Origin of the sequence: Acidicapsa acidisoli (genome assembly GCF_025685625.1) — a bacterium.
GTDB lineage: Bacteria > Acidobacteriota > Terriglobia > Terriglobales > Acidobacteriaceae > Acidicapsa > Acidicapsa acidisoli.
Map to the genome: position 1 here is coordinate 1 of NZ_JAGSYI010000002.1, position 57,671 is coordinate 57,671.

The 57,671-nt window shown below is 55.2% G+C and carries 36 protein-coding genes (1 of these 36 running past the window's edge); 20 read left to right on the top strand and 16 right to left on the bottom strand.

Annotation, left to right across the window (positions count from 1 at the left end):
• From OHL23_RS10200 to OHL23_RS28810, 3 genes are all read right to left on the bottom strand, one after another.
• Positions 1-823, bottom strand: an 823-nt coding sequence (locus OHL23_RS10200) for a bifunctional DNA primase/polymerase (RefSeq protein ID WP_263351778.1), incomplete at its 3' end; no start/stop codon positions are given.
• A gap of 29 nt (positions 824-852) precedes the next feature.
• Positions 853-1,332: a hypothetical protein gene (locus OHL23_RS10205; RefSeq protein ID WP_263351779.1), complete on the bottom strand. Its 480-nt coding sequence runs from the start codon at positions 1,330-1,332 to the stop codon at positions 853-855.
• Positions 1,323-1,523 (bottom strand): excisionase family DNA-binding protein, encoded by a 201-nt coding sequence (locus OHL23_RS28810; protein ID WP_396127370.1) that lies wholly within the window; start codon positions 1,521-1,523, stop codon positions 1,323-1,325. Before OHL23_RS28810 ends, OHL23_RS10205 begins: the two co-directional genes overlap by 10 nt.
• A 155-nt stretch (positions 1,524-1,678) precedes the next feature.
• Here OHL23_RS28810 and OHL23_RS10210 point away from each other — a divergent pair, with 155 nt between their 5' ends.
• Positions 1,679-2,116, top strand: a complete 438-nt coding sequence (locus OHL23_RS10210; RefSeq protein WP_263351781.1) for a hypothetical protein — start codon at positions 1,679-1,681, stop codon at positions 2,114-2,116.
• A gap of 2 nt (positions 2,117-2,118) precedes the next feature.
• Positions 2,119-2,658: a hypothetical protein gene (locus OHL23_RS10215; protein ID WP_263351782.1), complete on the top strand. Its 540-nt coding sequence runs from the start codon at positions 2,119-2,121 to the stop codon at positions 2,656-2,658.
• Positions 2,659-2,719: 61 nt separating this feature from the next.
• Here OHL23_RS10215 and OHL23_RS10220 read toward each other — a convergent pair whose 3' ends face one another.
• The 6 genes from OHL23_RS10220 to OHL23_RS10245 form a co-directional block, all read right to left on the bottom strand.
• Positions 2,720-3,280, bottom strand: a complete 561-nt coding sequence (locus OHL23_RS10220; RefSeq protein WP_263351784.1) for a helix-turn-helix domain-containing protein — start codon at positions 3,278-3,280, stop codon at positions 2,720-2,722.
• Between the two features lie 69 nt (positions 3,281-3,349).
• Positions 3,350-4,384 (bottom strand): hypothetical protein, encoded by a 1,035-nt coding sequence (locus OHL23_RS10225; protein ID WP_263351785.1) that lies wholly within the window; start codon positions 4,382-4,384, stop codon positions 3,350-3,352.
• A 197-nt stretch (positions 4,385-4,581) separates the two neighbouring features.
• Entirely contained in the window at positions 4,582-5,076 is a 495-nt protein-coding gene (locus tag OHL23_RS10230) for a hypothetical protein (RefSeq protein WP_263351786.1), read from the bottom strand.
• A 233-nt stretch (positions 5,077-5,309) separates the two neighbouring features.
• On the bottom strand, positions 5,310-5,564 hold the full coding sequence (locus tag OHL23_RS10235) for a hypothetical protein (RefSeq protein ID WP_263351787.1): 255 nt from the start codon (positions 5,562-5,564) through the stop codon (positions 5,310-5,312).
• A gap of 1,211 nt (positions 5,565-6,775) precedes the next feature.
• A complete protein-coding gene (locus OHL23_RS10240; protein WP_263351789.1) occupies positions 6,776-9,631 on the bottom strand; it encodes a TonB-dependent receptor in 2,856 nt (951 codons plus the stop codon).
• Positions 9,632-9,910: 279 nt separating this feature from the next.
• A complete protein-coding gene (locus OHL23_RS10245; RefSeq protein WP_263351791.1) occupies positions 9,911-10,126 on the bottom strand; it encodes a hypothetical protein in 216 nt (71 codons plus the stop codon).
• 259 nt (positions 10,127-10,385) lie between these two features.
• On the opposite strand from OHL23_RS10245, the gene OHL23_RS10250 reads away from it, so the two are divergent.
• Positions 10,386-10,538 (top strand): lmo0937 family membrane protein, encoded by a 153-nt coding sequence (locus OHL23_RS10250; protein WP_263351792.1) that lies wholly within the window; start codon positions 10,386-10,388, stop codon positions 10,536-10,538.
• 268 nt (positions 10,539-10,806) lie between these two features.
• Here the strand turns inward: OHL23_RS10250 and OHL23_RS10255 are convergent, their stop codons facing one another.
• Positions 10,807-14,862: a translocation/assembly module TamB domain-containing protein gene (locus tag OHL23_RS10255; RefSeq protein WP_263351793.1), complete on the bottom strand. Its 4,056-nt coding sequence runs from the start codon at positions 14,860-14,862 to the stop codon at positions 10,807-10,809.
• 12 nt (positions 14,863-14,874) lie between these two features.
• On the bottom strand, positions 14,875-17,721 hold the full coding sequence (locus OHL23_RS10260) for a POTRA domain-containing protein (RefSeq protein WP_263351794.1): 2,847 nt from the start codon (positions 17,719-17,721) through the stop codon (positions 14,875-14,877).
• 293 nt (positions 17,722-18,014) lie between these two features.
• On the opposite strand from OHL23_RS10260, the gene OHL23_RS10265 reads away from it, so the two are divergent.
• Complete coding sequence (locus tag OHL23_RS10265) at positions 18,015-19,118, top strand: YihY/virulence factor BrkB family protein (RefSeq protein ID WP_263351795.1); 1,104 nt, start codon at positions 18,015-18,017, stop codon at positions 19,116-19,118.
• Between the two features lie 95 nt (positions 19,119-19,213).
• Here the strand turns inward: OHL23_RS10265 and OHL23_RS10270 are convergent, their stop codons facing one another.
• The 3 genes from OHL23_RS10270 to OHL23_RS10280 are packed head-to-tail and all read right to left on the bottom strand — an operon-like array spanning position 19,214 to position 23,860.
• Positions 19,214-19,855, bottom strand: coding sequence for a response regulator transcription factor (locus OHL23_RS10270; RefSeq protein WP_263351796.1), 642 nt, complete (start codon positions 19,853-19,855; stop codon positions 19,214-19,216).
• Positions 19,852-22,962 (bottom strand): sensor histidine kinase, encoded by a 3,111-nt coding sequence (locus OHL23_RS10275; RefSeq protein WP_263351797.1) that lies wholly within the window; start codon positions 22,960-22,962, stop codon positions 19,852-19,854. The genes OHL23_RS10270 and OHL23_RS10275 overlap by 4 nt, the downstream gene beginning before the upstream one ends.
• Complete coding sequence (locus OHL23_RS10280) at positions 22,937-23,860, bottom strand: LamG domain-containing protein (protein WP_263351798.1); 924 nt, start codon at positions 23,858-23,860, stop codon at positions 22,937-22,939. Before OHL23_RS10280 ends, OHL23_RS10275 begins: the two co-directional genes overlap by 26 nt.
• Before the next feature lie 596 nt (positions 23,861-24,456).
• On the opposite strand from OHL23_RS10280, the gene bcsA reads away from it, so the two are divergent.
• The 5 genes from bcsA to OHL23_RS10305 all read left to right on the top strand — a co-directional run bounded on the left by bcsA (position 24,457) and on the right by OHL23_RS10305 (position 35,505).
• Positions 24,457-28,938, top strand: a complete 4,482-nt coding sequence (gene bcsA, locus OHL23_RS10285) for a UDP-forming cellulose synthase catalytic subunit (RefSeq protein ID WP_263351799.1) — start codon at positions 24,457-24,459, stop codon at positions 28,936-28,938.
• A gap of 81 nt (positions 28,939-29,019) precedes the next feature.
• Positions 29,020-32,151 carry an MHYT domain-containing protein gene (locus OHL23_RS10290; RefSeq protein WP_263351800.1) on the top strand — a complete coding sequence of 1,044 codons (3,132 nt, stop codon included), beginning with the start codon at positions 29,020-29,022 and terminating at the stop codon, positions 32,149-32,151.
• Entirely contained in the window at positions 32,148-33,104 is a 957-nt protein-coding gene (locus OHL23_RS10295) for a GGDEF domain-containing protein (RefSeq protein WP_263351801.1), read from the top strand. Before OHL23_RS10290 ends, OHL23_RS10295 begins: the two co-directional genes overlap by 4 nt.
• Before the next feature lie 191 nt (positions 33,105-33,295).
• A complete protein-coding gene (locus OHL23_RS10300; protein WP_263351802.1) occupies positions 33,296-34,954 on the top strand; it encodes a tetratricopeptide repeat protein in 1,659 nt (552 codons plus the stop codon).
• Positions 34,955-35,040: 86 nt separating this feature from the next.
• A complete protein-coding gene (locus OHL23_RS10305; protein WP_263351803.1) occupies positions 35,041-35,505 on the top strand; it encodes a GlcG/HbpS family heme-binding protein in 465 nt (154 codons plus the stop codon).
• Positions 35,506-35,551: 46 nt separating this feature from the next.
• Here OHL23_RS10305 and OHL23_RS10310 read toward each other — a convergent pair whose 3' ends face one another.
• Positions 35,552-37,345 (bottom strand): CRTAC1 family protein, encoded by a 1,794-nt coding sequence (locus OHL23_RS10310; RefSeq protein WP_263351804.1) that lies wholly within the window; start codon positions 37,343-37,345, stop codon positions 35,552-35,554.
• Positions 37,346-37,403: 58 nt separating this feature from the next.
• The gene (locus tag OHL23_RS10315; protein ID WP_263351805.1) at positions 37,404-41,255 is read right to left on the bottom strand and encodes a tetratricopeptide repeat protein; all 3,852 of its coding nucleotides are present in this window, start codon (positions 41,253-41,255) and stop codon (positions 37,404-37,406) included.
• Positions 41,256-41,571: 316 nt separating this feature from the next.
• Here OHL23_RS10315 and OHL23_RS10320 point away from each other — a divergent pair, with 316 nt between their 5' ends.
• From OHL23_RS10320 to OHL23_RS10370, 11 genes are all read left to right on the top strand, one after another.
• The gene (locus OHL23_RS10320; RefSeq protein ID WP_263351806.1) at positions 41,572-45,393 is read left to right on the top strand and encodes a TonB-dependent receptor; all 3,822 of its coding nucleotides are present in this window, start codon (positions 41,572-41,574) and stop codon (positions 45,391-45,393) included.
• A gap of 114 nt (positions 45,394-45,507) precedes the next feature.
• The gene (locus OHL23_RS10325) at positions 45,508-46,923 is read left to right on the top strand and encodes a tetratricopeptide repeat protein (protein WP_263351807.1); all 1,416 of its coding nucleotides are present in this window, start codon (positions 45,508-45,510) and stop codon (positions 46,921-46,923) included.
• Positions 46,924-46,974: 51 nt separating this feature from the next.
• Complete coding sequence (locus tag OHL23_RS10330; RefSeq protein WP_263351808.1) at positions 46,975-48,159, top strand: alkaline phosphatase family protein; 1,185 nt, start codon at positions 46,975-46,977, stop codon at positions 48,157-48,159.
• 4 nt (positions 48,160-48,163) lie between these two features.
• The gene (locus OHL23_RS10335; protein WP_263351809.1) at positions 48,164-49,372 is read left to right on the top strand and encodes a hypothetical protein; all 1,209 of its coding nucleotides are present in this window, start codon (positions 48,164-48,166) and stop codon (positions 49,370-49,372) included.
• A gap of 210 nt (positions 49,373-49,582) precedes the next feature.
• A complete protein-coding gene (locus OHL23_RS10340) occupies positions 49,583-50,248 on the top strand; it encodes a L,D-transpeptidase (protein WP_263351810.1) in 666 nt (221 codons plus the stop codon).
• Between the two features lie 10 nt (positions 50,249-50,258).
• Positions 50,259-50,435 carry a hypothetical protein gene (locus OHL23_RS10345; protein ID WP_263351811.1) on the top strand — a complete coding sequence of 59 codons (177 nt, stop codon included), beginning with the start codon at positions 50,259-50,261 and terminating at the stop codon, positions 50,433-50,435.
• Positions 50,432-51,784 carry a prohibitin family protein gene (locus OHL23_RS10350; RefSeq protein ID WP_263351812.1) on the top strand — a complete coding sequence of 451 codons (1,353 nt, stop codon included), beginning with the start codon at positions 50,432-50,434 and terminating at the stop codon, positions 51,782-51,784. Before OHL23_RS10345 ends, OHL23_RS10350 begins: the two co-directional genes overlap by 4 nt.
• Positions 51,785-51,920: 136 nt before the next feature.
• Positions 51,921-53,174 (top strand): hypothetical protein, encoded by a 1,254-nt coding sequence (locus OHL23_RS10355; RefSeq protein WP_263351813.1) that lies wholly within the window; start codon positions 51,921-51,923, stop codon positions 53,172-53,174.
• On the top strand, positions 53,152-54,540 hold the full coding sequence (locus OHL23_RS10360; protein ID WP_263351814.1) for an ABC transporter substrate-binding protein: 1,389 nt from the start codon (positions 53,152-53,154) through the stop codon (positions 54,538-54,540). The genes OHL23_RS10355 and OHL23_RS10360 overlap by 23 nt, the downstream gene beginning before the upstream one ends.
• The gene (locus OHL23_RS10365; RefSeq protein WP_263351815.1) at positions 54,537-56,396 is read left to right on the top strand and encodes a sensor histidine kinase; all 1,860 of its coding nucleotides are present in this window, start codon (positions 54,537-54,539) and stop codon (positions 56,394-56,396) included. Before OHL23_RS10360 ends, OHL23_RS10365 begins: the two co-directional genes overlap by 4 nt.
• Before the next feature lie 27 nt (positions 56,397-56,423).
• Positions 56,424-57,671: the 5' portion of a sigma-54-dependent transcriptional regulator gene (locus OHL23_RS10370; RefSeq protein ID WP_263351816.1), read on the top strand. 132 nt of this gene lie beyond the right edge of the window; only the first 1,248 of its 1,380 coding nucleotides appear in the window; the start codon lies at positions 56,424-56,426; its stop codon lies beyond the right edge, outside the window.

Genomic DNA, 57,671 nt, shown 5'->3' on the forward strand with positions numbered 1-57,671 from the left:
CGGTTGGATGTGATGGACGCGGTTTGCTCATACCTGCGTTGATGCCTGATTCGATGGTTTGCCTTGCAGTCGCTTCGCCATCTTTCGCAATGTAGCCGTTTGCGATGGATGCTTCCCATAGAGCATTTGCAACCCTGTTTGGATCGATCCATGCAGCCATTGTGCCTAGCGAGTGGGCAGCGTTGTTGAGGGCATGATTCCGGCCTGAGCCTTCACCCATCACGGAGAGCTTGGCAACCTCATCTTCTAGCGCGGCCTCTGCATAGTTCCGCTCTGCATCCGTTCCTGTCAGCGTTACAGGCTCACTCGCGGCCTCTGGTGGTGCTGCCGAACGTTTCTCCCTGAGTAGTCGCGCCAGAGGCTCAGGCAGGCTGGGAATTGCGTCCCATGAGCCTGCCATCAGCCGGTAGCTCCTGCCGTCTGGCAACACAGCGCCCGGTGCAACGCAGTAGCCGCCAACGCCGCGCACGTCGATACCATCGGGCAGGTTCCCGCGAGAATTGCTGTAAGGGGCATCGGTTCGGAAATAGAAGTGTCTGCCGCCAGAAGGGGTTTCAACCGTGAGCGCGGTTGAAACGTCGATACCTTGGGTAGCGCAGAGAGCTTCAAAGGCAGCTACGCCGTCCACTCCACTAGGTTTGCGGTCTGCGTCAATGACTACCAGACCGTTTGCGCCAACGGGGATCGCTGGCAGAGCGTCCGTCTTCCAGGTTGCCCCAATCATGAATTGGCTGGAGGTTGCCTTTTGCTCCCACGCGGCGACCATCGGCGTTTTATCTGGATTGGCTGGAAATACGGATATACCGTGCCTCGCTGCGCTCAATGCTGCATCTTTATTTGAGGAGTTCGGCACTAATTCACCATTCGCTTTCTGGCTTTATCGCTCTTGCGTACACGTTGATCGCTTACGTATCCGTACCATTCGCTCAGATTCAACCCTTGACGCAGACACATTTGCAGGAAGACTTCGGCAACGCCTTGATCGGTTGCTACATCTGGCCCATTCCAAAAAGCATGGCCTCGCCATACCGGAAGGATCATGTGATGACCGGGGGATGTCTGCGTTACCAGTACCCAAAGCATCGGCCTTGCTTGGAACTCAGCTTCAGACGTGAATATGTCGAACTCATTCCGCAATGCAGGCCGGATATACATTCGCTGCGTTGGATAGGTAGCGAAGAAGAGGCCATCAGCCCCGTAGACCATAGGGTTATGCTGTTCGGGAGTAGGCTTTGAGAAACGCGCAAGCATCAGAGTGCCAATGGTGGGGCAAGCCGTTTCATAAAACTCATCATCCAATCCATGCTTAACAAGATTCGGATTTAGCGGCATGATGCCTCCTTAGACACAGATGATTGCTTAAGTTGTTGCTGCGGTAAGTTAGTTGCCCATTGATTTAGGCTTGCTGCGTCGATGAGTCTGCGACGACCTGCCTTAACAGACTTAATACTGCCATCTGCCAAGCGCTGATACAGAAAGGATCGGCTCAGGCCAGTGCGGGAGATGGCCTGCGGAATGGTCATAAGTAAGGCTGAATTGTCCACGGTTGTCCTCTTGCGTTCGGAGTAAGTGTCGAGTTACAGAAAAAACGCTATCATATAAATTGCGTGTTGACACTCGAAACATTCGCATTTACGCTGGCCACTGATTCACAGACTTTCACAACTTACGAGGGGTTATGGCAAAGATAGGTAAAGGCGCAGCGCGCACTGAAACGGTTGGAGTCCGTGTTGATCCTAAAGTTCGTTATCTCGCAGAGATCGCAGCGAGAGAGCAGCAGCGCAGCGTTTCGAGTTTTATCGAGTGGGCAATCCGCAAGATTCTTACCGAAGGATCGCCAAGCATTGAACCAGGTACAGGACCAATGATCGATCCAACGAAACAACCCAAGCCGATGTGGGGCGATGGATTGTGGGACGTTGACGAAGCAGACCGATTTTTCCTGCTCGCCACAATGCGAAGCGACCTGCTCACAATCTCTGAGCAAAGGCTTTGGAAGTTGTTCCATCTTGGCAATCCCACTCAAGACAAGAACATCGCAACATTCCGTGAGTTCTGGAATTCGCCTTCAATTGACACGACGCATCTGAAGGCTGAAAGCATGGAGGTCGCTTAACCATGCCCGAACCAATCGAACAACCTACTAGCGGCCAACTTGACGCAGCAAGCGAATTGCTCAAACTCCAGAAGGTTCACGCCGAAGTGTTGGGTAAGCGCAATAAAGACAAAGCGCGAATCGCAGAGCTTGAAACTACTTTGACCGAAACGCAGGGTAGAGTGACGGCAGCGGAAGCGAGAGCGCACGAATTGGAAATTGGCCAACCGCTGAAGCAACTTGCCAAGTCAATGTCCGATGTACCGGATTATTTCTTGCAGACGCTACAGGCTCAGTTTCAAATCCAGGCGAAGGATGGAGAGCTTTCCCTATTGACCAAAGACGGGAAGCCGGTCATGGATGCAGAGGGTAAGGCTGTTGGCTGCGAGTCTTCAGAACTGGCAAAGTATCTGACGGAGAACGAGCCGGACAGCGAGCGAACCAAAGTGTTTCGCAAGATAGTTACAGTTTCGCGAGCATCGGGCGCGGCAAGCGGTTCGGGTCAACGTCGCACGGAAGCTTCAGGATCGTTCAATCTTGGCGATAACTTCGGTTTGCGTTAGTCCAGGTCAAAGAAAGGGGTTGCTTCCCATGTGGAGGCAACCCTTTTTGCTGCGCCTTAGATTAACGTTGGGGCTTCCAGCTAGGTGGACCGAAGTACGCTGGGGAGCTTGCTACTGCCTCCGGCTCCGTCTGGTATACCTGAGGCTCGTAGATCGACGCAGACGCAACCTTAGCGCCTTCTAGCTGTCTTGGTGCGGCCTCTGGTGCTGTTAAAGCACGTTGCTGTGCAAGTGCCTTAGCTGCCCATTCTTCATCCGTGCCGTGATCCTTGATGACGAGTACATTGGTGGGAGCTACGGCAACCCCAACGTTGACATTCGTATTCGGTGAATCGTTCTCTCTGTACCCATGGCGCGATTTCAAAATGAAGAACGCATTCACGTTTGCAGGCTTGTTCATGACCGCGGATTGAACGACCAGGGCATGTAACGCTTGCCGCTCTGCTTCGCGTCCAATCTCGAAAGCCTCTTGGATCGCTTCGTCTTCATCGCACCAGCGCTTGAACGTTTCACGCGATACGCCGAAATGCTTTGCTATGCCGACGATTGCATGACCTTGTGCGGCCATCGCTTCGATGGTTGTTGCTGCCCCTGCTGGTGGATGCTTTCTAGGTGCGCCCATGTTCAATGCTCCAATAAGAGGCGAGGGGCATCGCTTCAGACTGCCCCTCTTTTCCCTGCTGGGGGAACTTTACTTGCTGATGAGGAACGCAATCGGAATTGACTTGCGCTGCGACACGGCTCGCGTCCAATGGGCAGGATTGGAAAGATCGGCCATGACCGGAGAAGGTCCGGCAACTGCATTCGCGCCAGTGCCATCATTCCAACTCATCCCAAGGGGATGCAGCGCGAGATTCCAGCGAGAGAACAATGCAGTCTCGCCCGCGCCGTTTCCAAAGCTCGGATACCGATAGACTTCGGTTCCGAAGCCGGATACAGGCTCGCTCAAACCGAATCCTACGGCACCAGGGCCAAACAAGATCGTGACATAGACTCCAGCGGTCGCCGTGGTCAAGTTGTCGTCCACGATTACGGCCATGCCTTTGTAAGTCGGAATGACCATGCTGTTATCGGACGGCTTGAAATACTGAATTTCGTCGTTCTTCAGCATCTCTCCGTAGATGTACGAATGGCAGGCGATTGCCTTCATGTCTGAAAGGCGGTCGCCAATGGTCAAAGCTGTGTTGATGACTGCGACACCATTGAACGTGTTTGCTGGAACAGTGACATTCGTTCCAGGCACGGTCACGGTTCCGGTTGCTCCACTCACATCGTTGACCATATCGCTGTTGTTGTTGGCGACGTTCGAATAGAGCACGCCAAGCAACGAAGCAATGAGCCGGAATTCCCATTGACGCGCCCAATAGGCGCTAACCCTGCTCTGTACCCGTTCCAGGGCATTGCTTCCGCTCAGATCGTTGGCAAGGTCCATTTGCGCCCACGATTGATTGACGAAGGACTTACGAACGACCAAGTCTCGCGCAGTGACCTTTAGAGGGGTTGCGATGTCTGCGGGATTGTCGGTTCCGATGTTGGCTTCCGTGTCGGGTAAATCCTGCCAGAACGGTACGGTAAAGCTCGGCGCACCGGCCTGAAGGTACTGTTGCATCAGGTTGTTGCGCACCAGGACACCGCTCTGGAAGAGCGCGGTGCTGACAAGGGAATTCTCAGCGACGTATGCGCTGAAGATTTCAGGAACAATAATGTCTGCAATTTGTGTGGGCATGGGTCTAAACCTCGAATCAAAGTTGGATTTCAGCTTGATTCAGGCTTAGGCGACTGCTTAGACCCGCCCCGACTGGGGGTGAAACATGATGCAGATGCCCGACTGGGCATAAGTTACCTTAGCGCGGAATTCGCCAGCGTGCAAGTCATTTAACTACACATGCATGGGTGGACAAGTGTGGACTATTTGAATGAAGGTTAGAGTTCGTACCATTCCATTGGAATGATGATTCTCGAAGATTGATAGCGTTGAGACTGAATAAATTTCTTGATGTGTTCAAAGGTACTTGGATCGGTCAACATTTTTGGGATTTCACCTCTTGTATAGCTGTCCTTAACTATATGATCCAATATGTTGTCAAGATAAGTCTTCATCAACTCCGTGGATACGCCTGAAAGTGTTTGCTCGTTCTGAATTGCACATGCAATTTCAATCAGATTCATCAATTCGGACAAATCTGCGAATCGATTGTCCTGACTTGCCGGATTTTGTTCAGTTGAGCTAATTGAAGAGATGAGCCGCTGCCACGCTTCACGGAACGCTTCATTCAAGGTCACCAGAGTGGCGACTGAAGAATTCTTGTCTGACTTTCGGATTGCGCGGATTGCAAAGTAAACGGAGAGCAAAGCTGCGATGAGCGACAATACTGCGACGACAAAGGACCAAGCTGCTATCCAATCGGCGGTCTGCATGTGCTATTTCTGCTGGTTCGATTGCGATGCGCCTTGTCCGCTCCCCGCACTGGATTGATTAGTCGAACTCTGGTTTGGAGTGGTTTGCACAGGTTGAATCTGCTGCTTCAGGTGAGAGGTAGTTAGTGATTTCTTCACTAGGTCTAAATGGTTAACTGTTAAGCTGTCATTCGCGTGACCAGTGTACTTTGGATTTGTTTCTTCAGTCATTTCTGCCCTCCATAGTTAGTCAGTCATTTTTTGGCGCTGTTCTCGTTCGCCTGTTGCTTAGGAGTGTCACGGTGATGTAGCGATGAGGCATTTTGATTGTTTTGGACCTCAATGACGGCAGCACGCTCCAGGTTTTGCTTGAGAAACGCGGTGGTTAAAGATTCTGCCGCCAAGACCTTTCCGCCATTCGAGTTAGCTTTCAATGCATCCTTCAAATGCTCAGTGGTTCGGCTACCATTTTTGGGAATCGGTTTTACTGTATTTCTGTTATCGGTCACTCTTGGTCCCTTACTGAAGAAGGATTCTAACAAATGCTAGCATGGCACGATATGAGAGGAAGCCCCAAATTTGTGGATGGACCACTTTAATGAATATGGGCTATCCCAACGTGCTTTTGATTCTCAAATACTTCACTTCGGCGATTCATCCTCGCTTGGATTCCCATTTGGATCGCTCCTAAGTCGAAGTGTGATTGTGCCCTTAACTGAGTGGAGGCATTCTCGACCCTTATTGCGTCCCTTTGGGCTCCCCTCGTCACCTCGACAATTGAGCCAGATATCCCTTGTGTTCTCGCCCGAATAAAGCATCATGTTCACTTCGCGGTCGAATTCATACCCTCCGCGATTGCATCTTGGATTGGAGCATCTCATCTGTCCGCCCTCGATTCTGAGACTCCAAACACCGGACTTCGGATTGTTTCCGAAATCTGACTCAGTGAACTTGATGATTGCGTCTTCCAATTGTGGATATGCGGACTCGAATTTGGTTGTCAGTCCTAACCATCTGTTGGATCGATCAAGCGGCTCACCCATGTCACTGTCTCCAATTCTGAAATCCTAGGCGAATGAAAGGTGAATGTCTACGGACATTCAATTCGCTATTTAGGCAGGGCATTGAATGCTCTATTGGGGCATTACCCCGATTTCCATTTTGAATCCCCAAACGTGACACTTCGGTTCAACGCTTCGGAATTGGGGTATACCCCAACTTCTAAATTTGACCGAGATTGACGGGGATGGGGGCGCGGCCTCGCACGGATCGCAAAATTGGGTGGGTGGGGGGTGCTCAGTCCAGGCTTTCAACCGTACCGGCTGCGCCAACGGAGTGAGCGCAAAAAAGCACCGCCGACAAAATTATTTTTCGGTGGTAATCGAAAAAAGCGAGTCACCGTGGCGAGCATGGTGCTATAAATGGTGCTAGTTTTCTCATGATGCTATTTAAGTCGTTTAGAATCAATTAAGTGTGAGTCCCTCACTGCCAAAATAGTCCCATCAGGGCACACGTATACTTGACACCTTTTTGCGTCAGGTATACGTGTGCCCTGATGGGCAGTGGCCAATGCACTCAAGGAGTTCCCGTCGCTAACTGAGGTCTGTTTGTGTTCCGGATGGGACAAAGGTTGGCGGGGTTGGCGGCGCGGCATTTACGTGGATATAGCCTCAACGGCCTGTGCCTATGCACAGGCCGTTGAGGATGGGGTGAAGAGTCTCTACTTCTCTTTGTGGGTTGGCGTCCAGCGGATGCCGGCGGAGAACGTCGGCTGGTAGTACTCGCGCTGGATCATGTACTGCTGGCTGCCCTGGTAGAAGCCGAAGACCTCGTTATTGAGGTTGAGGCCGGACAACACCAAGCTCATGTTTTCCCGCAGTCCGATGATGCCCTGCGCATCCACCTGGATATGTGAGTAGAAGTACTGGTCGCTGAGCGGGCCCTTGATGCCGCCGGGCATACCGTCTGTGTACTGGTAGGCGGCAATGTTGGCCTGGTTGTAAGAAATCCCCATGCGCAGGGAGTAACGGCCGCGATCATAAGTGGGACTGATGTTGAAGACATTGGGTGAGTTGCGCAGCAGCCGGGGATGGTCGGAACGGCCGGGAATGCCGTTGGTGCTGGAGCCGATGTAGCTGTAGTTTGCCGACAGCCCGAGCCCACCGAGGAAGCCTGGCAGCGCGGAGTAGTGCTGCAGATATGACGCCTCAAAGCCGCTCAACCATGCGCTGCCGGCGTTGACCGGTTGAGTAGCCAGATAGTTCCCGCGATCCACTGCCGGCGCGCCAGGGGGCAGATAGTTCGGAAGCTGATAGGAGCTCGTGACAATCGGGTTTTGGAGCGACTTGTAGAAGTAGCCGACGGAGATGATGCCCAACGGTTTCAGATAGTGATTGAAGAGCACATCCACGTCGTCGCCGGTTTCGGCCTTCAGGTTGGCGTTGCCGAAGGTGACGGAATATTTGTTGGCACCGTTGCCGTTAATCGACCAGCTGAGCGGCTGGGCGATGTCCTGCGGATCTGGCCGCGACAGACCGCGTGCATAGATCAAACGGACGTCGCTCTCGGGCCCGGCGCGAAATCGGAGCGAGGCGCTCGGCAAGAGGGTGTAGTAGGAGCCGGAGAAGGCATTGGGCGCGACGGCGCCACTATCGCCAAAGGCAAGGTTGTGAACGCCGTCGAAGGTGTTCTCCGCGCGCAGGCCAGCGATGAAACGCACACCGTTGGAGAAGTCGATCGTGTTCATCACATACCCGGCGCTGACCTGTTCCACCAGGCCGAACTGCGAGGGATCCTGTCCTTGCGTGCTGCTGGAGCTAAATGAGGTCGGATTGGAATTGGCATACGCGAGGACGTCTTCCAGCGAGACGTTGTAGCCGAGCTGGTACGCACCGCCGTTGTAGTAGTTGTGGTTGACCATACGGTTGGGAAACTGGGACATGCTCAGTGTGCCGTAGGGCGAGAGCGAAAGAACATAGGTGTCGGCATATTTGTGTTCGTTGCGGAACTTGCCGCCGTACTCGAAGACTGCCGAGCGGTTGCCGATGTGATACTGCCAGGCGCCCGATCCACCAACGCCGAGGTTGAGCTGAACTGCTTCGCCCAGGTCACGGGTGATCCCGCCGACTGTGGGAGTCATGACGAAGTTGGCCGGATTCTGAATCTCTGTAAAACAGGGCTGGGTCCACTGTGGAAGGTATTTATCCTTGGTCGCTGACTGGTTGAATTGGCAGTTACTCGAAGGAAGGGTCGAGCCGAAGTTTGCGTCCGAATAGGGCGAATTGCCGTAGGAAGAACGGCCGATATTGGCTTCCCATGTGTACCACGTCCTATTAAAAACGTGGTTGCCGCCGATGATCAGGCTGCCTACTTGAATATCGGGGTTTCGAAGCTCCCCGTCATAGGAAGGAGTGCCGCCCTGATTTTGCGGGGCAAGCAGTGAGACTCCGGGCGTGTTGTCCTGAAGCTGGTAGGCCCAGCGGTCGCCGTAGTTTTTGAAATCCGAATAGAGAAAACGCGCGTAAAGGTTCGATCCGTCGCGGATGCGGTAGTCGGCGCTTCCAGCCAAACCGTATCGCGAGCGGAAATACTGGTACTCGCGGAGACTCATGCCATCGAACCAGGTTGCACCGCTATTTTCATCGGGGGACGGCTCGATGTCGTCGATGCCGCGGCCTTCCCAGTCATACGAGCCGCCGACGATGATGCCGAGTTTCTTGCTGGCTCCGAAACGGCGGCCCAATGTGGCGGTCTCGGTTGTGTTGCCACGGCCGCCTTGAATCGGCGTGATGCCGCCCAGGCCAGTGATCTCGACCGTCGGCGTGTCGGTCGCGGTCTTGGTGACAAGATTTACTGAGCCGCCGATGCCGTCGCCTTCCATGTTCGCCTGCAGGGTTTTGCTGATCTGGACAGACTCAACCAGGCTGGATGGAATGGCGTCGAATTTGATCTGGCGGACGCCGGGCTCTTCGGAGGGGAGGTTCACGCCGTCCACCGTGGTGTTGGTAAGGCGTGGCTCCGTGCTGCGGACCTGCACGTATTTGCCTTCGCCTTCATCTCGCTCGAGCGTCACGCTTGGCAGGCGCCCCAGCGCGTCGGCAAGGTTTGCATTGGGCAGGCTGGTGATGACTTCGTTTGGCATTACCTGGAGAAGGTTGTCGGCTGCGCGCTCCACGTTGATGGCTTCAGCTTCGGCGGAGGCACGGCCGGCCGTTACGACAACAGTCTCGTCCTGATTGGCGACGTGCAATTGAGCATCGACATTCGCGGTCTGCCCGGCGCTGACGCTAACCGTCGTGGTGAACGGAGCCAGGCCAACGTATGTAATGGTGAGATTGTAGGTTCCGGGCGCGAGGCCATTGATGTAGAACCGCCCCTCTTCGTTGGTGGAGACTGTGAGGGCAGGCGACTGCGTGGAGATCTGTGCACCTTGCAGAATGGCTCCGGCCTGATCGGTGACCGTTCCTCCGACAGCTCCGCGTGTTTGCGCTTTGGCACCGGGCAAAAAGCCGCAGAGCAGCAACGCGAAAACGAGAAGCGAAACACAGTGGTGGGGACGGTATACTTGCGACGTCATTGGCTTCTCCTTACTCAGGTCATCTTCTGTGGCTTATTGAACCGCGCCACTAAGTGGCGTCCGGCGAACCTACAGGGTGATGTCTGAGCGTGCTATATAAGAGCGATGAGATATCCGTATATGACAACTGCGAGCAGTCGCATAACTGTTGTGGCAACCGAATGTTGCCGGCCTCCGCGGTTTTTCTTTGGGGCGAGCTCAGTCTATGGAGACAAATCTTAAGAAACCCTGAAGGTTCAACCTGTTTCACTGAAGATTCAAGAGCAATTCACTGTCCTTTCACGGAACGCTGAGGCACTTGACCGTCCCATGAAAACGTCGTCGCGGACGACTGTTTTCGGCGAGCATCTTGCCCGTTTCCGGTTGCCTCCGATGCGGGGCGGGGGCAAAGACGGCCGCGGTGAGTTCTACGATTCGGGAATGTATGACGGCGTCGCCGTCTTCGTCCGCTTCATCCGGATGGTAAATCCGCTCGATTCCTATTACTGGGAACATCATTCTTTGCCGAGGGCGGCACAACCTGGGAGACGAACCTCGTCTGGGATCTGATGGGAAATAAAGGATGCGGGATGACTGGCGCAAGGAACTGGAACGCGCAGTGAAAAATGAAGTCTCCTGATAGAACAGAGAAAGTTCTCAATGAACAACTTCAGGGCCGATGCTTTTTTGCAAGTCCCTGCGAAGAGCCCGTGCAACACGTGGCTGGAGAGCCGCATCCCATCTTCAGTTCGTGGTTAAGACAGGAGAACAAACGATGCTTTGGACCATATTCGTGATACTTCTGGTCCTGTGGTTGCTCGGTTTTATCGGCTTCCACGTCATTGGAGCGTACATTCACATTTTGCTTGTGCTGGCGTTGATCGTCCTGATTATTCAATTAGTCAGCGGACGACGGCCGGTGCTTTAGCACACATTCATCGAACCTGTCAGTGTGAAGGCGGATCGCTTGGTTTAAGTAATCCGTCTTTAGCTCTCTTTCTTTCTGCGCCCAGTCCTAAAGAACAGATTTGCGTTCCAATGATGGATCGGGCGTCGCTACCGGTCGAAAAACGCTGCTGTTGCAGTCGGCAGAGGGCTAGTTGCTCCCTCATCAATCCGATGCCAATTCCACAAAGCTTATAGGTTCAGGAGAGGGTTCGCAGGGCGCCTCATAGATTGAAATACGAGATACGCGATTACCAGGTCTTCTTGATAATTGCGTCGAAGGCGAACCCACCACTTTGATCGCGCGTTGCGCTTAGAGCAACGCGTGGAGATAGCTGATACTGCCCCTGAATGGTCTGAGTCTGAGTCGAGGCAACATTGGACGAGAACGTCACGAACAAGTTACCTGTTACGCGCTGTTGGATTGTGATGTTAGCGCCCGCCTGTCCTTGGCTTGTCCCCCCTGCCAGTACCGGATTAATGGAGAGTTGCGAGATGCCCGCAATCTTCGAAATGCGACTAGTAACTTGACTGCTGACCTGCGATGCGACGAGGCCCGCAGCCGCCTGGTTTGCCGATGTCGAAGCGTTTGCCGTATTGCTGGCCTCTGTCGTCTGACCAAATGCCAGCAGATTGATGATATCCGCCGATGGCAAAGCTGGGTCTGAATTGTAATTGGTACGCAACTGATCCACCGGGCCATTGAATCGAAGGTAGACGTCATACTGCTGAATCGTCGTCTTCAAAGACAAATTGAGCACAGGCTGAGTCTCTGAGGGATTTACGAATTCAACTGTTCCTCCGTTCAGCACAAACCTGTCGCCATTCAAGATGACATCGCCATTGTTTATATTGACTCGGCCAAGAATGACTGGATTTGCCGCGGTGCCTCGCACTTGAAGATTTGCAGAGCCATTGATACTCAAAGTTCGACTGACGAGGTCGACATTACTACTGGAACGCACAGCCAGGTTGAGTTGCAGGTTTTGACTGAAGCCTGGCGTGGGCGGGGCCGATACCCCTCCGGAGAACTGACTGATGAAGCTATTCATATCGAAGGCAGAGGTAAAGGACAGATCCGTGAGGTTAATTGAGCCGCCTAACACAGCCGCGTCCGTTGAACCGGCCAGTCTGAGATTTGCATCTATGCCTTCCCGCATTCCCTGTGGATATAGCATGCGAATACCATTCGCGGCCAATCCAAGATCAAACTGAATCGTGGGTCGCAATAAAACCCCGCCTTGAGCGGTGACAGTTCCTCCTCCGATCGTGCCTTGAAATTTGGCGATGCTGATACGGTCTCTGGTGAGTGTTAACGTACCGTTTCCATTCTGCAGACCTACCGGTAGATCTTCCGATGCGTAAGTAGCATTCACGATATCGATCTTGCCCCCGAAGTCCGATGTTCCGTTAGAGTTGATGTCGAACTTCAACTCGCCGGATGTTCTTACGTCGGGATCAAAGAGTTGCGCGAGTTGAAGGTTGACCGTGCCTTGCAGCATAACGGACATGGGCGCGCTCGTTGTGACCGGAATCGAGCCCTGAAACGAAAGGTCCGTGTCAGTGCCTCGAATGCTTCCGCGTTGCACAAGGACGGTGCCGTTCTTATAGTCGGCATGAATAGGACTTGCGGCCGCAAGCTGGATGCTCTTGCCATAAGCCATCCGGAGAGTTGGAATGGTAACATGCGCCTCAATGAGATTCTTATTCTTGAGCGGACCATGCAGTGTGGCATGAACTTCCGTGTCACCGGAAAGATCTGCTGCCTGCTCTGGCGCATAGATTGCCAGCAAAGGTTGGAATGGAATGGCTTGCGTATCGAGTGTTATGTCAGCAAGGTAGTCGCCCGTGAGGTCGACCCTGGCTTTGCCTTGAATATTCGTATTCACTGCGGATGTGGCAAGGGTAGCATTCGCTATGTGATCAGCGACGTCGACGCGAAGGTTCAAGTCTGTAATTGCCTGCTTTTGAACGATGAGCCGGGGGATTTGCAACGAAGCCTGCATTTGAGGGTCGGTAATAGATCCTGACCCGCTTGCGTTCAATGAGAGAACTCCGGTCGCATCAATGTTCCGCGCCTTTAGGGCCTGCAACTTGTCCAGCGAAATTCCGGCGGCTGTCAGCTTGGCTGAATAGGTCTTATCTTTAGGCCGAACACTTACGTTGCCTTGTATGTTGCCGGAAGGCAGCCGAATCGCAAGGTCCGCATGGGCTTCATCTCCAGTTCCCGAAAAAGTTACGTTCGCCATCGGAATGGGCTGATCGTACGCTACGAGCCCCGTTAGCGCGATGCTTCCATTGCCTACCGGATTAAGTTCCGTACCATGTATCTTGATATTCGCTGCAAGAGTACCGGTCACCGGCAATGCCTGCCCTGTCAATTTTGCGAGTTCCGCGACGTTTAACTGAGATGCATCCAGATCGGCTTGAACTGGACTGGTATTGGTGAAAGACCATTGCGTCAGGCCGGTGCTTGCGTTGAAGCGAATATGACCACGCGAAGCAGGTTCCATTTCTCCGTGCTGCAGACTGGCTAATGTGGGGCTCAACTCAACGTCGCATCGCAGCAACTTCCACTCGGTTCCGTTTGCGTGTAAATTTGAAGCCGAAAGCTGCCCTGTAAGATGCGGCGCTGTCGTCGAACCGTGGATGGTTCCCTGGAATTGAGCATTGCCGGCGAGTCCCAATGGCCGTAGTGATTGACCGGCGACGGGTGTGCGAAAGATGTCCGCTATGGCCTCAACCTCGCGGAGATCATTGGCTTGAAGCTTCAGATCGAGACTTGATCGATCACTTACTACGCCGTTCATAGTGAGGTTGGTTTGCGGCGTCTGCACATAGCTCTTCTCTAACGCGATCTGTTTATTTGCAGCTGTATAAGCTCCATGAATTGCGCCTTCGATTGGGATACTGTTTAGCGGGGCAGGCATGCTTGTTGTCTTGACCGCGGCGGATTCTCCAATATCATGCGCTGGGCCTTGGACTTGGCCCTTGATCGCGGCGTCAGCATGAGCCACAAGATCCTTGAATGTCTTTCCCCATGAAGCCTCAAGCTTGGCATCCACGCCGCCCGACAATGCAAGGCTGCTGGCCGAGGCTGACTTGCCAGCGAGGCGTTTCAACTCTGCGAGCGACACGTTGCGAAGCGTGGCATTCACGCTTGAATGTGAATCGCCGGCGATCTTGCTCATGGTGCCTGCGCCGGCAAGTGTGCCGCCCAGGAGATTCAATCTTAGTCCTGTGAGATTGGCGTCGCCATCTGTGAGCGAGTAATTTGCTGTGAGGTTGGTGATTTGGGTGCGTAGTGAGGGCGTCTTCACGTCCAGTTGTCGACTATATAGGTTACCGGTGACGACTAACGACTCAAGGAGTGTGTGGTTGAGTATCTGCTGATAATGCAGATTACCTATTGTGTGGAGTTGGCCGTTCGGTGTAGATGGACTGTTCAGGATCTGGCCTACCTGAGCTCCGTCAACCGTTACATCATATTGCGCATCCGCGATAGGATGCGAGTAATTCTGCACGGTTGCAGTGAGCAGAAGTTGTGACGGACCGGAGGACAGCTTTGCACGGGTTAGATGAAAGGTCGTCGGAGTTGCATCGAATTCTGCCGCAAGATTGTGTGAAATCGTTCTGAGTGTGCCTGAAACGAAATGGCCGTCTGTGTACGACAGGCTTCCCGAATACTTTTGCATCAGGCTATTAAAGGACGCTTGAAATTCGACGTCGTGCAAGTCGGCGGCCAAAGGGCTTTGTTGGTCGTTGTAGTAGACCTCACCATGATCGAGTACAGCATGTCGAATGGCAAGGTCAAAGATACTTGTATTACTGCTGCTGTTGCCTGTGCTCTTGATCACAGGGAGATTCGAGGCTCCATTCGCATCAACAAAGATGCGTACGATGGGACGATCTACTCGAACGCTTTCCAGATACCACTTGGCATGGAGAAGGGAAACGATACGAACACCAACCTCAGCGTGATCTACTTGAAGCAATGGCGGATTTGCGTATGGAGAAGCGCCGTCAATCGTAAGACCATACAAATCCAGGTCGAGGTGCGAAAGGTTCAATGCGAAATTCTGTAATTGCACGCGGACGCCGAGACTATCACTGGCTTTTTGTTGAACTGCATTGAGGATGTACTTGTGGAACGATTCATTGTGCAACAGAATCGTAATCGTAATAGCCGCGAGCACGATCAACGCTGCCACACCACCCAGCATCCAGCCAAGGATCTTCCATGGCACACGACGATGCATTGACGGTCGCGGTCGACGTGGCTGCGGATTGTGTACTGTGTCGTTCATGGCGTCCCTCGCTTAGAATGCTTGTCCGATGCTGATAAAGTATTGTGTCGAACTGACTCCTGCTACTGGAGTACTAAGATTGTGGCCTATGTCGATTCGAACCGGACCGACAGGCGTGGCATAGCGCAAGCCCACGCCTACATTGTTCGAGTAGAGAGATGTGAAGTCGTGAAAGCCAATGATGGGAAACACATTGCCCCCGTCATAGAATGCAACCATGCCGAGTCCCTTTTTGAAGGGTAGCGGAATACGCGCCTCCGAATTGATGAGCAGTAGCTCGTTGCCGCCACTTGGAACCTGAATGAATACATTGCAGCCAGTCGCACCGTTGGGGCAGACCTCCACCGGTCGCTGTGGTCCTGCGCCATCCAGTGGGAAGCCACGCAAGGAGTTACCGCCGCCACTGAAGAATGCTTCGCTTAAGGGAACGCGGCTATTCGCGAAGGGTTGCGCCAGGCCGACACGAAGGCTGTTTGCAAATACGATGTTATGGATGCCAGTCTTGTAATACGCAAATTGCCCAGTCAACTTGGCGAAGTCAACGCTCGATCCAAGCTTTGTGGTGTTGAAATCCAACTCGAGGGTATGCAACATCCCCTTGTGAGCATCCAAGGGATTGTCGCGCGTATCATGCGTTAGGTTTGCAGAAATTGTAGAGAGTCTAACATTGCGATCTTGCGGTAAAACAAGGCCTTGAATCAAGACCCTGGTAAGGTTGGTCTTGCTTAAGCTGTAACGCAAGAAGAGATTCGTCGTCTTCGCCTTATCCAGGTCTCGCTGTAATTGGAATGTACCTGCCTCCTGCTGTGAAGAATAAATCGGGTTTTCTTCATTCTTCTCGGCAGTGACGGAACTGGTAGCTCGCCAGGGCGACCATCGAAAGTTCGGATCAATATAGTAGACGGCGGCTCGCTGATCCAGGCGGCCTGCGAATCCTGTAAACGAAAACGTCTCGCCCTTGCCGCGAACATTGTTCCGCGTAAATTGGAAAGTTCCTCGCGGGCCGTAAAAAGTCTGCTGGCTCGATGTGAAACTGGTGGGTAAACCTACGGGCGGCAATCCTGGCAGAGTTACTGTGCCGCTTGGTACGCTCCCACCTCGGTTGATGACTTCAAAGCCGAAGCCGTAGGTGATTTGGTTCTTTTTCGCCTCATGGAGTTTTACCAGTACGTCTTCTTTCGTCTGGGTAGTAATCTGCCGCTTTGGGTCAACCTCTGCCCAATCGAATACGCCTGTGTGGTTATAGAGCCGACTCTCCGATGTCAATAATTGCGTCTCAGTCAGCGGAGTTCCTGGATGGATAGAGGAGACGTCTTCATCGATGAGCCGTTGCTTCGTGCTCGAACGACCCAGTGTGACGATGTCTCCGGCAAATACCTGCGGCCCCTCATAGATGTGATAGACCACGTTGATGTGGTGAGGATCATCTTTTGAGACCACGGTCGCGGTCTGACGGAAGCTTGAGGTCAGATATCCGGCCTTGAGATATTGAGCGACAATACTGGCTCTATCGGCTTCGACGAGTGCCTGCGAATAGGGTTTGCCGGGTCCAAGTTTCAATCCATTTGGCGCATACTTGTTTTGAGGAAATGTATCTGCCCCTTCAATTTGCAGTGAGTTCACAATATCGCGGGGACCCTCCTGCACCTGAAACGAAACCTTGATGTCTCCGCCTTGATTGTCTACTTTAGAGACTACCTTCGCACTGCTGTAACCATGCGACTGGTAAACCGCCTGCAGATTCTTTACGCTATCGCGCACAAGCTTGGCGCTGAATTTTCCAGGCGAGAAAAGATGCTTCTTTTCAACGGCGAGATGAGGTATCAGATTATCCGAGGAAAGATGCGTATTTCCTGTGAGTGTTACCGCTGTCACTTTGTGCTTCTTCTCTTTTGAGATCGTGTAGAGGATCGTATCGCCTGTCGTACCTTGCGTTGATTGAGCATCCACGTTTGCATCGAAGTAGCCCTTCGCCTGAAAGTACGACACGAGAGCCTGCCGGCCCTCCTGCACCGATTCGTCATCCACGTCGATCCCCTGGTAGAAAGGCAGCAACGATTTGCGCGTCCAACTGAACAGGTGGGCGCCTTTTATTTGGACATGGACGAGCGGACCAGTTGTCACTTGCAGGTGAATGTCGGCGCGATTGGTATCGGCATGATACTCAGCACCCTGGAGTTTGACCTGCGCGGCTAGCCGATCTTCCTTAGCTAGTTGAGCCTTTAAGTAGTTTGTCGCTCTGGTGAGAGTGGAACGATGGTATGCCTTTCCGGGCCGAATCGCCGCGCCGCGAGCGCGTGCCAGGAATGTCTGCAAGGCATGGTTCAACTTTGCTGTGTCCTGCGGACTGGCATCTGAAATGACGACATTTCCGAACCTTGCTTTCTGCTTGAGGGAAACGTGAAACAAGACATTCGCGAGACCATGCACTTGATCCACTTGCGTTTCGGGTCGAACTTCGGCTTGAAAATAACCTTCCTGCTGGAAGAATGTCAGCAGGCTCTGTCGATCGCGCTCTACGTCATCCGCGTTGTAAGGCACCTGTGGTGGATAGTTTGCGACCTGCACCAGGCGCGAATATGCAAATCGTTCAGCCCCCGGAAACTTGAAGACTCCGAACCAAACCGCTGGCTCCAAAATCATCAAGACACGAACCCCATCCGCTTCGGGATCTACCTGTAGCTGAACTTCTGTGAATTTTCCAGTTGCCTTTAAGGCGGCCACTGTCTGGTCGACCTTTGCCTGGGAAAACGGTTCTCCCGAGTGTTGCACGAAGAGGGAGGTGAATTCCGAGGATTTGAGTTCGGGATGCCCAGCGATTTCCACTGCCGTGACGTTTTGCCCCTCAAAGGAGGACAAGATTTGAGCCGTCTGTGGGGAGGTTTTAGGGGCTTGATCTGTAGCTTGATCTGCCGCAGGCGCTGCGCCCTGCTGTGCATACAATGCCGGGACGCATCCCGTAAGGAAGAAAGCGAGGAAGAAAGCAAAGAAACATCGAAAGATGTTGTATCTGCGCCGAGGAACTCGGATGCTTGGTCGAGCAGGAACAGGGATTAGGCCCCTGACTGTTGAAGTTAGGCAACTCTGAACCATGTGCTCTTAGATGCAAAAATGCGACAACGGTTTGTTTCCGCCATGCAGCTTGTTAGCTTATGGCTCGTGCTTCATCGCAGCAGCAAGATTTCACACTCAATTATGCATTTCTTTACGCCGGGTTATGCTGCCTGGGATTCGTAATTCCGCATCCATCTAGTCAGCAATATGAATGGAGGAGCAACCTGGGAAGACTCGCCATCGACGTCACCCAATCCAAGGACAGGATTTTCATGCGCCAGCAGCAGATTTGGGATTTCGTCTCCCGTACGCCGCTTCGCTCCCTCTGGAGTCTGGATGGAGTGCCTGCCGGTACGGTTGCGAAGCGTACCTGGGAGTCTATATTGGCAGATCGCCTTTTCGGTCGAGCCGCAGAACTTGGCTTCTATTTTTTATTTGCTCTGTTTCCGACTCTTTTCAGTGCCAGTTCGATCCTTGGACTGGTCGCCCGGTCTGCGAGCCAGTTCTACGATAGAATCCTCGTCTATCTTGCGCTGGTCATTCCCACACAAGCGCTGGGCACCGTATTGGAGACGTTCAATGAGACGACGGCCAACGCGACGCGCGGCAAACTGACATTTGGACTGATTGCCGCTATCTGGTCCGCTTCCGCCGGTGTCTCGGCGATTCAGGACTCGCTGAACACTGTGTATAAGGTGAAAGAGAATCGATCGTATCTTGCTGCTCGCCTTTATGCCATCGCGCTCACGATCATTCTGACCATAATCATGACGCTTGTCTTATGCGCAATGCTCGGCGGGGACTTCGTTGCGGCATTTATCTCGCATCAAATCACCAATCGCGCGTTGACGGCGGCGACAGCGATTATGGCGAGACTCATCGCCTGGGCGATTGCAACCGCTTTGCTGGTGCTTTCCTTTGCGGTCATCTACTATTGGGCTCCTGACATCAAGACTCGCCGCTGGCGTTGGCTCACTCCAGGAGGAGCCTTCGGGATTCTCGGTTGGTTGATCGCGTCGCTGGCTCTACGAATCTACCTCAGCTTTTTCAATAGTTACTCGGTGACATATGGTTCCCTCGGCGCCGTCATTATTTTGTTGACGTGGTTCTATATCACAGGGCTGATGATCCTGGTCGGAGCGGAAATCAATAGCGAAATTGAATCGGCAACTTCCGCGAGGATAAGGAAGGAAGGGGACTGAACGGCTGGCCTGCGGATGGGAAGGACGCGGGTGGGCCGGGGTGGCAGGGAGTTTGTCTTGGTACGAGACTCTTACGCATGATCGCGCAGGGCCCGCTATAGGTGCATGATTCCGCGGCGGAGTGCGATGGTGACGGCCTGGGTGCGATCATCGGCGTCGAGTTTCTCCAGGATGTGCTTGAGGTGAGCTTTGACGGTCTCTTCGGAGATGAAGAGTATCTCTCCGATTTCGCGGTTTCCTTTTCCGTTCGCAACTTGCCGCAGGACCTGGATCTCGCGGTCACTGAGCGATTCGTCGCTGACGTGTTCTGCCAGAGCGTTGGCTAATTCGGAGGGAATCCGTCTTCTACCGGCGTGCACCATGCGAATCGCCTCCACAAGCTCTTTTGGAGGCGCGGTCTTGAGCATGTATCCGCGGGCTCCGGATTCCAGCGAGCGCCTGATTTCCACGTCGCCTTCGAAGGTGGTCAGAATGATGATCTTTGCATCGGGGAAATCGGCTCGGATCGCGATCATGGCATCGATTCCGCTGATGTCGGGAAGCCGCAGGTCCATGAGGACGACGTCCGGCTTCTGTTCCCGATAAAGCTGGATGGCGGTATGGCCATTCGGCGCTACTGCTACGAGGTCCAAGTCGGGTTGGCTCCGGATGACTGTGGCGATTCCCTCCCGAACGAGAGGGTGGTCATCCACGCACATCACCTTGATCGAAAGTTTTTCCGCTATCGTCTCTGTCATATTCGTCGATCGCCTCCAGAGTTCTTTCTCCAGGTATTTTTAAGAAAAAGCCGGTACATTCGTTTGAGGATTCCGCCTTGATTATCGAGTTGATACGCGATGTGGCGCGGGACGGTCAACTCCACCTCGGTTCCGGCCGCGGAACGGCTCAATACTTTTAGTTTGGCCCCAATCCTGCCGGCGCGCTCGCGCATCCCGGGAAGGCCCCAATGCCCGTCGCGTCCAGATTCCACGACTTTCGGGTCGATGCCGCATCCGTCATCACGGACAGTCATCTGCAAATGTCCAATGGAATAGTCCATTTGTACCTCAATATTGGATGCCCGTGCGTGGCGGAAAGCGTTCAGCAACGCCTCGCGGCCGATCAGATAGATTTCGTTGCGGACAGACGGATGCAGTGGACGGACAGGACCATCGACGATAATGCGGAAGGCAGCTTTCTGCTCAAGAGCGAGTTCTTCAGGAACGGAGGACAAGGATCGCTCCAGATCGCGACTGTCGCGGGAGGATGAGCGAAGACCTTGAAGGGCTGTTCTACCCTCTTCGGTGACCTGTCTCATGAGTTGTAGAACCCGGCCGAGAAGCGGCTTCGCAGGGGAAGTATCAGGCACTTGCTCATCCGCAACATGCAGTTGCATCGAGGCGCTGAGAAAACCCTGAAGCAGAGTATCGTGCAACTCTTGTGCGATCCGCATTCGTTCCGAAAGCCGCTCTTCGAAGCGTACATTCAGTTGGCGTGTGATTTGCCGCATTCGGAAGAGATAGAAAAGCCACACCAGGAAGATCGCAGCCACTGCGCAGGCCAATCGAAACCACAGCGTCTGCCAAAGCGCCGGTTCAATGCGGAACGAGAGCGTGGCATCTGCGCCGTTCCATGGGCCGTCACTGCCGGAGGCCGACAGGCGGAAGCGGTAGGGGCCCGGACCTAGGTTGGTGTACACAACCTGTCGCGTACTGACAGGCTCGCTCCAACCTCGATCAAATCCTTCAAGCTTGTAGCGGTAGCGAACCCGGTCGGGAGTCGCGAGACTCAGGCCGACATAGCTTATCGTAATGCGCTGCGGTCTGGCGGGAATGCTGATTGAGTCTTGCAGCGCGACCGGATTGCCGTCGACGGAGACTGCTTCAATGTGGGCAATTGCAGGAGCCGGCTTGTTGATTCCGCGACCAGGATCGACGACAGATATGCCACGGTTCATGGAAAACCAAATCCGTCCGCGTTGGTCCTCAACAACGGAGCGGTCGCGCCTTACTCCTTCGGTGCTTTGCAGACCGTCCGAGATACCGAATTCGCGGATATCGCTCTCGTGGACCTGTCCGCTTAAAGCCGCGGCTCGACTTAGTCTGAGTATATGGCTGGAGGTTGTAAGCCATAGAGAACCCAACCGGTCGATGGCGATGCCTAGAATCGGTTCGCGCAGAGGGCCTTGCTCGTCGAAGACCTGGTGAATGTGGTTCGAGGACAGGAATGCGAGGCCATTTGCTGTGCCGATCCACAACGCGCCGCTGGAGTCATCGAGAAGAGAAGTCACTTCCTCGGAAGGCAGACCATCCCGCGCCGTATAGTTTCTCCAACGGCCATTGGAGAGCGTGCTCAGCCCTCCGGAGGTAGCGAACCACATCGCTCCATCCGGACTCTCGGCGATCGATGAGACTGTATTGGAACCCAGACCGTTCGCATCGGTATAGGTGGTGAAATTGCCGTCCCTGAGGCGACTGACGCCGCCACTGAAGGTTCCTGCCCAAACATCTCCATCCCGGCTTTTGTAAACAGAGGAAACGCTGTTCTGGGCGAGTCCAGTGGCGTGGGTGTAGGTTTGAGTTGCGCAAGCGCCGTTGCGCATGGAAAGGCGTGTCAAACCGCCCAGACGGCGTCCGATCCATACCTCGTCTTTGTCCCCGGCGATGGAATAGACGATGTCGTTACCGAGGCCTGGACACTTGATCCGCTCGATCTTTCCGGATGCGATTTGATAGAGGCCGCCATCGGATGGAGCTACCCAGACTGGAGCTACCTGGGCATGGGAAGATGCATCGACATAGATAGGACCGCCGCTCTGGGATGGGAGTCCCTGGCTGAGGGAATAGGTCGAAAAGACGCTGTCCCGAATGCGTTCCAGGCCTTGCGAATCTCCAACCCAGAGGTCGCCCTCGCGGTCTTCAAAGAGCGCTGTGATGGCGGTGTTCTGACGATTTCCGGTCGTTTGCTGCGAGGAGACACCATCTACGTTCAAGCGAAATAGCCCTTCACTGGAGCCGATCCACAGATTCGAATCGCGATCCCTGGCTAACGCCAGAATGGGCAGGTGGCTCAACTGCGGCGGAATCGGTTTGGAGGAAATCTTTGCTCCATCCCACAACGCCAGTCCATTGTCGGTTCCAATCCACAAGGCTCCTGCGTTCCCGGGCAGGAGGCAATTGATCTTCCTGTCGGGCAGACTTTCGGTGAAGGGAACCACACGTTCCTTGTCCACGTAGAACAATCCCTCGTCGCGCGTGCCGAGCCAGACTTTGCCGTCAGAGGTCCGGGCCATCGAAAGTGTGGGCCCGGAGGATTGCATGGATGGTGAAGCGATCGATTGGAGACCGCGGTCAGTGTAGTGGAAGACGGTGTTACCCAGCGTGGTGAACAGGATCTCCCGAGAGTAGCCCGGCGACATTGCAGTGATTTGAAGTCCAGCGACGCCGGGGCTCGCCAGCACGTCCTCAAAACTGCCTCCCTGATAGCGCAGCGCGGTCAGGCTTTGATCGCGAAGCCATAAGGCGCCTGCGCTATCCGTTGCTAGTTCGAGTGCGCGAGTGACCGGTTGCGCGGCTGAGTTCAAGAGTTGCATGGGCAGGAAGGATATGCCGTCGTATCGGACCAATCCCTTGTCGGTGGCGACCCAGAGATATCCATCGGAGGTTTGCGCGATGGAGTTAACGGGGCCTCCGGGGAATCCGTTGGCAGAGTTCCAGTAATCCCGCACGTACTGAGCTATCTCTTTGCCGGGATCGAGTGCACGTGCCGGGCTAAGGATGCAGGCGGCCACGAGCAACGCTGCTAGCCCATCTCGCAGAATGCGACGTCGGTGCGCGACTTCACGGAAGGTATTGGAACTTCTCAATAACTACCTCCGCCTCTTTTTGGAGGGGAACCTTGGAGTAGCCGAAATCGCAAAAATTCATTTGAACGGACTCTGTGCCGGGCGAAGGAACACCGGCTGTGAATACCTGGCTCGCAATGGGCTTGGCTTGCGAGTTCGCGGCTCCTTCGCGAACGGCCTGAAAGGATGCCTGTCCCGGTTTCCATTGCAGTGAATAAGTTATCGGCCCTGGTGGAGCGATGAATCTCGACACATTTTCCGGAACAAAGTAAGGCTGGATGACGAAGCCTGCGTTTTTGTTTTTCGGGTCGCCCCATTGGCTGATTTCGATATCCATCTCGCGATGGTTTTGTTCGGCTCCCTGTTCATCCCACGTCAGCAGGCTGAGAGCTGCGGCAGGTTCAAGGTGAGAGTTGTCTCGTACGGTGAAGCTATAGGTGCCGTATCCAAAGCTTCGCGTGAGCGCGACCTCTGAACATAGCCAGTGATCCGATTTCTTTGAAATCCGAAGATGCAGAAGGCCCTTTGAGTCGGTCCACGCGTTAGCGGGGTCGTATTCGCTTGCGGCCCCGTTGCGATCGCTTGAAACGGAGCGTGTTTTCCACTCGTATCCGCTGAACTGGAGTGACTTTTGAACTGGCACCGCGGCCGGTAGACCTTTCACGGTTGCCACGGCGACAATCTGGCCGCCGATAACTGGCAGGGCACTGACCGTTGCGCTGGGATGATATCCCCCGTCAACCAAAAGAGCGCCGTATTCGGTTCCGAGATGCGTGGAGGACTTCCATGTGGAGTCTGTTCCAATCTTCGTGAGCGCCTGGTAGGAAAACGGTTGCACCCACCAGGTGCCAGCCTTGGCATACAGCACGATCTGCTGTCCGGGACGCTGACCGGTCACGCGGCCCTCGATATCTTCCATTTTGATCGGCCCTCCCTCGTCGGCATGCGGAATCCGGGTGAACTCGATGGTGGGCCTACTCCTGGATTGCAACCAATTGCACCCTGGGAGAAATAGACACAACGCCAAGAGAGCCATATTCAAGGCGCGGAATCGCGCAGGGATGGATGGGCCTTGATTGCCGTACTCGATGGGCGATTTCGGCATAAGACCTTTGTCCGATGATCGAATGATTCTCGCTGACAGAAGAAACATCACTCGTTCGAGATTATCGTGCGAGACTATTCCAATTTCATGATAACCACATGTGCGATCCTTTTACTTCTATCTGGCGGTACGTAAGGCGAGCGAACTGTGTCACGGTTGGCTTCGCCTGGAGACTTCAGCGCATTGACTGTTTACTCTTCGATTATCCAGTTGGAACAAAGATAGTTTTTAAGACTTCGGCGTCTGCGGAAGGGGTGGCGGCATCATTTTCAGGATCGCGGAGGTGCTGGATTTAGCCGCCTTTATATCGGGAGTAGTGCTTCTGTCAATAAACTAAAGTAACCAAGCGGCACAAAAACAATGCGATTTGCAAACTTTAGGCACGTTAACATAGCCGAAGAATACCAAATATGGGTGTGTCTCAAAACAGCTTCGGCACGCGTCTGTTTCGAATACTGGTGCTGCTCCTCACCGCGTTTCTTGTATTTCAACTGATCAGCCTTGATCTAAGTTGGCCGAAGCAAGCCGTCCTCGGGGTTGTTTGTCTATTCCTGGCGCTTGGAGTAAATCGATATTCCAGTTCGCAGATCACCACATTCGCACTTATGTCGATATCGATGACGGCGACGTTTCGATACGGCTGGTGGCGTTTTCGCGTATTGATCGAGTATTTCTCCGACGAATCGAACCATAGACTGAGCATCGATTCCGTTTTAATGCTCATTCTTATGTCGGCTGAGGTATACACCATGCTGATTATGGTGTTGGGCTACATGCAGACAGCGTGGCCTTTGAAACGAGTCCCCGTTCCGATGCCGAACGACGAGAGTCTATGGCCCCATGTCGATGTATTGATCCCAACTTACAATGAGCCTTTGTCCCTGGTCAGATATACAAGCCTGGCAGCTCATAACATCGACTATCCTCCTGAAAAGTTGCACGTGTACATCCTTGATGACGGCACGCGCGAGGATTTCCGCGAATTTGCCAGGGAAGCGGGTATTGGCTATGTCACGCGCGTTGAACACAAACATGCGAAGGCCGGCAATATCAATCACGCGTTGACGACAATGAGTTCGGAGTATGTCAGCATTTTTGACTGCGATCACGTTCCGACGCGCAGCTTTCTGCAGATGACGCTGGGATGGATGCTGGTGGATCGGAATCTGGGCATGCTGCAGACTCCGCATCACTTCTATTCTCCCGACCCGTTCGAGCGCAATCTACTGCAATACAAGACGATCCCGAATGAAGCGGCGTTGTTCTACGGCATCATCCAGGACGGCAATGACTTCTGGAATGCCACTTTCTTCTGCGGTTCCTGCGCGCTGATTCGTCGTTCCGCACTCGAGGCAGTGGGAGGAATTGCGACCGAGACTGTGACCGAAGACGCGCACACTTCGCTGCGGATGCAGAAACTTGGCTATAACACCGCTTATATCAACATTCCGCAAGCGGCGGGTCTTGCCACTGAGACTCTGGCGGCACATATCGGGCAGCGTATTCGCTGGGCGCGCGGCATGATCCAGATCTTCCGGACGGACAATCCGCTGCTGGCGCGCGGTATGAAGTTTACGCAGCGTCTTTGTTACCTGAACGCGATGATTCACTTTCTGTACGCGGTGCCGCGGCTGGTGTTTCTGGGCGCGCCGCTGGTTTACATGCTGATAGGCCGGACGATTATTCCTGGATATTGGCTGGCGATTCTGGCATACGCTATTCCGCATCTCATCTTGTCGAGTCTTACGAACTCGCGTATCCAGGGCCGCCATCGACATTCGTTCTGGAATGAGATTTATGAGTCCGTACTGGCTCCGTACATCCTTGCGCCCACTCTGCTTGCCCTGGTCAACCCTAAGTTGGGTAAGTTCAATGTTACGGATAAAGGAAGCACTCTAAGTCAGACACATTTCGATAGTAAGATCGCGACACCGACTCGATGGATGCTTTTCATTAATGTCGTCGGCCTTCTGGTTGCTCCCTATCGATTGCTGGTTACGGATGCGCAACACCCTGGCACTGTGATCATGAACCTTGTCTGGATAGTGTTCAATATTGTGATCCTTGGCGTTGCGGCGGCGGTTGCCCACGAACAGAAGCAAAGAAGAACATCCGTTCGAATCGAGGCGCGGATTCCCATGAGGATCTCGATGCTCGATGGAAGCCGGATAGACTGTATTTCGAGTGATATGTCGGTTGGGGGAGCTTCGGTCCAATTACAGGGGAGTTCAAGGTTCGTCGTTGGCGAGTCTCTTCGAGTCGCGTTCCCGGAACATGCAGGAGATGCTGAGATAGGCGCGAGAGTCGTCGCGTTAGATCCCGGAGAGGTTCGCCTGGCGTTTCTTGTGCCGACGATTGCGGAGCAGGAGACACTTACAAGGGCTCTCTACTCGCGCGCGGATGCCTGGATATCTTCCCTCGAATCGAAAGAAGTCGATCGCCCGCTTCGGAGTCTGGCGCGAGTTATCAGCCTCTCCCGGTACGGGATATACCAGATATGCAGAGACTTTTTCCCTGAAAAGCGAAGGGCCGCAAAATCGCACGCTGCACAGACTGCCGCGATGTTGCTGCTGATGGTATTCCTCGGTTCTTCCTGCCACCTTTTCGGAGCTACTCCAGCCGGGAAGCCATCGGTCGATGCGTATGGAGGTGCAGAAGCTCAGAAAGTGATTCCATCCGCTGTTGCAGTGTCCGGGAGTGATGAGTCTTCAGCTTCAGAGCCGAGCACGACGGCGAATGTTCAAGTGTTGAGCCTTCAGGATATGGGCTTAACTCAACCCGTAGAAATGCGGGGCCCTCACTCGTACTCTTCGGTGGGTTTCACGCTGCCCTATACGCTGGTTCCCAGGCAGGCCACGCTCAAGTTGATTTACAGCTTCGATCCGGCACTGGATACGCATTCCGGTTCACTGGCAATCAACCTGAATGGCACAAGGATCGGGGTGCTTCAGCCCACGCATTCAACCGATCCTGGGGCAGGTTTTGCCGAGGCCAGGATTGCTGTTCCTTCGGACCTTCTGCTGCGTACCAACAGCCTTGTGTTCGAGTTTGCGGGAAGTGGAATCATGCAACGCGAAGAAGAGGCTCGAGCGCACATTCTCTGCCGTATCAGCCCCGGATCCGCCTTGGAGGTCGACAGTGACCGGCTGCAATGGCAAAATGATCTCAGTCAATTGCCGTTGCCGATCTTCGATAGTGATCTTCAGAGTTCGACGACAGTTCCCATTGTTTTCCTTTCTCAGCCGAGTCTGAAGACGCTACAGGCATCTGGCGCCATCGCGTCCTGGCTCGGTTTGCTGGCAGGCTCGAAGCCCGTACGTTTTGGCGTTTCAATTGGGACGATTCCTCCAGGGAACGCGATCCTTTTCTCTGCCAATCGATCGACACTGCCCAGCTCGCTTCGTATTCCGGTTGGTTCTGGTCCGATACTTGCGCTCAGGAGTAATCCAACAGATTCTCTTGGAAGCATTCTCGTGATCGCAGGCGATGACGATCAGCAACTGCTGAGCGCTGCCCGTACACTCTCGCTTACCAAGCGCGCTACTCCGGCAAATCCGGCGCAGGGCTTGCCATTGGTAGGCGATACAATGCATATTCCAGATCTGACAATGCCGTTGGGCCGCAGCAAAGGGGACGCGCCGCGATGGATGCCCACCAACAGAGCAGCTCCGTTGGCGAGTTGCCAGTTACAGCAATCTCTGCGGACCGATGGTTCGACTCCAGTTCCTGTTTATTTCCATCTTCCGCCGGACCTGTTTTACGGCGAACGGGAGAATCTCAAGCTTCATCTTGACTACCGATATAACGCTCTACAGGCAGCACCAGGGTCAGCATTGCGGGTAGTTGTAAACGGTACGCTGATCAATGAAATAGAACTGCTTCCTGGTACGGACTTTGTCGATCGGCAACGCACGATCCTGCTTCCAGTGGCAAATCTAAGGCCGTTCGGTAATACGATTCTTTTCAATTTCGATTTTATTCCGGCGAATCACGCACCTACTCAGAACCCTGCATCGGCTAATCCGCAGGGTGAGATTCTTTGCAAATCGTCGTTGGATACGCACGGGCTCGCGTCGTGGACAAGCATGCCAAATCTTGAGCTGTTTGCGGACGCCGGATTTCCATTTACGCAAATGGCTGACCTGTCTGAGACAACCGTGGTACTTCCAGAGACCCCAAGCACAGACGAGGTATCCCTGTATTTGCATCTCATGAGCCATTTTGGAGCGCAGACGGGCTACCCAGCACTTGGAGTTACAGTCGATGGTCCGAATGCGGTCGTCCGCTCCGATCGCGACTATCTTGTTCTCGGTACGATTGCCAGCCAACCAGCATTCCGGTCGCTAAATGCGATTCTTCCCGTTGCCTTCGAATCGGATGGAATTCATCTCGAAAAAAAGCAGGATGTGATCACGGTTCTATCTTCCCTGGAGGCGATGCCTGCGCGGTGGTGGTCCAAACTCAACAAAGATCCTGTAAAGCCGGAACTGCCGTCTAACGCGAGCGGAATGCCGGACGCACTGATCGAGGAAATCAAGTCGCCGTCATCGCTGGATCGATCCATCGTTGTGATTGCTCTCAAAGACAATACTTCCGCGGACGCATTTGCGACCGTTCTGCTCGACAGGTCTCATTCGGGCGACATTGCCTATTCTGTCAGTCTCCTGCGCAATTCGGCCTTCGAGTCCTATCCCGTGGATGTTGCGACCTATCACGTCGGGAACATCTCCTCCTATGCCATTATGCGCATCTGGCTGACACAACATTTCATGCTGCTTCTGATATCTGTTACGCTGCTTAGCTTTCTTGTGGCTATTTGGACTCGCGAATGGCTAAGTCAGCGTGCGCGCGAACGATTGAAGCTTGCAGAAGGTGTGATCTCGGTGAGCTGAACTCCGTACATGCTGACGAATCTTGGCGTTATCAATCAATATTTGATTTTCATCCGGCACTTTCAATGAGGGAGCACGACAATGTCCACTTTGGCACTCGGCGGTACCTATGACTATCGACTCGTTGCATTATCCGTATTGATCGCAATGCTGGCAGCGTACGCGGCACTCGATCTTGGAGGCCGCGTGACGAGCGCTCGCGGCGGGGCGCGTCTGGCATGGTTGAGCGGCGGCGCATTCGCCATGGGGATTGGGATCTGGTCGATGCATTACATTGGAATGCTGGCATTTCGCATGACGGTTCCGGTTGAGTATGATTGGCCGACTGTGTTGCTCTCGCTCCTTGCGGCCGTGTTCGCCTCTGGAATCGCGCTCTTCGTGGTCAGCCGGGAAAAGATGGGACTTCTTCAGGCGGCCGGCGGAAGTATCTTCATGGGCGCAGGCATCGCTTCGATGCACTACATCGGCATGGAAGCTATGCGTCTACAAGCGATGTGCAGTTATTCCTGGGGGCTGGTTTGGCTTTCGGTCGCTCTGGCGATTGTGATCTCGTTTGTGGCCCTGTGGTTGACTTATCTTTTGCGCGATCAACTCAGCACCTGGGGTTGGCGCAAACTCGCCTGTGCTGTCGTGATGGGGGCTGCAATCCCTGTGATGCATTATGTAGGGATGGCGGCTGTCAGTTTCATGCCCGAAGTTCAGCAAGCTGCCAGCTATTCTCACGCCATCAAGATTTCCGATCTCGGGCTGGCGTGCATTCTCATTGCGACGCTTGTGATTCTGGGGCTTGTCTTCATTACGTCGATTGTCGATCGGAGATTCTCCCTTCAGACCCTCGCGCTTGAGTCGAGTGAGGAGCGCTATAGGCTGATTGTCGAGACAGCGTTTGATGCCTTCATCGGCATCGATTCTGACGGTGCGATTACCGAATGGAACGCTCAGGCTGAGGCTACGTTTGGACGGTCTCGTGCGGAAGCGATAGGGAAACTGGCATCGAGGTTCATTTTGCAAGACCGGAACTCTGAGGGGAATCAGTCATTGGATGAACTCTTGTCGTCCGGAAGCGCTGATTCGATACACAAGCGGCTTGAAGCGATTGGGGTCCGGCGCGATGGGACGGAGTTTCCCGTTGAGATGACCCTATCGGCGGTTCATCATGGTCAGAAACGTCTGTTCGCCGCCTTTGTGCACGACGTGACTGAGCGCAAGCAGATGGAGCGGGAACGGGAGAAGGCAAAGCAAGATGCAGAGGCCGCCAGCCGCGCGAAGAGCGAGTTCCTTGCGAATATGAGTCATGAGATTCGGACTCCATTGAACGGCGTGATCGGCATGACAGACCTGGTGCTCGAAAGCCAGTTGACGCTGGAACAGCGCGAGTGTCTGGAAACGGTAAAACTCTCGGCTGATTCGCTGCTGCATGTGATCAATGAGATTCTGGATTTTTCGAAGATAGAAGCTGGCCGGCTCGAATTGGAAGATGAGGATTACGATCTTCACGATTGCATGGAGTCGACACTCAAGACTTTGGCTCTGAAAGCAGACGAAAAATCCCTTGAACTTCTATGCGAAGTTGCTCCGGATGTTCCCGATACTGTGCGCGGTGACTCGGCTCGTTTGCGGCAGGTTCTGGTCAATCTCATTGGAAATGCCATCAAGTTTACCCGGCACGGCGAAGTAAGTTTGAAGGCCACACTTGTCAAGAAGAATGAAGAGGAAACGATTCTGCACTTTGTCGTATCCGACACTGGAATCGGCATCGCTCCCGAAAAGATCAAGCTCATCTTCGAGTCCTTTGCGCAGGCTGATACGTCGACTACCCGTGAATTTGGAGGATCTGGTCTTGGCTTGACCATCTCACGCCGGCTGGTTGAAATGATGGGCGGGCAGATCTGGGTCGAGAGTCAGGTTGGCCAAGGTTCTCAATTTCATTTCACGATTCATGTCAATGAAGCACTCCAAAGAGTGTCGAACCCAACGATTCTTGGTCAACCGGAACTGTTGCATGGCGTGAAGGTGTTGATTGTCGACGATAACCGGACGAACCGCAGAATCCTCGACGGGCTGTTGCGTCACTGGAAGATGAGGCCGACCACCGTTGAAGACGGAGAGCAGGCGCTCTATAAAGTTATGGCAGCTTATGAAGACGGTGAGCCATTTGAATTGATTCTCACGGACATGCATATGCCAAAGATGGACGGGTTCGATCTCGTGCAGCGTATCCGGTCCAAGCCTGCGCTGGTTGCTTCGACTATCATGATGTTGAGCTCAGGTGCTCAAAGAGGAGACTCGCAGCGCTGTGAAGAGTTGGGTGTTGCCGCGAACCTGTTGAAGCCGGTCCGACAGCTTGAACTGCGAAACGCTCTGATCCGCGTGATTGGCGCCAAAGAGCATCCTGAACAAGTTCCGATGATTAGCAATGTTGCCATCGCCAATCGGTTGGAACCATTCAGGAAGCTACGAGTGTTGCTTGCGGAAGACAACTCTGTCAATCAATTGCTGGCGACGCGGCTGCTCGAGAAACGAGGCCACTTTGTCAAAGTGACAGGCAATGGCAGGGAAGCACTAGATGCCTTGGCGAAGGACTCATACGACTTGATTTTGATGGATGTGCAGATGCCCGAGATGGATGGCATTGCAGCGACGATAGCGCTGCGCGAGATGGAGAAGGTGACCGGGAACCATCAGCCTGTGGTTGCGCTGACAGCCATGGTGATCAAGGGCGATCGAGAGAAATGCATGGCGGCCGGGATGGATGGTTATATTTCCAAGCCGATTCGTCAGCATGAGTTGGATGAGATACTGGACAGTGTCGCTGCCAACCTGCCTGCATCGCAAATTGGCGAAACTCCGAAGGTCGCTCCGACCGGCGAATGGGTAGATGAGACCGACCTCATGGAACGGATCGGCGGCGATGTCGAATTTCTTTCAGAGTTAACGGAAGTATTTCGGAAGGAATATCCGATACAGCTTTCGGCGGCACGAACGGCGTTTGCCAAAGGCGATGCGGAAGGATTGATGAGAGCTGGCCATACGTTACGAGGGGCACTTGCGAATCTAGGTGCGACGACTCCGTGTCAGACAGCGTCCTCCATCGAAAAGTTCGCAGATCAACGCGAGTTCTCGAAGGCGGGAAAGGCTCTAGATCAGCTGGAGCAGGAAATGGGGAATGTGCTTACTTTCCTGCAGTCGCTGTGTCAGGGGGCCGCAAGATGAAGATCCTGATAGCTGATGACGATTTAGTTTCGAGGCGATTGATGGAGAGGGTGCTGGAGCGCAGCGGATATGAGGTTGTGACCGCCGCAAACGGACGCGAGGCTGCTGAAATACTGACCGAGGCTGATTGCCCGAGACTTGCGCTTATTGACTGGATGATGCCGGAACTGGATGGGCCAGGTGTCTGCCGAAACGTACGCAGCAGGCATGACAGCCGTTACGTCTATATCACACTGCTGACCTCAAAGCAGAGTAGCGAGGATGTAGTTCTTGGATTGGAAGCCGGCGCCGATGACTATCTCATCAAACCTTGCAATACAGAAGAGTTGAAGGCTCGCTTGCGAACGGGTGTGCGCATTCTGGACCTGGAAGACAAGCTCGTTGAGGCGCGAGAGGAGATGCGATACAAGGCGACGCACGATTTTCTGACCGGGCTCTGGAATCGAGGCTCGATTGTCTCTGATTTCGACCGGGAACTGGCGCGTGCCCGCAGGGAGAACGGAGCTGTAACGATCCTTATCTGCGATCTGGATCATTTCAAACGAGTCAACGATGTTTATGGTCATCTTGTGGGCGACGAAGTCCTTCAAAGCGTTGCTACGCGTCTTGCGAAGTCGGTTCGATCCTACGATATGGTCGGCCGATACGGTGGGGAAGAGTTTCTACTTTTGCTGACGGGACGCGATGCAAATCTCGCTGAAAAGCGAGCGGAAGAGATACGTTCGGTCGTGGCTGGGCGCACTATCGAAACTTCTAGTGGCCCCCTATCTGTAACTCTGAGCATCGGCGTGCTCACGAGTAGTCATTGGGGAAATGAATTGACTGCAAATCAGCTTTTGAAAGAGGCCGATAAGGCGCTTTATTTTGCCAAGGCGAATGGCCGCAATTGCGCGAGAATCGCACTGCCGTTTCCGCTAGAGTCTCTGGGAGAGGTCAGAAGAAGTCTCACGTGAAGCGGCGAGCCGTCGACAGTCCGCAACCGCAATCGTCGCCGCTTCACACAATTGCGGACATAGGATGAGATTGTTATCTTGGATCAACCGGCCTTTTCGTTATGGAAGGCGCGGTTGCGGGTAACAACGTGACCATACGCTGTGGTTCAAATCCTGGGGCAGGGAACTCGGATTTCGACGTTAGGGGGTTGATGCGGCTCCGTTCGTTGCGTGGCCCCTGGGTAGCGATCTGTCTTCGAATCGCCCTGGGGCTTGTCGCAGCGCTAATGGGTTGGCCTGCTGCAATGGGGCAGAGCGCGTCTCCTCTACCATCTGACGGAGTCTCGATCTCCGGCGCAGTGGTTGACTCGGCGGGCAGGCATATCCCCGATGTATTCGTGCGGCTCGAGCGATCCAGTGTTCCGGGCGCGGTTGAGACTACGACGGATGCCAGCGGCTCCTTTGAGTTTCATTCGCTGAAAGTTGGCGACTACACTCTCATTGCGCAAAAATCACGGCTTCGCAGTCATTCTACTTCTGTCTCTGCCACATCGGCGGACGAGGTGAAGCAGGTCAAACTTGTTCTTGAAGATTTGTCCGCTCCCGTCAACGCAATGGAATTCGCCGACGCGCCGAATTTCACAGTTGCAGGTGTCACCGATTGGACTGCTGTGGGAGGTCACGGATCGGATTCAAGTCTGCGTACGAGCGAAGCGCTCACCCGGGAAGCGCTCACTCTCAAACCCGAAGCAGAACATCATAGCGTCACGCCGGCTACACCGAATTCGATCGAATCGGATCAGGCTGAGGGCAGGCTGCGCGCAGAGCTTGCCAACGATCCCCGAAGCTTTGCGGCGAATCATCAGTTAGGCGAATTCTATTTTCGCGCCGCACGCTACCACGAGTCGATTCCCCTTTTTGGTGCGGCATATGAGATCAATCCATCCGATCATGGGAACGAGTATGACCTGGCGCGGGCTCTGAAGGAAGTCGGAGATTTTCAGCGTGCCAGAGAGCATATTCAAAAACTGCTCGCGGCCGAGGAGGTCGCTGACTATCATCGCCTTGCAGGGGAGCTAGACGAGAAGCTGGCTGATCCGCTGGCAGCCGTGCATGAACTGGAGCAGGCAGTTCGCCTAGATCCGAGCGAGGATAACTACTTTGCATGGGGCTCCGAGTTATTGCTTCATCGCGCCGTCTGGCAAGCCGAGCAGGTCTTCCGGAAGGGAGCCGGTGCTTATCCAAAGTCCGCTCGTCTGCTTACCGCATTGGGCACAGCTCTCTTCGCCAGCGCACGATACGACGAGGCCGCCGCGCGTCTTTGCGAGGCTTCGGACCTGAATCCTTCGGATTCGGAACCATATATCTTCATGGGCAAGATCGAGATGGCGGCGCCTGACTCGCTGGCGTGCGTCGAGCAGAAGCTGGCGCGGTTCGCGCAGGATCAGCCGGGCAATTCTCTCGCGAACTACTTCTACGCCATGGCGGTTTGGAAGCGGCAACAACAGTCAGCAGACCCTCTGGCATTGCAACAGGTTGAGACGCTGCTTACGAAAGCTGTGACCATCGATAACAAGTGTGCTGATGGTTATCTGCAGCTTGGGATTCTTCGTTCTTCCCAGCGAAAATATGAAGATGCGATTGGGCTGTACGAAAAGGCGATTGAGGCCAATCCGCAATTGGCTGAGGCGCATTATCGACTGGGGGTGGCTTACGATCGCACTGGCGAGAAGACAAAGGCTAAAGAGGAATTTGTCTTGCATGACGAGATCGAAAAGCGGCAAGCTGCTGCAATCGAAGAACAGCGGCGGGAGGTCAAGCAGTTCCAGGTGCTACCGCAGGGACCGTCTGTTCCGCCCGCGGCGCGATGAGAATGACGGAGGCTTGATCGGCGATGCTGGCCGACGTGATATTTTGAATTGGCCACGCTAATTTACATCTCAACGGAGCTCTATCCATGTTCAAGCTACTCTCCGCGTTGCTTCTTCCTCTGATGGCAATGCAGGCAACCGAACTTCCAAGCAAGCAGTACCTGAGTCTCGCAGCGATCAAGACGATGGTCGCCGCATCGGAAGCAAAGGCCAAGGAACTCAACGTGGAGGTGACCATCTGTGTTGTCGACGAGAGCGGCAATTTGCTGTTTCTAGAAAAGGGCGATGGCGCTGCGCTTAACACTCTCGACTTTGCTCAGAAGAAGGCTCGCCACGCGGCCTTTTATGGAAGTCCGTCCAAGGATGGTGCCGATGCGGTCAAGAAGGGCAATGTCGAGGTACTGGCGTTTCCGCAATTCTTTCCCAATCAGGGTGGGTTGCCGATCAAAGTCAGTGGCCATGTCCTTGGCGGTATTGCGGCTAGCGGCGCCAAGTCAGAGATAGACGAACAAATCGCGCAGGCTGGCATAGACGCGCTGCTGAAGAAGTAGTCCGCAGAGATTCGAAAAATAAGATCGTGTGCTTCGCGGAAGGGTGCTACGCGGTTCTCGGCTTAAAGGTCGAAACGACGCCTTCACCCTCGCGGATGGTGAGTATCTGATTCGCCTTGACCTGCGTAAATCGCTCGATCTTTTGAGTGGTCGGCCACTTTACTTCGATCAGATCGACGGTTTCTGCTTTACCCAGGCCGAAGTGAAGGCGAAGGTCGCTTTGCGACATGACGCTTGTTCCGCTATGCACTTCGTCCATCTGAGTATGCTTGCCCGTCGTGACCCGAACACGCGCGCCGATTGCAGTTCGATTGCATTTTGTACCCACAAGTTTGATCTTGATCCAGTTCTGTTTGTTGCCTCCGTCGTTGCGAAGCAGAGACGGGGGATCGTTCATATTCAGGATGAGGATATCCATATCGCCGTCGTTGTCGTAGTCTCCAAACGCCGCGCCGCGACTGGAAAAATGTTCGCTGATGCCGGGTCCCATCTCTGTTGAAACATCCTTGAAGTGGCCATTGCACAGATTGCGATATACCAAGCGGGGATTCTTGAATTTCTGGCCGAAGTTATACTTATCGATCTCCGGATACACATGTCCATTGATCTGAACGATATCCTGCCAGCCATCATTGTCGTAGTCAATGAAGCCGCATCCCCAGGCAACATAGCTATTGTTGATTCCAACGCCTGAAGCGAATGTGAGATCGTTGAAGGTTCCGTCGCCGTTGTTGTGGTATAGATTGCAGGTATCATCCGCGAAGTTAGTCTTGAAGATGTCGAACCATCCGTCGCAGTCATAATCGGCCACGGCCAGGCCCATGCCGGCCTGCTCGTGACCGTTATCGTTGTAGGCGCAACCAGCCATTACAGCCACATCGGTAAAGGTCCCGTCGTGGTTGTTCTGAAATAGAATGCTTGGTTCCGAATCAACTGCAACATAGATGTCCGGCCAACCATCGTTGTCGAAATCGTATGAGACCGCCGAGATGGAGTAGCGCGGTCCTGGCTTCAAAATTCCTGCCTTCGCCGATACATCCGTGAATGTGCCATCCCCATTGTTGCGATAGAGAATATTCGTATCGCCGGGAAGGCCGCGCGGGCCGCACATCGTTGGAACGCCCTTCCACTGGCAGAACTTTGTGTCGTTGGGTGAGGGAATCTGGTCAGGTTCCAGTTTGATGTAATTGCAAACGAAGAGATCAAGATGACCGTCCCGGTCATAGTCGAGAAACGTACAGCCTGCGCCCCAGCGGTGCTGATCCTGATACAGGCCGGCCTTATGCGTCACGTCCGTGAATGTACCGTCTCCGTTGTTATGGAAAAGGATGTTATGCCCCCAGAAGCAGCAGAAAAGGTCGTCCCATCCGTCATTGTTGTAGTCGCCTACGCAGACGCCAGTCTGCCAACCGGTGCGTGCCAAACCTGATTTCTCGGTGACATCGGTAAACGTGCCATCGCGATTGTTCTTGTAGAGGTGAGAGGTTGGAGCCTGCCCTGCCGGCCACTTCGCATCGAGCCTATCTCCATTAGTGAGATAGATATCCAGCCATCCGTCGTTGTCGTAGTCGAAGAATGCAAGTCCGCTGCCCTTGGCTTCGAGGATGGATCTCTTATGGTCTACGCCGCCCCAGACATTCGGGATGGTCAAGCCTGCTTGCAGAGCAACATCGACGAACTGCACTCCAGGCTGTGCGGGAGAGGATGTGGGGCTCGACATTGCGGCTTTAACGAGCGCTGAATCTCGCCATTTCCACAGCGGAGTCGCGAGACCCTCCGTCAGCGTGCTGCCGAGAATAAAGAGAGATGAGCCTAGAAAGCGGCGTCGCGGAAGATTCATACTTGGACTCGATTATAGAGACTGATCGTTGTTCCAGCGCAACGGGGCATGATGCCGATCATTGAAGCATTTCCATGGCTTGCTTTGCTCCGGGATTCTGCGGTTGGAGGCGCAGCAGTTCCTGTAATACTTCTCTGGCCTTGTTGCTGTCCTTCTGCATGGCGTAGAGGCGCGCTAGGTTGATATAAGACTGATCAAAGGTTGGCGCAACCTGGATGCATCTCTTGAATTGTTCTTCGGCCTCTGCGTAGTCTTCGCCGCGCACGAATAGAACACCGAGATTATTCAATGCCTCTGCATAATCCGGCCGCAGATCGATGGCCTTCTGCAGATACTCGGATGCTTGTTTTATCTGGTTCTGCTGAGCGTAGAGCATACCGAGGTTGTAGTAAATCTCGGGATCGTCAGGTTGAAGTTCGAGCGCATGGTTGAGGGACTCCTGGGCTTTATCAAAGTTCCCCTGACGCCGGTATACATTGCCGAGGTTCAATAGGGCAATCGCGTAGCCAGGCCGGAGTTGCAATGACCGTTCAAAGTTCTGAATTGCTTCCTCCGGATGGCCTTGCTGCGCTGCCATCATTCCGAGATTGTTCCACGCTTCGGGGTAATTGGGGCGCAGCTTGAGCGTTTGTTCAAGATAGTGGCGCGCTTCCGTGAAGTTATTTCTTCGCAGATTCAATGTGCCGAGGTTGTAATAAGCTTCCGGATTGTCGGGCTTTGAGGCGACCACCTGTTGAAACGACTGTGCAGCCTGATCCAGGTATCCGTGTTGGAACATAGCCACGCCATAGGTAAAATCATTTCGCTGAAACGTGCTTTGATACAGTGTTCCGCCAAGAGGCAACGCCTTTTGCATGCGATCTGTTGCTGTCGTCGGGACCGATCGAAGATCCTCCAACAGATGTTGAGAATCCACGGAGCCTTGATAGACCTTTACGATCATGCCGTCTTTGTCGAGCAGGAAAGAGGCAGGAATCGGGAGATCCCTGCGGCGGTCGAAGAGATATCGATAAATGATGTTGTAAATGCCCGCGACTTCTTCCGTCGCCAAGAGCACTGGAAAAGTCAGCGACTCCTGCGCAGCAAACGAACGCGCTTTGGGAATATCCTCAGCGTTGTCGGTGTTCAGGGCTACGACTCTGAGCCCGCCTGAAGCCAGCGCTGCTCGATTCTGATGCAGCGCTTTGAGTTGTTCCTGGCTCTCCTCTGCGGTCGTCGCCCAGAAATTCAATAACGTAAATCCGTCAACAAGGCTCTGGATACTTCGCATCGCGCCGGTAAGATCCGGGAGAGAAAATTGTGGCGCCTTCAAAGGCTCGATGAGCCAGGTGCCAATTTGCGCAGGCAGCGGTTCGAGCGGCGATGGCGGTGCGGCCTGAGCGTACGACTTCACGGTCGTCGCGAATGGTTTGGCCGTAAACGATGCCGAGCCCTCTTCAATCTCAATCCGGTGATTCACAGGCAGGCCGTCAAACTCCTGCGTGAGCCCGCTGGGCCAGCGAATCGAAGCGCGCACGGTTCCCTGAGTGTCGCCGACTCCGAAGAAGAGTTCTTTCGAGTGCTGGGCCAGAAATCCGGAACCTGCCTGCAGATATCTGGTCTGGCGCAGAGTTCCGGCTTCGACGGTAACCGCTGCTCCAATGGCGTCGCGATTACTTCTGTGGCCTCGCAGCCGGAAAGCGATCGAGCGGCCCAGTTCCTTCATGCCGTTGTGCAAAACGCGAAGCTGAGGGCCGTTCCGGTTCTTGAGAATGACTTCCAGTCGTCCGTCGTGGTCGAGATCGGCGAGCGCAAAGGAGCGGCTATCCTCGGAAAAATCCAGCCCGAGTGGCCCGGAAACCTCGGAGAATGTCCCGTCGCGGTTATTTGCGAAGAGGACGTTGCGTTCAACCCCGCTCCATGAGGTATCTGACCGGATCAATTCGTTAAGCGCGTTCCAGCCGCGCTCGTATGCCAGGGAGGGCGTCGCATCCTCAGGAGACTTGGCAACGACTTGGCGCCAGAAGAAGCTTCCGAGGTCGTAGTGATCCGAAACATTCTTATCCTGGTTGCCAGATTTCGAATCCGGAGCAGGTGGAGCTGAGATGTAGCCGTTGGCGACGTAAAGGTCAGGGTAGCCGTCGTGATCCAAGTCCAAGAAGTCCGAACACCAGGACCAACGTCCCATCTCCACTCCCGACTGCCGGCAGATATTTTCAAACGTCCCATCCCCTTTATTCCTATATAGGGAGTTGCCTCGTGCGTGGCGTTGATACAGTGTGCGAATGTCTTCAGGTGTTGCGATTTGAAATTGTTTCTGTGAAGAAATTCTTTGGCCGGCGGACGACCACATGTTGGCGACGTAGATGTCCTGCTTCCCATCGTTATCGAAATCGCTCCAACTGGCGCTCATTCCCGCTCCGGGGTCTTCGACGTGGGCTGCTGTCGCCGCAGAAGTAAACCTGCCGTGACCGTCGTTTCGGTAGAAGTTTCCGCGGCCGAAATCGTTTGAGACATAGAGATCGGGGCCGCCATTTGCCCCGGAGTCGCCCCATGCACAGGCAAAACTGTAGCGGTCGTTGTCGACGTTGAGTCCTGCTGCTTCGGTCCGGTCGGTAAAGGCACCGTTTCCTTCGTTGTGCATTAGGTAATTCAGCGGACCGTTGCGGGCGTCGAAGTAGGGCACCGGATAGTGATACTGATCGAGGCCCAGATAGTAGGAATAAGTACAGAAATAAATGTCGAGCCGCCCGTCGCGGTCATAATCGGCCAGCGCGGCATGGGTGAATGTCCCCTGCGGCGGGTTGGCGAACTGGAATGCGTCACGTTTGATTGCAAATGAGCCGTTGCCCTGATTGATAAAGAGCAGGGGACCGCTGCCGCACACGACCAGAAGGTCCTGACGCCCCTGATTGTCAAAGTCGGCAAAGAGTGCGCAGGCAGTGCTGTCGAGGACTCCGACGCCGGATTTTTCCGTCACATCTTCAAAGGTGCCATCGCCGCGGTTTCGATATAGCCGATTCGGAATTCCTGCCGGCTGGCAGACATAGAGATCGTCGAAGCCGTCATTGTCGAAGTCGCCCGCCGCCACGCCATTGTTGCCGTACACGTCGATGCCGCAAGCGCCATCGAGCACCGTGCGCCAGTAGTCTGCGCCGCGAAGCATCTGCTTCGTATACGACTCGACTCCGGCAAAAGCCTGGGGAGTAACATCCAGAAAGCCTGGTCCGCGCAATACGGTGAGCGTTTCTTCGCTCGCCTTCCACCTTTGCGCCTTCCACGCCTCGGAATCGTCTCGTAACCATTCGGTGCGCCAGGTGCCTACGCGTTCCGCGCGCTCCAACTCTGGCCCACTGCCGCGGCGCGCGACAATGTCATAGCGGATTTCCAGCCGGAGCGCGTGCGGTGCGCTGCCAATCTCCTCGATCTCGACGATTTCGAAGTCGGCGGTTTCGATACTGGTTTCCGGTCCAAGCCAGCCTTGAATTTCGTGGCAAAATTGTTTCGTATTCGAAATTAGATCTTTAGGAAAACGTCTTCTGAAAACGCTGATTCCATGATCTGAGCGTAACGTGGTTTGGGCCGCAGACCCCATCCGGGAGCCTTGAAACTCGGTGTTTAGGAGCTTCGTTAAGACCTCCAAGGCGCTGAAACGTCCGTTGTCCGGGGTAGTTGCCTTGAGGGCGTGGCTCCATTGCTTCAGGAGTGCCGCGATCTCAAAAGCATATTTTTCAGTAACATAGCTGTCCGCTCCGGGAGGCACAAGACGCAGGACATCTGCGAGCGGCGATTTGGCTGGGTAATGGGGAGTGAGACGAGCGTCGGAATAGCGGAATTCGGGATTCTGACCGGCAGCCGTTCGGCTGGAATCGAACAGCCACGAGGCTCCGAAGAAGGGCGCCGGACGGAGAATTACGGGAGCTAACCCCATTGTTTTGAGGAGAGTCCGTCGAGAAATGCTTCGAATTGTCTGGCGCGGCATCCTCAACAGTTCCGTGTATTCAAGAAGGTGACCGAAGAATAGCATCTTGGCGAGATGTCTCCCAAGCCCCGCCGTGGCGAAATCTTCCTCGGTCACCGTGCGCTAATGTCGTGAAATCGTTGCCTCCAACTTTCGGTTGACAAAGGTTATTTGGTTGTATTAGTTTCGCTCGCACGATTATGTAATCGTTTCCACATGCAGCAAAGCGCGGAGGGATTCGTACGAAGCGCAAAGACTGGGGTGGATGAAAGTGGAGGTTACTCGGATGGGCCTTGATCGCAAAATCTTCGGTTGGTTCAGATCCATTGGCTGCTTAACCCTCGTTTGTGTTTGCTTCCTCCTGGTTTCAAGCCAGAAGGCATTGGGCCAGGTAGACGAGGGTTCAATAACCGGTACAGTATTGGACTCCTCCGGCGCGGTTGTTCCTGGTGCTCACGTGACGCTCCTGAACACCGACCAGGGCCTGAGCATCGAGACTCTGAGCAACGGCAGCGGTGGATATTCCTTCAGCCCCGTCCGAATCGGCCACTACAAGATCACCGTTTCGGCCAAGGGTTTTGAGACTACGACGCAGGAGAACCTCACGGTTGCGATTGCGCAGAACCTTGGCGTCAACATCCAGTTGAAACCGGGTGCAGCGACGGAGACCGTCGAGATCACTGAAGCTCCCCCGCTGCTTCAAACCGAGGACGCTTCGGTAGGTCAGGTGGTGGACGAGCATTCCGTGAACAGCCTGCCACTCAATGGCCGTAACTTCACATTTCTGGCGCAGCTTGGCGCCGGGATGCAGACCCCGCAGGCGGACACGCGCGGCAATGCGGCTTCAGGAGCATTCAGCGCCAATGGCCTGCGCCCGGCGCAGAACAACTACCTGCTGGACGGCATCGACAACAACTCCAACGCGGTGGACTTCCTGAATGGCACCAACTTCAGCGTGCTCCCTCCCATCGATGCGATCGCGGAGTTCAAGGTTGAAAGCGGCGATTTCAGCGCCGAGCAGGGCCGTGCTGCGGGCGCGATTATGAACGCGACGGTCAAGTCCGGCACCAACAGTTTCCACGGCGATGTGTGGGAGTACTTCCGCAACGATGTACTGGACGCTGCCGACTTTTTCGAGTCTACAAAAAGCGAACTGCGATTGAACCAGTTCGGCGCCACAGCGGGCGGCCCCATCTGGAAGAACAAGTTCTTCTTCTTCGGCGACTACGAGGGAAAGCGGCGGGTGCAGGGCAACACTTCAGGCTTGGAGAGCGTGCCAACGCCCACGGAACGCAGCAGCGGGTACGCAAATCTAACCGACATTCTCACCGCGAACGCTGGATCGGCTCCCAGAACCGATGCTTTGGGCAGGAGCATTCCGGTAGGTGTGGTGATGGATCCGTCTACGACGCGCACGGTCACCGCAGGGGTTCCCGATCCAACAACAGGAATTGTCGCGGCCACCACGGGTTATGCCCGGGATCCGTTCGGCTATAACACTTGCACGACCGCTGGATTGACAGCTCCTTCGCTGGCGGCTTGCCCCGGTCTCAACACAATACCTTCGAGCGTCACCGCCTCGACTGGCTTCCAGGATGCCACGAAGATATTGAATCTCTTCCCGAATCCGACGCGGAATACCCTCACTTCGAACTTCCAATCGAGCTACCCGTTGTATGAACACTCGAACACCTGGGACACGCGCGAAGACTTCAATCCCTCGGCAAAAGACCAGATTTTCGTGCGCTTCAGCTATGTGGATGACCCGCAGTTCATCCCAGGACCCTTCGAAGGAATTGCAGACGGCGGCAGCTTCCAGCAGGGCATTCAGACTCTGCATTCGGACCAGGCAGCGGCTGCATATACCCACGTCTTCACGCCTACGACGATCAACGTGGGCCGCGTCGGTTTCAACCACCTGCACACCACGCGCTTCGGCCCGGACGGCACCACGGTAGGCATCCCCGCCCAATACAACATTCAGGGCATTCCGCAGCTCACAGAGAATGGAGGTCTTCCCGGCTTTACCTTCGGTGGACTGGGAAACCTGGGCAGTAATAACTTCCTGCCCTCGGACGAAGTCAGCCAGACACTCCAGGTGACGGACGACTTCACCAAGATTTACGGCAAGCATAGCTTCAAGATGGGCATCGAGTACCAGCACGTAAAGTTCCAGACGCTTCAGCCGGCATACTCCCACGGCCAGTTCGACTACAACGGTTCGTTTACCGATGTGCCGAACCTGAACAGCAGCACAACGGGAATCGCACAGTTCCTGATACCGCCAGTAGCCGCCACAGTTGCTAACGGTATCAACTACTCTGGAGGCTCCGACCAGGTGCAAGCCTCCAACATCAGCACGACCTATGATGAGAGAAACTACTTTGCCGCTTATCTGCAGGACGATTTCAAGATCTCTCCCAAGCTGACCCTCAACCTGGGCTTGCGCTACGACTACTTCGGACCGATCGGCGAATCGAATGGCGGCCAGGCCAACTTCGTTCCCTACGGCCTTCCTAACAATGTGCCGGAATATCTGATTCCTGCTACGGGCAAGGACAATAGGACATTGTCTAACAATTCCACATCGATTCCGGCCAATACCGGTTTCGTCAACCTGCTCGCGCAGGATGGCATCACGCTGATGCAAACCAACAAATACGGTAACGGCTTGGTTCAGACACAGAAGACCAATTTCGCGCCACGATTTGGCGTCGCATATCAAGTCACGCCCAAGCTGGTTGTGCGCGGCGGGTACGGCATCTTCTACAACTCGTTTGAAAACCAGGGATATGGCCCGAACATTGGCGAAAATTATCCCTTCGTCTACAACTTCAATTTCGTCCCTCGCGGTTCGCAATCCGAAGTTGCCCCGGTGAGTTCCGGTACGCCGTTCGCCGGTTGCACCCCAACTGGAGCCGCCACGTTTGAATCGATGTACAGTTGCATTTCCTTCACACCCGCCGCTGTCGATGGGCAGGGATTGAGCCTGGAAGGACTCCAGTTCAACTACCAGACTCCGCTGACGCAAAGTGCGAACGTGACAGCGCAGTATTCGCTGACACACAGCTTGTCCGCGCAGGTTTCCTACGTGATTACGCACGGAGAGCATTTGCAGACGGGTATAGGCTCCAACAACGTGAGCGCCCTCTGGCCGGCTGGACACAGCACCACCGATCCCTACCCCAACAACGAGATTCCGTTCCCCGACTTCTCCCAGGGCCAGAGCTACAACGCAACCCTGGGTACGAGCACCTACAACGGACTCCAAACCAAAGTCGAAGAGCAAATGTCGAATGGATTGCAATTTCTCTTCGCTTACACATGGGCTAAGACGCTTTCCGATGCGGGCGACCTGCTTAACGGCGGAAGCGCTGGCGGATATCGGGCGCCCAACGTCGTTGGCTATGGAATCGGCTTCGACCGCGGCTTGGCCGATTTCGATATCCGCCAGGTCCTCCACTTCAGCGGCGGATATCAGTTGCCGTTCGGAAAAGATAAACAGTTTCTGCACAACAGTAATGGCCTGACAAACGCACTAGTTGGCGGATGGAGCGTGAACTGGATCGCGACGCTGCAGGGCGGCCAGCCGATGACCATGGGCTGTCCATCCGGAACGACTGCCGGAACGGGCTGCGACGTCCTTAACGTCCCCGGCCAAAGCCAGAAGCTTGGCATCCACATCGTAGGTGGACAACCAACCTGGTTTGGAAATCCAGCAGCATTCAACCAGCCTTGCCAGACTACCGGAACTGCGAACAATCTTAGCTTCATTCCCGGCACGCCGGCAGGCTGCATTGCCACCCAGGGCACCCAGGTCCTGGGCGGTTACAACACCGAAAGTACAACCCCCGGTTTCCGCAGGCTCGACTTTTCGACCTTCAAGGCCTTCCAGTTGACTGAACGATTCTCCTTGCTCTTCCGGGCAGAGTTCTTCAACATCCTCAATCACCCCAACTTCAATGCTCCCGGATTCGGCGGCAACGGAGTCGTGTCCATCGCCAATTCCACCAACTTCACCAATTCCAACTTCGGCGAAATCGGATCGACCCGCGATGCTCCCTTCGATCCAAGACAGATTCAATTCGCTCTGAAGCTGTATTACTAACCGCAGTATCACTGAGGTAAGATGAATGCACCCCGGAATGACAAGCCTGCCGGCTGTCCTTTCGGGGTGTTTCTACGTAGTGGGTTGCCAACACCGCGATCACGGAGGAGGACTGTGAACAGGAGGTGTCTGTTTCGGTTATTGTGTTTTGGTCTTCTCGTGGTCGGTGCGAGCTATGCCGCAGCCCAGGAAAGCCAGAACCAAATGCTGGACCGCCAGTACCAGTCGGCCGCAGCGCAATATGAAGCAGGGCATTTCGCAGAAGCGGAAGCGCAGCTGGAAAAGCTGCTACCGTATGCTCCGAAGAGTTTCGAAATCCATGAAATGTTGGGGTTGGCTTACGCTTCTCAGTCGCAAGACTCAAAAGCCGTTGAACATCTTAAGATCGCAGTTCAATTGAAGCCCGACTCAGGCGCGGCACGGACAAACCTTGCCGCGAGTCTCGTTCGCGCAGGCAAGCCGGAGTTGGCTCTGGAACAGTTTCAAAAGGCGCTCCAACTGGAGCCGCAGGATTACGACGCCAATCACAATCTTGGCGAGTTCTACATTCAATCGGACAAAATCGAGGATGCGCGCCCATTGCTCGAAAAGGCGCAGAAGATCAACCCGTCGAATTACGACAATACGTATGATCTGGCGCAGGCTGACTTCCTTACGGGACACATTGCTGCTGCGCGATTGATCGTTCAAAGCCTGCTGCAACGGAAGAATACCGGCGAGCTACACAATCTTCTTGGCCACATACAGGAGCGAGACAGCAAGTTTGTGGAAGCGGTCAACGAGTTCCAAACCGCCGCACACATGGACCCAAACGAAGACAATCTCTTCGATTGGGGAAGCGAGCTCTTGCTTCACCGAACCTACGACCCAGCAATCGAAGTCTTTGAGCAGGGAGCGCAGCGATTTCCAAGCTCGCCGCGTCTGCAAACGGGGCTGGGCCTCGCGCTGGACCTGCGGGGCAGATACGATGATGCGGTGAAGGCGTTTCTGGCAGCCGCTGATCTCGACCCAACGGACGCTCGCTGCTACCTTTTTCTATCTAAGGCCTACGGCAGCTCTCCAGATCAGGCGGAGGATGTTATCCGGAGGTTTCGGCGCTACGCAGAGCTGGAACCGGCGAATGCACTCGCGCAGTACTATTACGCGATGAGTTTGTGGAAGGGCAAGCAGATGGAAGACTCGAGCCTGGACATGCAGATGGTCGAGTCGCTGCTCAAGAAGTCACTCGCGCTCGATGACAAGCTTGCAGAAGCCCATGTGCAGCTCGGCAATCTTTACGCGGATCAGCGCCACTACGATCAGTCGATTCCTGAATACACACGCGCACTGGAATTGAATCCGAATCTTCCCGACGCGCACTACCGCCTCGGGCAGGATTACGTTCATGTGGGACAGAAAGAGCTGGCGCAGCAGGAGTTCGCCGTGTACCAGAAGCTGCGAGCCGAGCACCTGGCTGAAGAGGACAAGGAGCGAGCGGAGGTGCAGCAGTTTGTGTTGGCATCGAGTTCGAATTCATCGAGCAAGCCGTGAGTTGGTGATAGCGCGCTGCAAGAGGCAAGGAAAGTTCAGGGTGGTTTTGCATTGAAAGATCGCGAGTTCCAATCACCGTTTGGCGTCGACAACAATCCCAGAGAGATTGCATGGAGGCTGGGCCGCAGTCGACGCGAATTTCTGCGCGATGTGGCAGGCCTTGCGCTGGGAGGCACACTTCTGAGTGCGAGCCCGTTCCTTCGCGGCGAGGCTGCGGCAAAGAAGCGCAAGGTGATTGTAGTTACGTTTGGCGGTGGCGCTCGCGATCAGGAGACCTTCGCGCCCGAGGGACAAGAAAACATTCCGAACATGCTCCGAGAGCTTGCCCCGCAGTCGAGTTTCTTTACGCGAGTAACAAACCAGGGCATCCTTGGACATTATGTTGCGACGGCAAGCCTTGCCACCGGTGTTTACGAGACGCTGAACAACTTTTCCGCCATTCCACCGGAGCATCCGACGGTCTTCGAATATTTCCGTAAGGATTTGAAGCGTCCCTTGTCAGATGCGTGGGTCGTCGCGCCCAGCAACGGCTTCAACCGCATCGGCGAGAGCAACGCCCGTTCGTATGGCCCGGGGCTCGGAGCGCGCGTGGTTCTGCCAAAGCATCTCCTCAGCGCGGCGGCATCGGGCGGCATCTCGGACTACGATCATCTGGTGCGCGACAACTACGAGACTCCGCTGTATACGCCGCAGATCGGAGGCGGCGAGTTTGAATTGCAACAGCTTGAGATGATCCTGAAGCTCTCTGTCGACGACTTTATGGCTCATGCGCGCACCATCTCAAGCCCGGATGAGCTTTCGATGTTCATTGTGAAACGCCTGATGAAGCAGGAATCTCCTAGTCTGCTATGGATCACCATGCACGACATCGATATTGCCCACTCCGGCGCGTATTCGCTGTATGTCGATGCGATCCGGCGCACCGACCGGCTTTGCGCCGAGTTATGGAAGGCGGTGCAGAACGAGCCGGAATACGCCGGAAACACAACGCTTTTCATCCTTCCCGATTTTGGGCGCGATGCCGATGAAGATGCCGGAGGCAATGGCTTTCAGCATCATCGGACCGGCGACGCGGCTTCCCGCACAACATGGATGATGGCGCTTGGCGCGGGCGTTCGCGAGGGAGTGGTCTTCGATCGTCCGATGCAATCGATTGATCTCGTTCCCAGTCTTGGAGCGATTCTGGGGTTCTCGCCTGCGCAATCCCAGGGACGGCCGATTCAAGAGCTGCTATAAGCCTATGCTGCCAAACGATCTCAAAGCCGAGCACTTCGCCGCGTACCCTCCGCAGGCGCGGAGTCTTATCGTTGCCAATCTCAGTGTTCTTCAGCAGCTCCCGATCAGCTTTGTGCCGAGTCTTCTTCGCGAAGCTATCGATTACGATTACAAGTTTCCCGCAGAGCAGTCGGCGATCAGCAGGGAACTCCTATTTCTGACTTCATTATCTCCGCAGCAGCTCAGGGATTTGTTTCAGGGATTTTCGCAGTTATCGATTTCAAGCCAATTGAAAGACTTCGATTGGATCAACCAGCCTGCCCAGTTTGTCGAACAGTTATCCGCATATCTTTGGACCACGCACCAGCTCGACGCCTTCCGCAAAGCTGCAACCGATTATGGCGATCGAATGCGAACAGCGGCGCCTCTCGAGCCGATTCCCATGCGACGGCTTGGCATCGCCGTCATCGGACAGGGCGTGGCAAGCTACGATGCACCCCTTTTTCGAAATCTGCGCAAACACGGCACTTACTTCAGCCAGGTCAAGCCAGAGAATGGGCTCGATATATTGCTTTCTGCTGTCGCAGCGCGTGCAAAAGAGCATCCGGTTCCTTACGGCCATTGGTATGTGGATGGTGCCCAGCCGGCGGATCATAGCCACTCACTGACTTGCGTGTCGTATCAAACGCTCGAACCGGCGCGCGCCGCGCTGCTGAAGAAGATCGATGCGGAGCTCCATAAACCCGGCATGGGACCGGAAGAGTTGCGAACCCATCTCGCGCGGCTGTTGCCATCCGACATCGGCATGGACAAGGCGGGAGACGAAGTCCTAGACAGATTTCAGGTGAAGCTGCTTACCGAAGGCTCAGGAACGCAAATCTTCAGCACTACCTTTGCGCAGTGGACCACACGCGAAGTTCTGCGCCGTGCGCAGGCTCTTACGCTGCTGGTGCGCTACGCTCCGCGTCAACGGCAGAAGCCGATGAATGAGATGCTGTCCGGCAGCCACAGCAATCCCGAAGTCGATGCCACCGGCTCGCTGGTCGATGCGGATATGGCCGCCTACTATCATTGGATCAACCAGCAGAGGCTGCCCGCCTCCGAACACTCCTCGTTTGTGGTTTGGTTCGAAGGCCACAGCGAGGCGCTTGCCGTTGCGCCGTCCCTTCCCCACGGCACCCAGTCCAACTCCGCAATGGATCTTGGACAGCTTCTGTCGCTCGTTCTAGGCTGAGACGGTATCCTCCGAATCTATCGCGATTCATCGCGGGCTAGCGGCAATTCCGTGTCTCTTTTGTTGTGAATCCTCTGACACGGTGTGTGCCTGCTGACACGTTCCTGGACGTGTATCTGGCCAATAACTCATTTATTTTCAATGTCTCCCGTTTGGTTTGGGGCTTGCACTGTATTTGGGCGCAGGCAGTCAGGCAAAAGGGGAGAAGCGATGAAGAACTGGATACTTAAGAGCCTTTGGATAGCAGTCCCGGCAATTGTCATGGCGGTTCAGACAACGGCGCAGCAAGCGCCTGCGCCGGAGCCGGTTCGACAGATCGTGGTGAGCCTTGCAGATCGCAAGCTGGCCCTCCTCGAACACGGCCAGGTGAAGAAGATCTACAACGTGGCCGTTGGCAAGCCGTCGACACCGAGCCCAGAGGGCACTTTCACCATCGAGCGACGCGTAGTGAACCCTGTGTATCACCACAATGGCCGCACCGTGGAGCCCGGTCCGGCGAATCCGGTTGGCACGCGGTGGATGGGGTTGAGCACCAAGGGCTACGGAATTCACGGCACCAACGAACCGAATTCCATCGGCAAGGCCGCGTCGCATGGCTGCATTCGCATGGCGAAGGCCGATCTCGAAGAGTTCTACGGGCTCGTCGCCGTTGGGGATCAGGTGCAGATCATCGGGACTCGCGATGAGCAGACCGCGCGTCTCTTTGAACCCGCTCCGGCAATGGTTGCGAAACAGGCCGTGCAAGTCGCAAAGGCCGAGCACCCAGTGGCTGCGCCCGTGACTGGCCAGCAGGTTTCCATCTCCGAAGCTGTGGTACAGGACGCCAGTCATCATGAGCCCGTGATGATTGCGGTTTCAGCGGCTGCGTCGCGGTAAGGAGGATGTGATGAGGCTTTTCATGGAAGCAATGAGCGTCCTCGGCTCGGTGCTGTTGCAGCTAGCTGTAGGGCTGCTGATCGAAGAGTTGACCTTCGCAGGACTGGTCCGGCTGATTCTCGCTCCACGGTCGTCAACCGGTAAGAACAAGGGGCGCAATCACAAGAACAAGGGAGAAATGCAATGAACGCGCTGAAGCTGGTGTTGATGGTGGCGGGAGTGCTGTTGCTGGTTACCGCTGCAGGGATTCCGCTGTATGGGTTGTCCATGCGGATTCGTAGTTTCATGAAAAAGCAGAAAAGCGAGTCGGATCAGGTGGGTTCGAGGTTGATGGAACCGTTGCTGAATCCCATTCCGTGGAAGCTCCCACTTGTGCTCGCGCTGGCGGGTTGCCTTCCGATGTTGGTGGCTTCGAGCATCGTCGTTGTCCCCAGCGGCATGGGTGGCGTGCGCGTAAGCCAGCTCTCTGGCACGCTGCCGGGAACGCTGTATCCTGGCGTGCACTTTATTCCTCCGCTGGTGGAGAGCGTAAAGACCTTTGATCTGCGTGATCACCTTTTCACGGCGGGCGTTACTGACGAAGGCAGCAAAGACTCGAAGCAGAGAAATGGTCTTGAGGTTCAATCGCGCGAAGGTCTCAACATAGCGCTCGCTATCACGGTGCGCTACCATCTTGATCCACGCAGGTTGGACCATGTCGAAGAGCATCTGCCACAGCCTGTCGATAAAGAGCTCGTTCCCCCAGTTGTAGCGAGCGCATGGCGCGAACTGGCGCCTGGCTACACCGTTCAGGAGATCTTCAGCTCAAAGCGCGAGGAGGTGCGTGCAAAGGCCGCGGCGACCATTACCCGTAAATTGGGCGTGGACGGTATCGTTGTGGACGAAGTGATGCTTCGTGATATCCAGTTGCCGGAGGAATACGCAAAGGGTCTCGAAGGCCTGCTGCTCAAGGAACAGGAGAACGATCAGATGGCCGTTGCTACCGAGATCCAGCAAAAGCAGATCAAGATTCTGGAGCTGCAGGCCGAAGGCGAAGCGGCGCAGAAGGTAAAGCAGTCCGAAGGCGAAGCGCAATCCCGCGTCGTGGAAGCCAAAGGCGAGGCCGATGCAATGCAGTACACGCTGCCACTCAAGCAGAAGCAGATTGAACAGAGCAAGCTTGAGGCAGAGGCGCGCAAAGAGGCCACGATTCAGAATGCGCAGGCCGACGCGGAAGCCAAAGTCATTGACAGCAAAGCCGAACTGGAGCGGCGCAACCTGCTGGCCGATGCCGAAGCGAACCGTGTGCGTCTTATGGCCTCTGCCGACGGCGAACGTATGAAGAGCGAAGCGGCATTGTTGAACGAGTCGCCGCTGCTGATCAACAAGATCATTGCCGAGCGGTTGTCGGACAAGATCCAGGTGCTCATGGTGCCGTCCGATGGCAAGTTCTTCTTCGCCAACGACGTCTTCAAGGCAGCGGCTACGAATCCAGCGCTGAAGCATGAGATGGATGGTGACGACAAGGCGGAAGGTGCGCACGGCGGCGCGCACTAAGGAAACGGCAGCAATGGGGAGACAGGCCTGGGCGGTTGGAATTGGAACGGCACCATCAATGACGCCGTCCAGGGCCGGCTCCCTGTAAGCTATGGTTTGCAAAGTTATGCCCACGGGCCATACAAGAGAGATATTCATGATTCGCTCGAGATTTTTATCGGGGTGCAGGTGGTTCTGCCTGGTACTCCTTCTGGCAGGCCAATTTGCGCATGCGGCAAACCACTGGGAGCAGCCCGCATCCCAACTGGCGACGCAGATTGCCGAGATTCTCGGCTCTGGGCAGGCGCAGCTCGTTTTGAGCAATCGCTCGACGATTGAAGCCTCCGAAATCGCGCCGATTCGCCGCATGTTAGAGCAAGATTTGCGCTCCCATGGCGTGGCCCTTTCCGGCGCGGAGAGCGCCAACATAATCCGAGTGACGCTCAGCGAGAACACACGTGAACGGCTTTGGGTGGCCGAAGTTATCGAAGGCAACCGGACGCAGGTCGCGATGGTGCACGTGGATCGCGAAACCCTCGCTGCGCCTGCCGCGCAGACTGGGATCGTTCTGGAGAAGAAGTCATTGTGGAGTTCTGATCAGCCGGATGGCCCGGTGCTGGCCGCACTCGAAACCCACGCGGGGCTGGTGATCCTGGAACAGGAAGAGATCGTCGTGCTGGCCGGAAGTACTGCGGCATGGCGCGAAGAGAAGCGATGGAATCTGGATGCAGGCCGGCCATTCAACAGAGACCCGCGCGGGATGTTGCAACCCGCGCCGGATGGGATCGGTTTTACCGCTGTCTTACCGGGCAGACTTTGCGATGGAAGTTATGCCGCTCAGCCAGACGCAAGCGAGCCGACCGGGAACTGGAGCCTGCATTGCCGCGAGAGCGACGATCCATGGTCAGTCGACGTCGGGAAGACTGGAACTGCATCCGCAGATCTGCATGCTTTCTACAATGCTTCGCGAAATTACTTCACCGGGGTGATCACGCCGAATCCTGGCATGGATATTACGCCGTTTTACAGCGTGGCGGTGCTTCCGCATCCAACGGTGGATCATCTAGCCCTGCTCATTCATGGAATCGATGGCAAGGTGCAAATGATGGAAGGGAATTCCTTGAGACCAGTCGCCGGTATGCGCGACTGGGGTAGCGACTTCGCTGCGGTGCACTCAGCCTGTGGTGTGGGGACCCAGATATTGGCCTCTGCCTCAGGAGAAGCGGAGAACGATAGTCTGCGCGCCTACGAACTGGCTTCTCAGGAGGCGGTTGCTGTAAGCGCTCCTCTCGAAATGGGCGGAACAATTACCGCGCTTTGGACAGCTCCCGAGGGAACCACCGCATTGGCCGTAGTTCGCAAGAGCGCGAAAGAATACGAGGTGGACCGTGTTTCGGCTCTCTGCCTTTAGTTCGCTTTCCTCAAATCGTGCCATGGTCCTCTGTGTTCTTGTGATGTTGACGGCGACGGCTCACGCGAGAACGCGCCCGCACTACGGCGGGACGATTCGCATCGAGGTCGAAGGCGACCCATTGCAGAAGCCGGATGGGATCGCGTGGCGGCTGATGCTCGACGGCCTCACTCGCAAAGACTCCGAGGGCGCAGTGCGTCCTTCGTTGGCCACGCGCTGGACCTCGGAAGACAACGATCATCGGTGGCAGTTCTGGCTACGGCCCGGCGTTAGCTTTCACAACGGACATCCATTGAACGCCCTCGCAGTTGTGACCTCGCTCGAAGAGTCCTGCCGTGCGGCCGCGTGCCCATGGTCGGCTGTGCGGGTGCTCGGTCAGTCGGTGGTCTTCACCAGCGACAATCCTATCCCCGATCTTCCGTCACTGCTCTCCGAAAATGGGTTTCTGATTCAACAGAAGTCTCTCGCGGAGGACAACGCGGCAGCGACGGTCATCGGCACCGGCCCATTTCGAATGAAAGACTCAAACAATAGCGCTGTGCAGCTTGAGGCCAACGATGATTGCTGGCAGGGTCGGCCATTCGTCGACGCCATCGAAATCGAAGCGCACCGCCCCACGCGCGATCAGTGGATGGATCTCAGTCTGGGCAAGGCAGATGTTGCGGAGGTTCGTCCCAGCGATATTCGGCAGGCCCGTCAACAGCGGCTGAACGTAATCATCTCGCCGGAAGTCGCGCTGCTTGCGCTGGAAGTCCATAACACGGAACTTACTCCGCAACTGCGGGCGGCGCTGGCGTTGTCTGTGGATCGCGCGGCGTTGTATCAGTTCATCTTTCAAAAGCAGGCTGAAGTGACTGCCAGCCTCTTGCCTGACTCGCTCTCTGGCTACAGCTTTCTCTTTCCTATCGACCGCGATCTGACGCGAGCGCAAAGCCTGCGCGGCGGCATCACCCCTCCGCCGCTGGCGCTCGCTTATGACGGAACAGGCCCGATCCAACTGGCAGCCGAACGCCTTGCGCTCAATCTGCATGACGCAGGCTTCGCGGTTCGAGTCATCCCGCCGGGACCAAACGGATATATCTCGCCAAGAACGGACCTTATTCTGCGACCCTTTCCACTTACTGGCGGAACTCCATCCGACATACTCGACGAGCTTCTGCGCAGATTCGGCCAGACCGCACCGGCGAAGCTCCCGGACGCCGCTGCAACATATAAGTCGGAGCATGATTTCCTCGATCAACATACTGTTATTCCGTTGCTGGATCTGCCCCGCGCCTGGGCTGTGAGTGGACGCATGCGCGATCTTCGTCTCACTGCCGAGGGCGTGCCCGACCTCGCCAACGTGAGTTTGGAGGATGCAAAATGAGCCTGCGTCAAAAGCTCCTGCTGCTCTTCTCCCTCACGGTCGCTGCGGCTGTCGCTGTCGTCTCGTGGACAGTGCTGGTGCGCATCCGCCAAGTCTTCAACCAGCAGGATCAGGAGAAGACAACACTGCTGGTGAACCAGTTTCAGCGGGAGTTTCAGCATCGGTCCGCTGAGGTGACTGCGGCGGTGGACCGCCTCGCCAACTCCGAACGAACCCGCGGCATGGCTTTCGAGTTGATACAAACGGCCGATGCCGCTCCATATCTCGGCGAAGCTCAGGCGCTGGTAACCGAAGCGCAGTTGGACTTTCTGGAAATCGTCGGCTCCGACGGAAGCATCGTCAGTTCAGCGCAATGGCCTGCGCGCTTCGGCTATCCTGAGCCGGCGGTCCAGGGCGCCAGTGCACAGGCATTCCTCAAGCGCGAGGATCTGCCGGACGCGATGAGCGCGCTGGGCATCTTTGCGGTGCGATCGATTCGCGGGTCTCCTTCGATTCGGATCGTAGGTGGAAGGCGTCTCGATCCGCAATTTCTCGCCGACCTGCCCACCCCTGCGGGTGTGGATGTGTATCTCTATAGCGTGGGCGATGGCCGGCCCGACTCCTCGACATCGCAGCCAACAGCCTTCGATCCGAAGCAGCTTCTTGGCGTGAGCGGCCCTGTAGCGAATGCCGCGCGATATCAGTCTGTGATCGATGCTGCGCGGCGAAGCGGGCAACCATCGAGCTCGATCGTGTATCTCTCAGACCGCCGCGAAGACAGCGTCAGTACAACAGTGCAGCCCCTCAAGAGCGCAACAGGTCAGGTGCTGGCAGTGCTGGTTGTTGCGGCTTCGCGCCGTGAGATGGTGCAGGCGCAACAGCACATTCGCGCGATCGCCTATGGAGTCGCAGCCACCGGCATCCTGCTGGCAATTGCGATCAGTGTCTGGATCGCAGGCCGTGTCTCGCGGCCTATCGAAGAGCTTGCCCGCGCCGCGGAAGAAGTGGCATCCGGCAATTGGAATACGCACGTGCCGATTCGCGGAAGCTTGCGCAGCCGCGACGAAGTCGCGACGCTGGCGCGGAGCTTCAACCACATGACCAGCGAGCTCACGGCACAACGTGAAAAGCTCATTCAGAGCGAACGCGTCGCAGCGTGGCGGGAACTGGCGCGCCGCCTGGCGCATGAGCTGAAAAATCCACTCTTTCCTCTTCAGCTCACCGTGGAGAATCTTGTCCGCGCACGCAGCCTGTCAGAGGTGACGGAGGCGGAGTTCGACGAAATCTTTCACGAGAGCACACAGACGCTGAGCATGGAAATCGCCAATCTGAAGACCATCATTGGCCGCTTCAGCGACTTCAGCAAGATGCCAAAGCCGCAACTGGAGCGCATCAACGCCGCAGACGCCATCACACGCGTAGCGCTCCTGTTCTTCCCATGGAAGGCGGCCTCTGAGCAGGAGTGCGACGTGACCTCCGCGGGCCAGCAGGACATCGAGTGCTGCATCGTCCTCGATCCCGATCCGCTCCCCATCGATGCCGATCCGGAAATGCTGCATCGTGCGCTCAGCAATCTGGTCCTGAATGCAATGGATGCGATGCCGGATGGTGGCAAGCTGACACTATCCGGCAAGTGCGTGGGAGACCGGGTCGAGATACGTGTCGCTGATACCGGCGAGGGCCTGACTCCCGAAGAGTGTGAACGCCTCTTCACCCCCTACTACACTACCAAGCAGTATGGAACGGGGCTGGGTCTTGCAATCGTGCAGTCTGTCATTGCGGATCATGCTGCCACCATCTCTGTCGAAAGCCATCCCGGCGGCGGGGCTGCGTTCGTACTGTTATTTCCCAAAGCTGCGGAAGGCACTGAGAGTTAGCGAACAAACTGGCAAGAAGCGAGGCACATGAAGGCAAACATTCTGATCGTCGACGATGAAGCGAACACGCTGGCCTCGCTCGCACGGGCATTCCGTCTGGCTGGCCATGAAGCTACGGTATGCGACAACGCGGCACGCGCACTGGAACTGGCGCGGACCGAACCCTTCGACCTCATCCTCAGCGATGTCGTTATGCCGCGCCGCGACGGCTTGTTGCTGCTCGAAGACCTCAAGACGGCGGGCGTCACCACACCGGTCGTGATGATGAGCGGCCAGGCGCATATCGAAATGGCTGTGCGCGCCACGCGGCTGGGCGCTCTCGATTTTCTCGAGAAACCTCTCTCCACCGAAAAACTTCTCGTAACTGTCGAGAACGCATACAAACTCACTCGGTTGGAACACGAGAATCGCGAGTTGCAGCGCCGTGTCGGCAGGCACACCCTCGTCTGGACTTCGGAAGTCATGCGCCGGGCAATGACGCAGATCGAGCGCGTCGCAGCCAGCGAATCCCGCGTCTGCATCTACGGAGAAACCGGCACCGGCAAGGAACTCGTGGCGCGTACCTTGCATGAAAAAAGCGCGCGGGCCAACGGTCCGTTTATTACACTGAATTGCGCTGCTGTGCCCGCAGAGCTGATCGAGAGCGAGCTCTTCGGTCATGAAAGAGGTTCGTTCACCGGCGCAACGCAACGTCACACCGGCAAGTTCGAACAGGCACATCGCGGCACCCTTTTTCTCGACGAGATCGGCGATATGCCGCAAGCGATGCAGGCCAAGCTGCTGCGCGTCCTCGAGGAAGGTGAAGTCGAACGCATCGGTTCCGGCAAGCCGACAACGGTCGATGTTCGTGTCGTCGTCGCCACCCATCGCAATCTGGAACAGCTTGTCGAAGCCGGCGGATTTCGCCGCGATCTCTATCATCGCGTTGTTGTTTTTCCCGTCGAACTGCCGCCACTACGCCAACGCCTCAATGACCTGCCTGCGCTTGTGGAGCACTTTGCCCGCCAGGTGAGTGCGCAGAATGGCTGGAAGCCCGTGCCATTTACCCACGATGCAATCGAAGCCCTCGCCAGGTATCAGTGGCCCGGCAACATTCGCGAACTCAGAAATATTGTCGAACGCCTGCTGCTGCTTGCCGACCGGGAGGTAGACGCGGAAGCAGTGCGGCTGGCGTTGCCGTCTTCGGCATCCAAACCGCATTCAGGTAATGCGCCATTGACCGACGCGAGCGGCCCCCTCGCGGAGCGTGTGCTCGCCTTTGAACGGGCTGCTGTA

Bases quoted from the DNA above. Each gene is read 5' to 3' on its own strand.
- OHL23_RS10205 (WP_263351779.1), bottom strand. From the start codon at position 1,332: ATGCCGCTAAATCCGAATCTTGTTAAGCATGGATTGGATGATGAGTTT.
- OHL23_RS28810 (WP_396127370.1), bottom strand. From the start codon at position 1,523: ATGACCATTCCGCAGGCCATCTCCCGCACTGGCCTGAGCCGATCCTTT.
- OHL23_RS10210 (WP_263351781.1), top strand. From the start codon at position 1,679: ATGGCAAAGATAGGTAAAGGCGCAGCGCGCACTGAAACGGTTGGAGTC.
- OHL23_RS10215 (WP_263351782.1), top strand. From the start codon at position 2,119: ATGCCCGAACCAATCGAACAACCTACTAGCGGCCAACTTGACGCAGCA.
- OHL23_RS10220 (WP_263351784.1), bottom strand. From the start codon at position 3,280: ATGGGCGCACCTAGAAAGCATCCACCAGCAGGGGCAGCAACAACCATC.
- OHL23_RS10225 (WP_263351785.1), bottom strand. From the start codon at position 4,384: ATGCCCACACAAATTGCAGACATTATTGTTCCTGAAATCTTCAGCGCA.
- OHL23_RS10230 (WP_263351786.1), bottom strand. From the start codon at position 5,076: ATGCAGACCGCCGATTGGATAGCAGCTTGGTCCTTTGTCGTCGCAGTA.
- OHL23_RS10240 (WP_263351789.1), bottom strand. From the start codon at position 9,631: ATGACGTCGCAAGTATACCGTCCCCACCACTGTGTTTCGCTTCTCGTT.
- OHL23_RS10245 (WP_263351791.1), bottom strand. From the start codon at position 10,126: ATGTTCCCAGTAATAGGAATCGAGCGGATTTACCATCCGGATGAAGCG.
- OHL23_RS10250 (WP_263351792.1), top strand. From the start codon at position 10,386: ATGCTTTGGACCATATTCGTGATACTTCTGGTCCTGTGGTTGCTCGGT.
- OHL23_RS10255 (WP_263351793.1), bottom strand. From the start codon at position 14,862: ATGAACGACACAGTACACAATCCGCAGCCACGTCGACCGCGACCGTCA.
- OHL23_RS10265 (WP_263351795.1), top strand. From the start codon at position 18,015: ATGGCTCGTGCTTCATCGCAGCAGCAAGATTTCACACTCAATTATGCA.
- OHL23_RS10270 (WP_263351796.1), bottom strand. From the start codon at position 19,855: ATGACAGAGACGATAGCGGAAAAACTTTCGATCAAGGTGATGTGCGTG.
- OHL23_RS10280 (WP_263351798.1), bottom strand. From the start codon at position 23,860: ATGGAAGATATCGAGGGCCGCGTGACCGGTCAGCGTCCCGGACAGCAG.
- bcsA (WP_263351799.1), top strand. From the start codon at position 24,457: ATGGGTGTGTCTCAAAACAGCTTCGGCACGCGTCTGTTTCGAATACTG.
- OHL23_RS10290 (WP_263351800.1), top strand. From the start codon at position 29,020: ATGTCCACTTTGGCACTCGGCGGTACCTATGACTATCGACTCGTTGCA.
- OHL23_RS10295 (WP_263351801.1), top strand. From the start codon at position 32,148: ATGAAGATCCTGATAGCTGATGACGATTTAGTTTCGAGGCGATTGATG.
- OHL23_RS10300 (WP_263351802.1), top strand. From the start codon at position 33,296: ATGCGGCTCCGTTCGTTGCGTGGCCCCTGGGTAGCGATCTGTCTTCGA.
- OHL23_RS10305 (WP_263351803.1), top strand. From the start codon at position 35,041: ATGTTCAAGCTACTCTCCGCGTTGCTTCTTCCTCTGATGGCAATGCAG.
- OHL23_RS10310 (WP_263351804.1), bottom strand. From the start codon at position 37,345: ATGAATCTTCCGCGACGCCGCTTTCTAGGCTCATCTCTCTTTATTCTC.
- OHL23_RS10315 (WP_263351805.1), bottom strand. From the start codon at position 41,255: ATGGGGTTAGCTCCCGTAATTCTCCGTCCGGCGCCCTTCTTCGGAGCC.
- OHL23_RS10320 (WP_263351806.1), top strand. From the start codon at position 41,572: ATGGGCCTTGATCGCAAAATCTTCGGTTGGTTCAGATCCATTGGCTGC.
- OHL23_RS10335 (WP_263351809.1), top strand. From the start codon at position 48,164: ATGCTGCCAAACGATCTCAAAGCCGAGCACTTCGCCGCGTACCCTCCG.
- OHL23_RS10340 (WP_263351810.1), top strand. From the start codon at position 49,583: ATGAAGAACTGGATACTTAAGAGCCTTTGGATAGCAGTCCCGGCAATT.
- OHL23_RS10345 (WP_263351811.1), top strand. From the start codon at position 50,259: ATGAGGCTTTTCATGGAAGCAATGAGCGTCCTCGGCTCGGTGCTGTTG.
- OHL23_RS10350 (WP_263351812.1), top strand. From the start codon at position 50,432: ATGAACGCGCTGAAGCTGGTGTTGATGGTGGCGGGAGTGCTGTTGCTG.
- OHL23_RS10355 (WP_263351813.1), top strand. From the start codon at position 51,921: ATGATTCGCTCGAGATTTTTATCGGGGTGCAGGTGGTTCTGCCTGGTA.
- OHL23_RS10365 (WP_263351815.1), top strand. From the start codon at position 54,537: ATGAGCCTGCGTCAAAAGCTCCTGCTGCTCTTCTCCCTCACGGTCGCT.